Source organism: Demequina silvatica, assembly GCF_000971215.1.
GTDB classification, from domain to species: Bacteria; Actinomycetota; Actinomycetes; order Actinomycetales; family Demequinaceae; genus Demequina; species Demequina silvatica.
On the sequence record NZ_BBMA01000005.1, the window covers coordinates 168,628 to 224,509 of the forward strand.

Here is a 55,882-nt window from a genome sequence, read left to right on the forward strand (position 1 = left end):
GGTAGTTGGTGGCCGCGTCGCCGGTGCCGGCCGCGGACAGCTCCGCGACGATCGCCTCGATCGCCGCCGCCTTCTCGAGCCCGTCCAGCGAGCCCGAGTTCACCAGGACCCCGTCGCCCGTCGCGGCCACACCCGTGGCCGCCGGGTCGCCGAAAGGCTCCCCCGCATCGTCCCGGCAGTCGAGGACCACGCGGACGGGAAGCGACATGGCGCGGGCGAAGTCGAGGTCGCGCTGGTCGTGCGCGGGCACGGCCATGATCGCGCCGTGGCCGTAGTCGGCCAGCACGTAGTCGGAGGCCCAGATGGGCAGGCGCTCGCCGTTGACCGGGTTGATGCCGTAGCGCTGCAGGAACACGCCGGTCTTGGGGCGGTCGGTGGCGAGGCGGTCGATCTCGGACTCGCCCTTCACCTTCTCGACGTAGGTCGCGAACGCGTCCTGCGTGGCGGCGTCGGCCCCGGTCGCCAGCTCGGCGGCCAGGTCGGAGTCCGCCGCGACCACCATGAAGGTCGCGCCGTGGAGCGTGTCCGGGCGGGTCGTGTAGATGGTGATGGGCTGCTCGCGGCCCTCGATCTCGAACGTCACGTCCGCGCCGCGCGAGCGGCCGATCCAGTTGCGCTGCATCGCGATGACCTTGGACGGCCACGTCTCACGCAGGTCCTCGAGGCCGTCGAGCAGCTCGTCGGCGTACTCGGTGACCTTGAAGTACCACTGGTTGAGCTTCTTCTTGGTGACGGGGGTGTCGCATCGCTCGCACAGCCCGCCGACCACCTGCTCGTTCGCGAGCACGGTCTGGTCCTTGGGGCACCAGTTGACGTTCGAGTGCTTGCGGTACGCGAGGCCGCGCTCGAACAGGCGCGTGAAGATCCACTGGTTCCAGTGGTAGTAGTCCGAACGGTGCGTCATGAGCACGCGGTCCCAGTCGAACGAGCACGCGTAGCGCTTCATCGAGCTCAGCTGCTGCGCGATGTTGTCCTCGGTCCAGCCGGCCGGGTCCACGCCGCGCTTGATCGCCGCGTTCTCCGCGGGCAGGCCGAAGGAGTCCCAGCCGATCGGGTGGAGGACGTTGAAGCCCTTCTGCACCCAGTGGCGCGCGATGACGTCGCCCAGCGCGTACGCCTCGGCGTGACCCATGTGCAGGTCGCCCGACGGGTACGGGAACATGTCGAGCACGTACTTGGTGGGACGCGCATCGTCCTCGCGGCCCGAGCGGAACGGCTGGCGCTCCTCCCACACGGGAAGCCAGCGGTCCTCGATGGCGCGGAACTTGTAGCGGTGCTCGTCGGTCATGGGCGTCTCGGTCACCCGAGAGATTCTACCGAGGGACGATGCGGCGGCTGGCCGCCTCGAGAACACGCTCGCGGAGTGCTCTTCGCCACACCGTCGTCGTCGACGTCACCCGGTGTCGCTACAGTGCGTTCACCGGCAGAGCGCAGGGTGCCTCCCCGGCTGAGGGAGTGTGGCCCGTGCCCATCGCAGCGTCCCGTCGGGTACGCATCGCTGCCATCGTTGCCGCGATGCTCCTCGCTCTCGGCATCACGGCGGCCGCCGAGCCCGCCCGCGCGGACGCCGCGACTCGCTCCATCTCCGGCACCGTCGCACTCCCCGAGGGCGCGCCGCTCGACTACTACCGCTTCGTCTTCGTGCGGGCGACCGGCCTGGACGGCCAGGCGGGCGGCTTCGTCGCCGTGTCGCGCACCGACGGCTCGTACACGTTGGACGGGCTCGCGCCGGGGCGCTATCGCGTCGCCTTCCCGCTCTCCCTCACCACGGAGACGCAGTCGCTCAGCATGCCGGCTCTGGTGCGCACGTCCTACTGGCCGGGCGCGGTCACCCAGGGCACCTCGACGCCCGTGGACGTGACCGCCGCGGACGCCACACGCATCGACCAGACCATGGAGTGGTCGGGCACGCTGTCCGGGAAGGTGACGGTTCTCAGCGAATCGATCGCGAGGCCGAACCTGAGCCAGGTCGGCGTGTGGCTTGCCGGTGCCCGGGGCACGCACTTCCACGTCTCGCCGGGAGCGTACGGCTTCACCTTCACGAACCTTCCGCCCGACACGTACGACGTCTCGTTCGGCGCCTCCGAGTGGGCGCTGCCCGACGTCGCGTCCGAGTGGTACGACGACGCGTACTCGTATACGGACGCGACCCGGGTCACCGTCGCCCCGCGCGCCGCCGTCACCGGCATCGACGCGGTGCTCGAGAAGGGCGCGTGGTCGGCGACGCCCCGGCCCACGATCGCGTCTCGCGCGCTCACCGCCGGCGCGACGCTCACCGCGCGGACCGGGACCTGGATCCCGTCGATGACCCCGGCCTACCAGTGGCGGCGCAACGGCGCACCCATCGCGGGCGCGACCGCATCGACGTACCGGCTCACCACCGCTGATCGCGGCGCCGCCGTCACGGTCGCGGTGACTGCCGTCCGCGCGGGCTTCGATGCCATCACCCGCACCTCGGCGCCCGTCGGCGTTCCGCGCGTGTTCGCGACCGCGCCCATCCCCACCGTCTCCGGCACCCCGCGCGTCGGCAAGGTCCTCACGGCCGCGGCCGGGACGTGGAGCCCGCGCGCCTCCCTCGCGTACCGGTGGCTGCGCGACGGGCGCCCGATCGCGGGCGCCAGCAAGGCGAGCTACACGCTCACGGCGCAGGACCGGGGCGACCGGATCAGGGTGCGGGTGACGGGCACGCGCGCGGGATATGTCACAGCGACGCGGTTGAGCGAGGCGCGACTGGTCCGCTGACGGCCGGAGTGCAATACCTCACATCCCACGCATAGACACGGCTCACGCTCGTGTGGCCTACCCCACACGAGCGACCGTTTCCGCAACCTTTCGGACAACATGCCGATATCCAACCTGGAAGCGGGCGCAGTAGACCCCGCTCACCTTCGAGGAGGCCAGCATGCGCCCGTCCGCCACCGCGGTCCCGCACACCCTGGCGCGTCGTGTCGCGCTCATCGTCACCGCTGCGTTCGTCGCGGCGTTCGTCATGAGCTCCGGCCCGGCTGACGCCGCGACCGATCCCCTGACCAAGGTGCTGCAGCGCACCAACGCTCACCGCCAGGACGAGGGCCTCAAGCCGCTCACCCTGCGCGCAGGGATCGTCGACGTGTCGCAGGGCTGGAGCGGCCACATGAAGGCGACGCGCACGCTGGCGCACAACCCGAACTTCTACGAGCAGATGCCGAACGGCGCCTCGAGCGCCGCGGAGAACGTCGGTTACGCCTGCGGCTTCGGCGGCAAGGCAAACAACACCGCTCAGATCATGAGCGGCTGGCTGAAGTCCGCGGGCCACGAGGCCAACATCACGGGCAACTTCACCCAGATCGGCATCGGCATCGCGTACAACAGCTCGACCGACTGCGCGTGGGCCACCCAGAACTTCGGCAAGTACCCGCTGACGTTCAACCAGGCCCCGCGCCCGGAGGTCAACGGCACCATGAAGATGGGCAAGACCGTCGCCGCCCGCACCGGCACGTGGAGCCCCACCCCGAACCTCTCCTACAAGTGGCTGCGCGACGGCAAGGTCATCACCGGCGCCACCGGCAAGTACTACAAGCTCCGCTGGGCCGACAAGGGCCACACCATCAAGGTGCGCGTCATCGCCAAGAAGACCGGTTACACCACCACCACCCGCCTCAGCCCGGGGGTCAAGTTCCGCTGATCCCGGGACGATGTCGGGCCCGCGTGGCACCATGGAGGAACGCGCGCGTCCGGACGGACCTCGACCCGCGGTCGACGGCCCCTCATCGCGCCGCGCGGCTCCGCAGGTGGAGGGAGGGAACCCATGGCGGACGGTGGCGGGACCGGCTGGCGCCGGAGCCTGCTCACGGGGATCACGACGCTGACGGCGGCCTCCACGCTCGCCTTCGCCGCCGTGCCCGCCCACGCCGCCACGGTGTCGCCTTCACCCTCGCCCGCCGCGGGCGAGCAGGTGGACGATGCCCCGGTCGCCTCCGCGGAGCCGTCACCCGAGGCGTCGGTCGCCTCGCCCGAGCCCTCCTCCACCGCGACGTCATCGCCCAGGCCCACACCCACGTCCTCCCCCACCGGCACCGCGAAGCCCGACCCGCAGCCTGCTCCGAAGCCTGACCCGGACCCGGACCCCGACCCGAAGCCGTCCGGCACCACGGACCCCGCGCCGGACCGCGAGCCGGCCGCCGCGCCGCCGGCCGACCCCGCTCCCCTCCCCGCACCCGAGGCGACGCCGTACGACCCGGACGCCCCCGCATCGTCCGGCGTGCCCGCCCCGGACCCCATCGGAAGGGTGACGTTCGACGACGTGTCCGGCGTGCTGGGCGACCCGACGTACTCGGAGTTCGCCGCGGCGATCGCGTGGATGGGCCGCGCGGGGATCGACGGCGGCACGCTCACGGAGGCGGGACGCGCGTTCGCGCCCGAGCTCGACGTGACGCGTGGCGAGTTCGCCGCCTTCCTCTACCGGCTCGCGGGGTCGCCCGCGACGGTGGTGCCGCGCGGCTCGCCGTTCGCGGACGCCGGCCGCCGCGACACGGAGCACGCAGCCGAGATCGCGTGGCTCGCCGCGCAGGGCGTGGTGGTGGGCGAGCGTGACGGCGTGCGGCGGCTGTTCCGTCCCGACGACGCCCTCACGCGGGGCGACATGGCGCGCATGCTGTACCGCTTCGCGGGCGCGCCCGTCGCGCGGAAGGCGGACGCCGCGCCGTACGCGGACGTGGCAGGCGGCTCCCAGATGGACGATGCCGTGGCGTGGCTGGCCGCCGAGGTCGCCGAGTTCGGATGGGAGGGCCCGGACGGGCTCGAGTACCGCCCCGAGGAGACCCTCACACGCGGCGCCGCCGCCGCGGTGCTGTTCCTCGCCCACCGCGCGGGCGTGGGCTTCGCGGCGTGGGACGCGCCGCTGCGGCTGGTGGACCCCACCGTGGTCGCGGTCGCGGTGGACTCCGCGCTGAACCTCCGCACGGGCCCGTCGCTGGCGGCGGACGTCGCCGGGCAGCGCGCAGACGGAGAGACGCTCGCGACCACCGGCGCCGTGACGCGCAGCGGATGGGTCGAGGTGCGCGTGGACGGGCGGCTGCTGTGGGTCTCGCCCGACTACCTCGAGGTCGAGGCGACCGCCGGCGCGACCGCCGGCGCGACCGCCGGAGAAGGCGCGGGCACCACCCGCCCGGCCCTCGCATCGTCCTACCGGAACGGCATGATCCCGGCCTCCGCGCTGTGCGGCCTCAGCTGGAACCCGGGGCTGCTGCTCGCGTGCGGCGCGGCGGCGGACCTGGAGCGGCTCGACGCGGCCTTCGAGGCGACGTTCGGGCTGCACATCCCGGTGGGCGGCGCCTACCGCGACTATGCGGGGCAGGTGGCCGCGACCGCGAGGTACGGTGGCATGGCGGCGGTGCCGGGCACGTCTAACCACGGCTGGGGCGAGGCGATCGACCTGTCCGAGCCGGGCATGCCGGGTGGCTGGGACGGCGAGGCGTACGCCTGGCTGATCGCGACCGCTCCCGCGTTCGGATGGACGCTGCCCGGGTGGGCGCGACCTGATGGAGCCAAGCCCGAGCCGTGGCACCTCGAGCACGTCGGGTGACGCGCGCGGCGGCTACTCGGTCTGGGTGACGCGGACCTGGACCTGCAGGTCGGTGGTGCTGCCCGCGACCACACCCGTGAGCGGCGGCACGTCCGTGTACTCGCGGGCGCGCGCCACGATCACGTGGTGGTCGCCCACCTCGCGGTCGTTGGTCGGGTCGAAGCCGTACCAGTCGCCCGTCCACCACTCGACCCACGCGTGCGACTCGCCGGAGACGGTCTCGCCGATCGCGGCGTCGGCCTTGGGGTGGAGGTAGCCGGACACGTAGCGGGCCGGGATGCCGACGGTGCGCAGCGCCCCGATCGCGAGGTGCGCGAAGTCCTGGCAGACCCCGGACCGCGCCTCCCACGCGTCGCGCGCGGGTGTGTGGACGGTGGTGGCGCCGGGGACGTAGCCCATCTCGTCGTGCAGGTGGTCGCAGATCGCGCGCGCGGCGGCGTCGGGGTCGAGCCGGCCCGCGGCGTCGCGCGCGAACGCGGCGAGCTCCTCGGTGGGCTCGGTGACGTCGCTCAGGCCCAGGTACTCGCTCAGCAGGTCCTGGAACCGGGGGCCGGTGAGGGTCTCCCACGCGACGCGCTCCTCGCGGGCGGGGACGCTGGAGACCTCGACCAGGCTGGAGCCCACCACGGTGAGGCTCTCGTGCGGCTGGAGCACCTCGAAGACGGCGACGTCCGCCTCCCAGTAGTCGCGGTACTGGGACCGCCACGTCACGGGCGCGATGTCGACGCGCGACTCGAGGACGCGCTGGCGCGGCAGCCAGGCGGGCGTGAGGCGCGCCTCGTTGTACGAGGAGACGATGGGGCTCGCGTACGTGAACGAGGTCCGGTGCTCGATGCGCAGGGTGGTCATAGCGCCTCCTGGCTCCACAGCACGGTCGACGCCGGCAGGAAGTAGCGGTCACGGATGAGGTCGGAGGCGACGGCGCACGCGGACTGCACCTCGCGCATCTGGCCGGGGAGGTCGTCGAGCACGTCGCGGACGTCGCGGTACTCGAGGTTGGTGCGGGCGCGGCCGAGCGCGAGGCGGGCCCTGTCGGACAGCGCGCGCGAGGTGGACGCGCCCTCGATGAGGCCCAGCGTGTCCTCGGCCTTCTGCAGGTTGTACGCGATCGAGCGCGGGAACAGCCGGTCCACCAGGAGGAACTCCGCGGCGCGCTCCTCCGTGACGAGCGCGCGGACGGTGCGCAGGTACGCCTCGTGCGCGCTGCACGAGCGCAGCAGCGCGGTCCAGTTGGGGCCCGTGGTGCCCTCGAAGTGGCGGGTCATGAGCAGGCGGGCGATCATGTCCGCGCGCTCGAGCGACCGGCCAAGCTCCATGAAGTGCCACGCGTCGTCGCGCGAGGTGGTCGCCGAGTGCAGGCCCCACACCACGGCGGCGCGCTCGCGCACCCACACGAAGTACTCGTGCGGCCGCGCGGACGCCGTCCAGCGCGGGAGCTGGTTGCGGGTGGTGTTGAGCGATTCCCACACCTCGGTCGAGATGACCTCTCGGGCGCGGCGCGCGTTCTCGCGGGCGGCGCCCAGGGTCCAGGCGATGGACGATGCGCGGTCCGGGTCGAACGCGAGCGTCGCCAGGACGTCGCGACGGCTCACGGGGGTCTCGTAGTCGCAGTTCATGACGGACAGGAGCGACGCGTTGGCGCTCGGCTCGTCGACCCAAGGATCCTCGAGGAGGACGTTGAGGTGGACGTCAAGCAGGCGCGCGGTGTTGTCCGCGCGCTCGACGTAGCGGCCTATCCAGAACAGGGACTCCGCGATGCGGCTCAGCATGTGGGCTCCCCTTGCTGCTGCTGCTGTTGCTGCTGTTGCTGCTGCTGGCCGTGCTCGATGTCGTCGGGGTGGGCCGCCTGCGGGACCGCGCCGATCCCTCCGAGCTCCACGCGCGATTCAGGCGGCGGCGTCTTGACGCCGCGCTGGCGCTCGCCGCCGAGGACCCAGGTGTCCTTCGAGCCGCCGCCCTGCGAGGAGTTCACGATCAGCTGGCCGCGCGCGAGCGCCACGCGGGTGAGGCCGCCGGGCAGCACCCAGACGTCGTCGCCGTCGTTGATCGCGAACGGTCGCAGGTCCACGTGGCGCGGCTCGAGGCCGTCGTCGGTGAGCGTCGGGACGGTGCTCAGCTGGATGACGGGCTGCGCGATCCAGCCGCGCGGGTCCTCGAGGATCTGGGCGCGCGCCGTGTCGAGCTCCTCGCGCGAGGCCTTGGGACCGATGATCACGCCCTTGCCGCCGGCGCCGTCGACCGGCTTCACCACGAGCTCGTCGAGGCGGTCCATGACCTCCTCGCGCGCCTCGGTCTCCTCGAGGCGCCACGTGTCGACGTTGGGGAGGATCGGCTCCTCGCCCAGGTAGTAGCGGGTGAGCTCGGGCATGTAGGTGTAGATGAGCTTGTCGTCTGCGACGCCGTTGCCCACCGCGTTGGCGATGGTGACGTTGCCCAGCCGCGCCGCGTGCACGATCCCGGGTGCGCCCAGCGCGGAGTCGGGGCGGAACACGACGGGGTCGAGGTAGTCGTCGTCGACGCGCCGGTAGATGACGTCGACGCGCCTGCGGCCGGCGGTGGTGCGCATGTAGACGCGGCCGTTGTGCGTCTCGAGGTCGCGGCCCTCGACCAGCTCGACGCCCATGGTACGGGCGAGCAGCGAGTGCTCGTAGTACGCGCTGTTGAACACGCCAGGGGTGAGCACCACGATCGTGGGATCGTCGATGTCGTTGGGCGCGCAGCGGGTGAGCGCGGCGCGCAACCGCTGCGAGTACTCGAGCACGGGCCGCACGCCCATGGCGCCGAACATGTCGGGGAACATCTGCGACATCGCGCGGCGGTTCGACAGCACGTAGCTCACGCCCGACGGGACGCGGACGTTGTCCTCGAGCACACGCCAGATGCCGTGCTGGTCGCGGACCAGGTCGATGCCGGAGACGTGGACGCGGACGCCGTTCGCCGGGTCCACTGCCGCCGCCTCGCGGTAGAAGTACTGCGAGGTCGCGATCAGCCGGCGCGGCACGATCCCGTCGTTGACGCAGTGCTGCGAGCCGTAGACGTCCGCGAGGAACGCCTCGAGGGTGCGCACGCGTTGCGCGACGCCGGGCGAGATGATCTCCCACTCGTGGGCGCCCACCACGCGCGGGACGATGTCGAGCGGGAAGGGCCGCTCCTCCCCCGCGTGATCGAACGTCACGCCCTGCGCGAGGTAGGTCGACGCGAGCGCCTCCGCGCGCGAGTAGAGATCCTCGCCGGACATCCGATCGATCTCCGCGTACACCCGGCGGTACGGATCCCTGACGCGGCCCTCGAGATCCACTGCCTCGTCCCAGGCCTGAACCGGCTGGTATCCGGTCCATGGCGTCTGCTGGTCGGCGGTCATGGGGCCACGATATCCACGTCATGTTTCCTGGCGGTCACCGGCGCGTCACGGGCGCGTCGCCGGCGCGGCGGCGTCGCGTCGCCGGCGAGTCCGGCGACGCCCTTCCCGGCGCGGGTCCTCCCTGCTACGTTCCCCTCATGGCCTACCCGCGCAATCTGCTCGCCCCCGACGAGGACGTCGTGGTCGACGCCCACCCGCACTGGAAGGCGCTGGTGGGGCCCGTGGTCGTGTCGCTGATCGCCATCGCGCTGATCGTGCTCGCGTGGTGGTGGATGGACTCCGTGGAGTGGAGCGACGGGGTCGAGACGGGCGTGGGCATCGCGGTGGGCGTGATCGTCGCCGTGCTGCTCGTGTGGCTCGCGGTGTCGCCCTTCATCCGGTGGTCCACCACGCACTTCGTCATCACCGACCGCCGCGTGATCTTCCGCACCGGCGTGTTCACCAAGACCGGCATCGACATCCCGCTCGCGCGCATCAACACGGTCCAGTTCCGCCACGGGCTGGTGGACCGCATGTTCCGCACCGGCACGCTCATCATCGAGTCCGCCTCCGACGACCCGCTCGAGTTCGACGACATCCCCAACGTCGAGAAGGTCCACGCGCTCCTCTACGAGGAGGTCATCGACGCGCTCGACGGCGACGACACCCCTCCGCGCGGCACCCCGGCCGCGTAGCCTCCCCCCGCACGGGCGCCGGCGCGCGAGAACCCGGCCCGCGCATCGTCCCGCGCCTTGTCTCGCCGCATCTGCGGCGCTAACGTCGCAACCATGCCGCACTTGCGTATCTCGGAGGCCGCCGCGCTCGTGGGCGTGAGCGACGACACCATCCGCCGCTGGATCGACGCCGAGGGCGTCGCGACCGTCCGCGACGGCGCCGGCCGGATCCTGGTCGACGGCGTCGACGTGGCAGCGTACGCCGCGCGCGCGACCGCGCCGGAGGACCCGACGGACGTGAGGCGGTCGGCACGCAACCGCTTCACCGGGATCGTCACGCGCGTGGTCGCGGACGGCGTGATGGCGCAGGTGGACCTGCAGTGCGGGCCGCATCGCGTGGTGTCGCTCATGAGCGCGGAGGCGGCGCGCGAGCTCGCGCTGGAGCCCGGCGCGGTGGCGACGGCGGTGGTGAAGGCGACCACCGTGATCGTCGAGACGCCGGCGGGCGCGCGGTGAGGGGCGGCGCGGGTCCGCTCGCCGTCGCCGGCTCGGTCGCGGCCCTCGCGCTGTCCCTGACCGCATGCACGAACGGGTCCGCCGACCGGGGCGCGGCATCCCTCGCGCCCGGGTCCGAGGACACCACGCTGTGGGTGCTCGCCGCCGCCTCGCTCACCGAGGTGCTCGAGGAGATCGCGGAGGGCTTCGAGGCCGACCACCCCGGCGTGGACGTGGTGGGCAACTACGCCGGATCCTCGGACCTCGCGGCGCAGCTGCTCGAGGGCGCGCCGGCGGACGTGTTCATCTCCGCCGACGAGGCGAACATGGACAAGGTCGAGGGCCTCGTCGCCGGCACCCCCACGGTGGTGGCGACCAACACGCTCACGATCGTGGTCCCCGAGGGCAACCGGGCCGGCGTGGCCGGCCTCGCGGACCTGGCGGATGATGCGGTGGTCACCGTGGTCTGCGCGCCCCAGGTGCCGTGCGGGGCGGCGACGGCCGCGTTGGCCGCCGGCGCGGGCGTCACCCTCTCCCCCGCGTCCGAGGAGCAGAACGTGACGGACGTGCTGGGGAAGGTGTCCGCAGGGCAGGCCGACGCGGGGATCGTGTACGTCACCGACGTCGCGCGCGGCTACGGCGTGGAGGCCGTGCCGATCGACGGCGCCGGGTCCGTGGTCAACCGCTATCCCGCCGCCGCGCTCACCCGGGCGGCCCAGCCCGCGCTGGCACAGGAGTTCGTCGCGTACCTGGGCGGACCCGAGGCGCAGGCGGTGCTCGCCGCGGCCGGGTTCGGGGCGCCGTGACGGGGCGCACGCGGTGACGGGTCCGCGGTGGCTGGCGCCGCTCGCGGCGCTCGGCGGGTTGCTGGTGCTGCTGCCGCTGCTCGGGCTGGTGGCCCGCGTCGAGTGGACGGACCTCTGGTCGCTGGTGACGTCGCAGGAGTCGCTCACCGCGCTCGGGCTGTCGCTGCGGACCGCGGCCGTCGCGACCCTGGCAACCCTGGCGCTGGGCGTGCCGCTCGGGTTCGTGCTCCACGGGATGCGCGGGCCGGTGCGAGGGCTGGTGCGCGCCGTGGTGCTCGCGCCGCTGGTGCTGCCGCCCGTGGTGGGCGGCCTGGCGCTGCTGTACGCGTTCGGGCGGCGAGGGCTGCTGGGCGAGGAGCTCGGCGGGTCCGTGGCGTTCACCACGCTCGCGGTGGTGATCGCCCAGACGTTCGTCGCGATGCCGTTCATGGTGGTGTCCGTGGAGTCCGCGCTCGCGGCCCGCAGCGGGCGCCACGAGGCGATCGCCGGCACGCTCGGCGCGTCGCGGACCCGCGTGCTCACGCGCGTGACGCTTCCCGCGCTGGCGCCGGCGCTGGCCACCGGGGCGGTGCTCGCGTTCGCGCGGGCGCTCGGCGAGTTCGGGGCGACGCTGACGTTCGCGGGCTCGCTCGAGGGGGTCACGCGGACGGCGCCGCTGGAGATCTACCTGGTGCGGGAGACGGATCCGGCGGCCGCGGCCGCGCTGTCGCTGGTGCTGGTCGCGGTCGCCATCGGAGTGGTGGCACTCGCCTACCGGCCGCTGCGGGGTGCGGCGTGACGGCGCTGACGGCGCGCGTGCGCGTCCCGGCGCGCGGAGTGGACGCGGCGGTGGAGGTTTCCTCGGGGGCCACGCTCGTGCTGCTCGGCCCGAACGGCTCGGGCAAGTCGACGGTGCTCGAGGCCGTCGCCGGGATCGTGCCCGGCGCGGACGCCCGGGTGACCCTCGACGGCACCGACGCGCCGCGCGCCCCCCGGGACCGGCGCATCGGCCTGCTGTCCCAGGACGACGCCCTCTTCCCCACCATGTCCGTGCGCGACAACGTCGCGTTCGGGCCGCGCTCGCGCGGTCTGGGACGCGCGGCGGCGCGGGAGGCCGCGGACGCGTGGCTCGCGCGCGTGGGCCTCGACGGGCTCGGCGACCGGCGGCCCGGGGCGCTGTCCGGCGGTCAGGCGCGGCGCGTCGCGATCGCGCGGGCGCTGGCCGCCGAACCGCGGGTGATGCTGCTCGACGAGCCGTTCGCCGGGCTCGACGTGGTGGTCGCCAGCGAGGTGCGCGGGCTGGTCGCGGGGCTGCTCACGGGCGTCACCGCGGTGGTCACCACGCACGACGCGCTCGACGCGCACGCCCTCGCGGACACGGTCGCGGTGATGGAGGCCGGGTCCGTGGCGGAGTCCGGGACGGCCGCAGAGGTGCTGACCCGGCCGCGGACGGCGTTCGCCGCGCGCATGGGCGGGCGGGTGCTGGTCGAGGGGACGATGCGCGGAGGCGCCCTCGAGATCGCCGCCGGCGTGCGGGTGCCGGTGGGCGGGGGTCCGGGCGCGGGCGTGAGGGCCGGCGTGACGGCGCATCCCGGCGACGTGGCGCTGGCGCTGGCGGCGCCCGTGTCCGGTCCCGCGTGGGTGGTGGACGCGGTGCGCGGGCTCGAGCCGCGCGGCGACGTGGTGCGGGTGCACGGCGCGCTGCTCGCCGCGGACGTGCCCGTCGAGGCGGCGGCCGGGCTAGAAGCGGGGACGCCGGTGTGGTTCGGGGTGCCGCGCGGGCTCGAGGCCTACGCGCTCACGTCCGGCGCGGCGGCGCGGTAAGGCCGCCGCAACACGGGCGCAATCCGAGGATTCGTAGACTGGCGAGCATGTCCCCCGTCCTCGCCGGCGTGACGATCGCCGTGGTCACCGTGTCCGACCGCTCCGCCGCGGGCGCGCGGGACGATGCGACGGGTCCCCTTCTCGCCGACCGGCTGGCGGCCGCGGGGGCGGCCGTGACGCGCTCGCTGGTGCCGGACGAGGTCGCCGAGATCCGCCACGCACTCGAGGGCGCCGTCGCCGCGGGCGCGCGCGCCGTGGTGACCACCGGCGGCACGGGCGTCGCGCCGCGCGACGTCACGCCCGAGGCGACCGCGCCGCTGCTCGCGAGAGAGCTGCCGGGGATCCCCGAGCTGCTCCGTCAGCGGGACGCGCACCTCACGTCCGCGGTGGCGCTGTCGCGCGGGCTCGCCGGCGTGACCGGAGGCGCGCCGGGCGCGCTGATCATCAACCTGCCGGGGTCCGTGCGCGCGGTCGAGTCCGCGCTCGGGGTGCTGCCCGACCTGATCGCCCACGCGGTCGCCCAGCTGGACGGAGGAGACCATTGATCGCGCTCGCCGCCATGTCGGAGGCGCCGCTCTCGCTCGCCGCGCACGTGGACGCCGTGTCCGGACCGCGCGCCGGCGCGATCGCGACCTTCATCGGGACCGTCCGCGACCACGATCCGTCCGTCACCGGAGAGGTGGTGGGCCTCGACTACTCGGCGCACCCCTCGGCCGCCGAGGTCATCGCGGCGATAGCCGCGCGCCACGACGCCCCCGACCTGACCGTCGCCGTCACCCACCGCATCGGCCACCTGTCCGTGGGAGAGGCGGCGATCGTCGCCGCGGTGTCCGCGCCGCATCGTCGCGAGGCGCTCGACACCGTCTCCGCGCTGGTCGAGGACGTGAAGGCGAACCTGCCCGTGTGGAAGCGCGAGGTGCTCGCCGACGGGTCGCACACGTGGGTGGGGGTCGTATGAGCGCGGGGCTGGTGGACCGGTACGGGCGTGTGCACCGCGACCTGCGGATCTCGCTCACCGACCGCTGCTCGCTGCGGTGCACGTACTGCATGCCCGCGGACGGGGTGCCGTGGTTGAAGTCCGCCACGCTGCTGTCGACGGAGGAGCTGGTGAGGCTCACCCGCGTCGCCGTGTCGCTCGGGGTGCGGGAGGTGCGGCTCACTGGCGGTGAGCCACTCCTGCGTCCCGACGTGGTCGACGTGGTGACGGCGCTCGCCGCGCTCACCACGCCCGACGGTCCGCTCGACCTTTCACTGACCACCAACGCGCTGCGCCTGCCGTCGCTCGCGGCGCCGCTGCGCGATGCCGGGCTCGACCGCGTGAACATCTCGATCGACACGCTGCGGCGCGGGCGCTTCCTCGAGCTGACGCGCCGCGACCGCCTCGCGGACACGCTCGCCGGGATCGAGGCCGCCAGGGCCGTCGGGTTCGCGCCGATCAAGCTCAACGCGCTCATCATGCGCGGCGTCAACGACGACGAGATCTGCGATCTGGTGTCGTTCGCGGTGGAGCGTGGGCTCGAGATGCGGTTCATCGAGCACATGCCGCTCGACGGCGGCCACACGTGGCGGCGCGAGGAGATGGTGACCGCGGAGGAGATCCTGGAGGTGCTCGCGTCGAGGTTCGAGCTCGAGTCGCTGGGGCACGACGGCGCGGCGCCCGCGGAGACGTTCCCGATCGCGGGGACGTCCTCGACGGTCGGGGTGATCGCGTCCGTGACGCGCGCGTTCTGCGACCGCTGCGACCGGGTGAGGCTGACCGCCGACGGCCAGTTCAGGAACTGCCTGTTCGCGCGCGAGGAGTCGGACCTGCGGACCCTCATGCGGGCGGGGGCGGACGATGCGGCGGTCGCCGCGGCCATGCAGGCGTGCGTCGCGGGGAAGCGGCCGGGGCATGGGATCGACTCCCCCGACTTCCTGCAGCCCGACCGCCCCATGAGCGCCATCGGCGGGTAGGCGCGAGCGCTATCGCCCGGCCGCGCGGGTGGTTCCGTTGCGCGACGCCCGCAGCCGGTGGTGGTGCACCTCGGGGTCACCGGCGCGGCCGGGCGCGCGCAGCAGCGTCGCGCCCCACCACGTCGCCCATGCGGGCAGGGCGATCTGGAAGGCCAGCCCGCCGACGGTGATCGCGAGGAGCGCCGGCCATCCCAGCCCCGCGCCGGGCAGCCCGCCGAGCGCGTGCGGATCGGTGCCGGCGAGCACGTCCCTGATCCCCAGCACGCCCGCGGCGAGGAGCACCGCGACCACGGTGCCGGCGTCGCGCTGCCAGGGCGTCATGGGCATGGGGTCGGGGGTGCGGCGGCACCACGCGGCCAGCCACGGCGCGAACAGCGACCACCCGAGGATGTGGACCAGCGCCGCCCGCACCCAGCCCGACGAGTCCGTGATGATGAGCAGCGACCCCAGCACCGCGATGGCCACCCCCGCCGTCGCGAGCCCGGCCCAGACCAGCCGAGCCGGCGTGCGTCCGCGCGGCGTCGCGGCGGTGGCGACCCAGACGACCGCGCCCGCGATCAACGCCTGCACCGCGTTGGAGATGTCCGCGGCGGTGCCGAGCGCCGTGTCGGGCGCGGCGTAGTAGCCCGCGACCAGCACCAGGCCGGCGAGGCCAGCGACGCCCAGCGCCATCGCGGTGAAGCCGACGGCGCGGCGGCGGGACCGCGTGGTGCGCACCGGTCCAGTGTGGCGCGTTCCGCGTGGTCGGTAGCGTCATCCTGCTGTTTACCAGGCTAGTTCCGTTTTCCACATCCCTTTTGTCGGGAATGTCAGACCCCGGTGGTGTGATGGTCACATGGAAGCAGCACACCTGTTCGATGACCTACCCGGCGGCTCTGGCGCCGGGTTCGCGTCGGCGTGTGTGGACGCCCGTGTCGCGGTGGGGACGATGCGTTCGCTGGCTTCCGTAGGCGGCTCGCCGGACGCGGTGGAGCGGTTCGGTGCGGCGGCGCAGGTCGCCGCCGAGATGGACCTGGTCCTCGCGCGCATGGCCCGCGACATCGATGTCCAGTCCGATGTGCCCGGGGGTGGGCTCGCGAAGCATCACGGCTTCCGCTCCGCGGCGGATCTGGTGGCGTCGCGGATGGGGAAGCACAAGGCTGAGGCGATGCGGCTGATCGAGGTCGGTCGTGCGCTGGAGGAGAAGGAGAAGTGCGGCACGCCCGACCCTGATCCCGAGCCGGATCCTGATGAGCCCGATGACGGTCCGGATCCTGATGATCCCGAGGACAACGATCCGCCTGAGCCGGAGGATCCTCAGCCCACTCCTCAGGTGCGGTACCGCGCCATCGTGACCGAGGCGCTCGACGCGGGACAGATCTCCGCGGACTGCGGGTCGCAGATCCTCATCATGCTCGACTCCCTGTCCGAGGAGGTCACGGATGCGGCGAAGGAGAAGGCCGCGACCGACCTCGTCACGCGCGCCCAGGGATTGGATTCGGGCAAGTTCGCGGCGGTGATCCGCCGCTTCAAGGCCTCCCTCGACGTCGCCCAGCACGAGCGCACACTGGCGCAGAAGCGTCAGGCCCGGTATCTGAAGATCTGGGAGAACCGTGAAGGGATGGTCGTCGTCGACGGCAAGCTCGACCCCGAAACCGCCGCACACCTGCAAGCAGCGATCGACAAGATGGTCGGCGACCAGATACGCCGCAGCCGCGACACCCCCGGCGAGGACGTCCGCACCACCGCACAGATGCGCGCCGACGCGCTCGCCGACCTCGCCCGCCACGCCCTGGGCTGTGAGACCACCACCGCGATCTTCGGCACCACTACCGTCGTCGTGCGCGCTTCGGCCAGCGACCTTGAATCCGGGACGGGGCTCGGCGAGGTGGACGGCTGCTCCACACCCATCGGCATGAGCGTCGCGCAACGCATGATCACCTCCGCGATCCTCATCCCCGCCCTCATCGGCGACAAGGGACAGGTCTTGAAGCTCGGACGGACGGTCCGCCCCTTCTCCAAGGCCCAACGCATCGCCCTAGGCGAGCGTGACGGGGGCTGTGCGATGTGCGGAGCCCCGCCGGCATGGACAGAGGCCCACCACATCATCTTCTGGTCCAGGGGCGGCCGCACCGACCTGTCCAACGGGGCCCTGCTCTGCTCGCATTGTCATCACGTGATCCACGATCAAGGCTGGCAGATCCGGGCCACCGACACCGAGATCTGGTTCATCCCTCCCGCATCGGTCGACCCGACACGGACACCCTGGCAAGGCGGCCGCGCCCGCTTCGGAGCACCCCGACCCTGGAACACCACCCGCAACGACAGCAGCGACCGCGACACCCACCACTCCGGCATCCCGCCCACATAACCACCCCGCCCCGCGGCGCCACCCTCACCCGGGCGGCGCCGCACACGCACGTCCGGACACGTCCGAACAGCCCCGATACCGGGTGCGACAGGGACCAGGGCTCGACGCCCGCCACTCCGCCCCCGCTACGTGAGAGCGCCTATCCCCCAGCGAACGGCGGCAGCACGTCCACGAGGTCGCCGGCGGCCAAGGACGCCGAGTCCTCGAGCCTCTCCCCCGACCGGAGGATCGCGCACTGGGGGATCACCCGCGGAGCCTCGGCACCCCGAGCCGCGAGCGCCTCGCGCAGGCCCGCCACCGACCCCGAGACGGCGCCCGCGTCCAGGGTGAGCTCCGGCGCTCCCGCGGCCTCGGCGGCCGCAGCGAAGAGCCGCACCGTGATCACTCGGGCGCCCAGCTAGTGGCGAGGGCGGATGCCTTCGCGCACTCGGGCGCGATGTCGTCGCCCGCGGCCGCCCGGCGCCCCGCGGCATAGCCGACAAGGAACGTGGTGAGCGGCGCCGCCGGCCTCACCACCGAGTGCGCGGCGTCGCGCGCGACGTCGAGCAGAGCCTGCACGTCCACCTCGCCCAGGTCGAGGTCGAGCTCCTTCGCGAGCGCGGCCACCCAGTCCTCCATGGTTGCGGTCATCCCATCCGCTCCTTCCAGTAGCGCTGGTCGTCGGGGGTGTCGAGGTCGCGCGACAGCCCGCGCACGTCCGGCACCGCCGTCATCGGCAGGTCTCCGACCAGCCTACGCAGGGAGGCGCCCGCCAGGTCCGCCGAACACCGGGACGCCAACGACGCGGTGGGGTACGCCGCGAGCAGGAACTGGGGGAAACCCTCCCCGTCCACCACCCACGCGCCATGCGCGGCGGAGGCCGCCGCCACCAACACCGGCACCGCCTCGCCCGCGAGCGGCGTGTCCACGCCCAGGACCACAGTCACCGGGCTCGGTCCGCGATCGCGGTCCCGCGCCAGCTCCGCCAGCCCCGCCGCCAGCGCCGCCGCCGGTCCCGCGCCCGCCGGCTCCTCAACGGTCCACCGCGCCTCATCACGCCTCGGACCACCCACCACCGCCACGCACGCCGCACCGGCGACCGCCTCGAGCGCGAGGTCCAACAGCGGCCGCCCGCCGACCACCAGGTCGGGCTTCGACACGCCGCCCAGGCGCGTCCCACGCCCGCCCGCGATGATCATCGCGTCGAACGGGAGCGACACCGCGGAGTCCGTCACCAGTCCGTCACTCGCGGTGCCAGGATCCCGACTTGCCGCCCTCCTTGGCGATCAGCCGGATGTCGCGGATGGTGGTGCCCTTGTCGAGCGCCTTGACCATGTCGACCACGTTCAGCGCCGCCACCGACACCGCCGTGAAGGCCTCCATCTCGACGCCCGTACGGTCGGCGGTGGAGACGGTGGCGGTGATGGAGACGCCCTCGTCCTCGATCTCGACCTCGACCACCGCGCCGTGCACCCCGATGACGTGCGCGAGCGGCAGCAGCTCGGGCGTCCGCTTGGCCGCCGCGATGCCCGCGATCCGGGCCAGGGCGAGCGCGTCGCCCTTGGGGACCGTGCCGTCGCGCAGAGCCGCGACCACGTGCGGCGCGCACGCGACGAACCCGGCGGCGGTCGCGGACCGGACCGTCGGCTGCTTGTGCGTGACGTCGACCATGCGGACCTGGCCGCGGGAATCGAGGTGGGTGAAAGCCTGCTGGGACTCGCTCATGCGGTGAACCTCCTGACCGCGACGATATCGCCCGCCGCGACCGCGTCGACGTCCGCTCGGACCCGGGCGAGCCCGTCTGCCGCCGCGAGCCGCGCCGCGAGGTGGGAACCCGAGCCGCCCGACGTGGCCGGACGCACCCCCTCCGCCGAGATCACCACCGGCATCACCTGCTCCCGCCCGGGCGGGCAGCGCCAGGCCTCCAGCGCGCGCATCGGCTCCCAGGGCGGCTCCGCGACGCCCCGCATCGCCCGCACCGCCGGCGCGACGAACACCTCCGTGCACACCGCGACCGCCACCGGGTTGCCCGGCAGGCAGATCACCGGCACCCCACCGACGCGCCCGAGGCCCTGGGGCTTGCCCGGCTGGATCGCCACGGTGAGGAAGGACACGCCCGCGGGAGCGAGCCCCGCCTTGACCGGGTCGTGGTCCCCCACGCTCGCGCCGCCCGTGGTGACCACCAGATCCGCGCCAGCACGCGCGGCGTCCGTCACCGCCGACAGCACCGCCGCAGGAGAGTCCCCCACCGTCCCCAGATCGACCGGCGACGCCCCCAACGCACGCAGCGCGCCCGCGAGGTAGACCGCGTTCGACTCCCAGATCTGCCCCGGCCCCAAGGACGCGCCCGGCGCCGCGAGCTCGTCGCCGGTCGCGAGGAACGCGACCCGCGGCGCCGGCATCACCACCACCGAGCCGACCCCGGCCGCCGCGATCGCCGCCAGGTGACGCGGCCGCAGCCGCACGCCCGCCGCGACCACCACCGCACCGGCGGCCGCGTCCTCGCCGCGCCGCCGGATGTGCGCCCCGAGCGCCGCCGGCGCCGAGACCACCACACCGCCGTCGACCACCGACACCCGCTCCTGCGGCACCACCGCATCGACCCCCGACGGCACCGGCGCGCCCGTCATGATCCGCACCGCCTGGCCGGAACCGACCGCGTCCGAGAACGGGTGGCCCGCCGCCGACTCCCCCGCCACCGACAGCCGCACCGGCGCCTCGTCCGAGGCGGCGTCGACATCGGACGCTCGCAGCCCGTAGCCGTCCATCGCCGAGTTGTCGAAGGGCGGCAGGTCCCCCGCCGCGACCACGTCGACGGCGAGCACCGCGTCCAGCGCATCCGCGAGGCCCACCAGCCGCGGCGACGGCGGCGTCACCGACGCGAGCACCTGCGCGAGGTGCTCGGCCGCGCTACGCACGCACACCGCCCGCGAGGGGCAGCGACCGCCACGCCCCGTCGCGCGCGTCGAGCACCTGCAGCGTCCCCGCGAGCCCCGGGCCCGCGCCCGTGAGCAGCACCACCGCCTGGGAGGCCATCGCCGCACCCACCTGCCCGCACAGCGGACCCAGCACGCCGCCCGCGTCGCACACCCCGAAGTCCGGCGCCGGCTCCTGCGGGAACACGTCGCGCAGCCGGGCGCCGCCCGCGAACACCGTCACCTGCCCGAACCAGCCCTGCACCGCACCCCACACGAGCGGGACGCCCAAGGCGACCGCCGCATCGTCCACCGTGAGCCGCGAGGGCCACGTGTCGGTGCAGTCCAGGATCAGGTCGTGACCGGACAGCAGGGACGATGCGGTGGCGTCGGTCAGCCGGGAATCCACCGGCGAGACCCGGGTCGAGGGGGCGAGCGCGCCGAGCGCCCGGGCGGCGGCGGTCACCTTCGCGACGCCCACGTCGGGCGGCCCGAACAGCACCTGGCGGTGGAGGTTCGTGACGGAGACGCGGTCCGAGTCGATCAGCGTGAGCGAGCCGACGCCCGCCGCCGCGAGGTAGAGCGCGGCCGGGCATCCCAGCCCGCCGACCCCGACGATCGCGACCCGCGCCGCACCAAGAGCCGCCTGGCCCGCGGCCCCGAAACCGGGCAACGCGCGCTGGCGGACGTAGGCGTCAGCTTCCACCCGCGTCACGGTACCGGTCGAGCACGATCTCCACGAGACGCGGGTGCGGGGCGAGCGGGGCGGTCACGTAGTCGGCCCCCGCCTCGGCGAGGCGCTTCTGGAAGAACCCCGGCGCGAGCAGGAAGGATGCGACCGCCACCTCGCCGTCCTCGCCGTTGTTGCGGGCGTCCGCGACCGCGTCGGCGACGGTGGGGTGGATGCCCGCCGCGTAGCCGACACGGACCGGGCCGTCCCACCGCGCGCGGAGCATCTCCGCGGCCGCGAGGGTGTCCGCCTCGCTGCGCGGGTCGGAGGATCCGGCCGCGGCGAGGATGAGCGTGGTCGTGGGCGGGATGTGGGCCTCGCGGATGCGGTCCATCACGATGTCGATGAGCCGCGGGTCCGGGCCGAGCGCCTTCGCCGCCGTCACGTCCGAACGCCGCTTCACCGCCTCGGCGATGTCGTGATAGACGTGATAGCCGCCCGCGAGCAGCAGCGGCACCACCACGGCGGAGGTGCCGGCGGTGGGCGCGACCTCGGCGACCACCTCCTTGCAGTAGGGGCCGTGGACGTCGACGTACGCGTCACGCACCTCGGTCCCGGCGAGCGCCGCCCGGACGTCCTCGACCACCCGCAGGATGGTCGCCTGCCCGTCCTCGTCGCGCGTGCCGTGCGCGCATGCGATCAGGGCGGTCATGCCGCGCTCACCGCGAGCGCGTAACCGCGCTTCACCACCGTACGTACCAGCATGGGTGCCCCCGAGTTCTCCCTCAGCCTGTTGATCGCCGCCTCCACCGCGTGCGGGCCCGCCTGCGCGCCCGGCAGCACCTCCGCGAGCTGCTCGCGGGTGAGGACGTTCCCCTTCGCGTGCGCGAGCGCCCGCAGGACCTCGAGGCCGGTGGGCGTGAGCGGCAGCACCCGCCCGCCCAGCACGGCGGTGGTGGCCCGCATCACCAGCGGCCCGTCGGGCGTGGGGATGCCCACCGCCGACTCGGTGAAGTCCTGCACCAGCAGCCGCACCAGCGCCCCGAGGCGCCAGCGGTCCGGGTGCTGCACGGTCAACCCGGCGGCCTCGAGCGGCGCCGCGGTGACAGGGCCGACGGCCGCGATCACCAGGTCACCGCGCGCGGCGAGCGCCCTGATGGCGTCCAGCACCTCCCGTGAGCGGGCCGTGGCCAGCCAGGACTCCGCGGCCGGCGCGGACGTGAACAGCACCGCGTCCGCCCCACCGCACGCGGCCTGGTCGATCCATTCCTCGTGCATCTCGGGCGCCAGCGGCGCGCCCCAGCCGTACACCAGCAGGCTCTGGACGGTCGCGCCCGCGGCGGTGAACGCCTCGTCGAGCCCGTCCGAGCCGTTGCCGTGATGCTGGACAGCGACGCGCAGCCCGTCCACACCCTCCGCGAGCAGGTAGTCGCGCAGCTCCGCCGCGGTCTCCGACTCGGCCACCCAGTCGGCCTCCAGACCCGCCTGCTGGATGGCGCCGCGCGCCTTGGGTCCGCGGGCGATGAACCGCGCGCCCCGCAACGCGTCCAGGAGGTCCTCGGCGAGCCCGGCGGCGTCGGCCGCCTCGATCCAGCCGCGGAAGCCGATGCCCGTGGTCGCGACCACGATGTCCGGCGGCGCCGCGATGAGCGCCCGCGTGTCCTCGATGAGGCGCGCGTCGTCGAGGTGCGGGATGGTGCTGAGCGCGGGCGCGTGCTTGACGATCGCGCCGCGGCGCTCCAAGGCGGATGCCAGCTCGCGCTTCCTGCGGTCCGCGGTGATGACCATCACGCAACCCGACAGCGGTTCTCCGACCACCGACACGCGGACCTCCCTGTCACTCTCGACGCGGCGTTGCCGCGACCTGCGAGGCCAGCAGCTCCCGCCTCGCCACGTTTCCGATGACGATAACGGCGGGAGGTTTCACCCCTGTTTCTCCCGCGATAAGAACGATGTCCGCGAGGGTGCCGTGCGTCACACGCTCGTCGGCGGTGGTCCCCGACTCGACGATCGCGACCGGGGTGTCCGGCGACGCGCCGCCCGCCAGACCCGCCGCGACGATGTCCGGCAGCGCCGCCACGCCCATGAGCACCACCACGGTGGTGCCGTGCGCCATGGCCGCCACGGAGGTCGCGTCCGCGCCCGCGTGGCCCGACGTCACCAGCACCGCGGTCGACAGCCCTCGCTGGGTCACCGGGATGCCCGCGCGCGCCGGTACCGACAGCGCCGACGTCACGCCCGGCACCACCTCGACCGACACGCCGGCCTCGAGGCACGCGTGCACCTCCTCGCCGCCGCGGCCGAGCACGAACGGGTCGCCGCCCTTGAGGCGCACCACCGTCCGACCCTCCAGCGCGTGCGACACGAGGATCCGGTTGATCTCGTCCTGCGGCACCGGGTGGCGGTCGGGCGACTTGCCCACGTTGATGACCTCGACGTCGTAGGGCACCGTCACCAGCAGCTCGGTGGTGCCCAGGCGGTCCGTCACCACCACGTCCGCCTCCGCGAGCGCCTGCCGCCCCCGCACCGTGATGAGGCCCGGGTCGCCCGGTCCGGCACCGACGAGGATCACGCGGCCCGCGCCCGCGCGTCGGCGGCGCAGGTCCGCGCCGCCCGCGTCGAGGTGCGCCGCGATCGCGTCGCGCACCGCGCGGATGCGCTTGGGGTCCGGGCGGTCCGTGGAGACCACGCCCACCGCGAGCTCGCCGTGCCGCGAGACGGCCGCCTGCCGTGCGGTCCCGCGCGACGCGTCCGACGCGTCGATGCAGAACACCCGACGCTCCTCCGCCCACCCGGCCACCGCATCGTTCACCGCGGGGTCGGACGTGGCCGCCAGGACGAACCATGCGTCGTCGAGGTCGGCGGGCGACACCGCCCGCGCCTCCCACGTGAGGTCGCCGTGCTGCGCGAGCCGCACGATGTCGTCGGACGCCTCCGGCGCCACCACGGCCACCCGCGCGCCCTCCGCGAGGAACCGCTTCACCCTCCGCGACGCGACGTTGCCCGCGCCGGCGACGAGCACGCGCCGTCCCTTGAGGTCGATTCCGAAGAGCGCCGTCACTCGCTGCCTGCCAGGTCGATGATCACCTGGCCATTGTCGAGGGTGACGGGGTACACGACCAAGTCCGGCGCGTGGCCGGCCTTCGGCGACTTGTCCATGGTCACCAGGCACGTCCCGTCGAGCAGCGAGAACACCTGCTTGTAGATGGGCGACGCGATGGTCGGGACGTCGCCGCGCGAGCCCGTGATGCCGCGCGACATCACCGAGGCGCCCGAGAACGGATCGAGGTTCTGCACCGCGTGGACGCTGCCGTCCGCGAGCCGGAAGATCGCGACCTGCTCGCCGCCCACCAGCGCGGCGACGCCGAGCTCCGGGGTGAGGCGGTCGTAGTCGCACACCACGGTGGCGGTGGACGATGCGGTGGCGGGGACGGCGGTCATGACCGGACCTCCAGGGTCGAGGGGGCGATGAGGACCGCGCCTCCGGCGCGCTCCTCGGGTGTGGCGGGGCGGCGCTGGCCGCGCTGCTCCACGTAGGCGAGGGTGGGGTCCGCCTGGTCGGGCGCGTTGACGAAGCTGGTGAACTGCTTCAGGCGCTCGGGGTCGTTGAGCACGGCCTTCCACTCGTCCTCGTAGGAGTCGATGTGGCGGGCCATGTGGGCGTCGAGCTCCTCGCCCAGGCCCAGCGAGTCCTCGACCACGATCTCGCGGATGCGGTCGAGCCCGCCCTCGTGCTCCTGCTGCCACGGTGCGGTGCGCTGCAGGCGGTCCGCGGTGCGGATGTAGTACATGAGGTAGCGGTCGATGACACGGAACACCTCGTCGTCGGGGACGTCCTCGACCAGCAGCTGCGCATGGACCGGCGTGAAGCCGCCGTTGCCGCCCACGTACACGTTCCAGCCCTTGTCCGTGGCGATGACGCCCACGTCCTTGCCGCGTGCCTCCGCGCACTCGCGCGCGCAGCCCGAGACGCCCAGCTTGAGCTTGTGGGGGCTGCGCAGGCCGCGGTAGCGCAGCTCAAGCGCGATCGCCATGCCCACCGAGTCCTGGACGCCGTAGCGGCACCACGTGGATCCGACGCAGGACTTCACGGTGCGCAGCGACTTGCCGTACGCGTGACCGGACTCCATGCCGGCGTCCACGAGCCGCTTCCAGATCGACGGCAGCTGCTCGAGGCGGGCGCCGAACAGGTCGATCCGCTGGCCGCCCGTGATCTTGGTGTAGAGGCCGTAGTCCTGCGCGATCTGGCCGATGAGGATGAGGTGCTCGGGCAGGATCTCGCCGCCCGGCACGCGCGGCACCACCGAGTAGGTGCCGTCCTTCTGCATGTTCGCCATGACGCGGTCGTTGGTGTCCTGCAGGGCCGCGCGGTCCCCGCCGAGGACGTGCGCGTTGTACAAGCTCGCGAGGATCGACCCGACGGTGGGCTTGCAGATGTCGCAGCCGCGTCCGGTGCCGAAGCGCTCGATGACCTCGCTGAACGTGGTGACCTCGGCGACCTTGATCGCGTTGAACAGCTGAGCGCGGGAGAGCTCGAAGTGCTCGCACAGCGCGTTCGACACCTCGATGCCGGACTTCTCCAGCTCCGTGCCCATGATCTTCTTCACCAGCGGCAGGCAGGACCCGCAGGACGTGCCGGCCTTGGTGCACGCCTTGACCGCGCCCAGGTCGTGGCAGCCCTCGTGGTTGACGGCGTCGCGGATCGCGCCGGCGGAGACGTTGTTGCACGAGCACACGCCGGCCGAGTCGGGCAGCTCGATCTCGCCCTTCTCCACCGAGCCCTCGGGCAGGATCCACGCGGCCGGGTCGCCCGGCAGCGCGGCGCCCACCATGGGGCGCAGCGACGCGTAGGCGCTCGCGTCCCCGACCAGGACGCCGCCGAGCAGCGTGGTCGCGTCGTCGGTGAGCACCAGCTTCTTGTAGACGCCGTTGACCGGGTCCGCGTAGACCATCTCGAGCGCGCCCGGCGTGGTGGCGAACGCGTCTCCGAAGGACGCGACGTCCACGCCGAGCAGCTTGAGCTTGGTGGCCATGTCCGCGCCGGGGAACGTCGAGGACCCTCCCAGCAGCCGGTCCACCGCGATCTCCGCCATGGTGTTGCCCGGCGCGATGAGGCCCAGGCACGCGCCCTGGATGCAGGCGACCTCGCCGATCGCGCTGACCGCCGGGTCCGCGGTGAGGCACGCGTCGTCGACCACCACGCCGCCGCGGGCGCCGATCTCGAGTCCGGCCTTCGCGCCCAGCTCGTCGCGCGGGCGGACGCCGGTGGCGAACACCACCACGTCGACCAGCTGCTCGCCGCCGTCCGCGAACAGCAGGCTGCCCACGTGACCGTCCTTGCCCGCGCGGATCTCCTGCGTCGCGGTGCTGCACCGCACCGTCACCCCGAGGGCCTCGATCAGGCGCTTGAGCGCCTCGCCGCCGCCCTCGTCGACCTGGAGGTTCATGAGGCGGTCCGCGAACTGGATGACCGTGCTGATGGCGCCCAGCGACTGGAGGGCGCCGGCCGCCTCGAGGCCCAGCAGGCCGCCTCCGATGACGGCGCCGCGCACGGGACGGCCGAGCGCCGCACGCCGCTCCTCGACCCAGCCGCGCAGCGCCGCGACGTCGTCGACCGTGCGGTACATGAACACGCCGGGCAGGTCCGCGCCCGGCGTGGGCGGCGCCCACGCGTAGGACCCGGTCGCGAGGACCAGGTGGTCGTAGGCGACCTCCCGGCCGCCGTCCACGGTGACGATGCGCCGGTCGCGGTCCACTCCCGTCGCCCGCGTGTCGCGGTGCAGGGTGACCAGCGGGTCGTGCCACAGGGCCGGGTCGCCCAGCTGGAGCTCCTCGGGGCTCTTGAGCTGGAAGTAGCTGGTGAGGGCGACGCGGTCGTAGGGCGCGCGCGGCTCCTCCGCGAGGACCTCGACGCTGTAGCGCCCCTCGGTGTCGCGGGCGCGCAGCGCCTCGGTGAACCGGTGGGCGACCATCCCGCCGCCCACGACGACGATGTGCTCGGTGGTCATCATGCCTCCCCTGTGCCCGCGAGCGCGGGAACCTTGCTGTCGCTCGCGGCGGTCGCGAGCATCTCCTTCACCAACGACCTGCAGTCGCCGCATCCCGTGCACGCCCGGGTGGCGCGCGAGACGTCCTCCACGGAGGCGCAGCCGTCCGCGATGGCGCCCGCGATGCGGCCCTTGGACACGGTGTTGCACTGGCAGACCGTGTCCTCGTCCGCCATGTCCTTGGCCGACCGGACGGCCGGCGCCGCGCCCGCGATGGGCTGGACGATGAGATGGGCCGGGTCCGTCGGGACCGGCAGCCCACGCGTGTAGAGGGCCTGCAGCTCCGTCGCGGTGACCTTGTCGCCCACCACGGTCGCGCCCACCAGGCGGCCCTCGTGCACCACGACCTCGACGAACCGGCCCACGGCGGGGTCCGAGATCCGCACGGCGCGCAGCAGGCGGTCGCCGTGCTCGAACTTGCCCGACAGGCCCATGGTGACCACCTCGAGGCCGGACGCCTTGACCCGGACCACGTTGGTACGGTCGGCGACCGCCGCATCGTCCCGCGTCGCGGCACCCGCGCCCGCCCACGCGTCCACGAGGCGTCGCGCCTGGTCCCAGCCCTGCGCGACCAGCCCGGTGCCGCCCTCGGGCGGCTGGGCGCAGTCGCCGATCGCGAAGACCGCGGGGTCCGCGGGGGACGCGAGGTCCTCCCCCACCACGATGCCGCGCTCGCACGGGAGGCCCGCGCGGCGCGCGAGGGCGGTCTCGGGGATGGTGCCGGCGCACATCACGAGGAGGTCGGTGAGGATCTCGGCGCCGTTGGCGAGCTCGACGGCGGCGACGCGGCCGCGGCGCTCGATCACCCGGACCACGGAGGACTGGGTCACCACGGTCATGCCCAAACGCCCGAGCGAGTCGACCGCGACCTGCGACGCCGAGGATCCGAGCTGGCGCTCCATGAGGCGGTCGGCGTGGTGGACCAGCGTGACCGCGAGGCCGCGCGCCGCGAGGCCGGTCGCGACCTCGAGGCCCAGGACGCCCGCGCCCAGCACCACCGCGCGGCGCGCCTTGGGCAGGGCCGCGAGGATGCCGCGCGCGTCGGCGAGGTCCTTGAGGACGCTCACGCCGGGCACCAGGCCGTCGGGGTCGGCGACGTGCTGGATCTGCGGGATGCGCGCGGCGGAGCCGGTGGCCAGCACCAGGCGGTCGTACCGGTGGACCGCACCGTCCGAGGCCGTCACGAGCCGGCGCGAACGGTCGATCTCCACGGCGGAGACGCCCTGGCGGACGTCGACGGCGTCGGTGTCGGGGGCGAGCAGCGCGATGCCGTCCGCGTCCTGCTTGCCCGCGACCACGCTCGACAGGAGCACGCGGTTGTACGGCGCGGTGTCCTCGCGGCCCAGCACGGTGACGTGCGCGCCCGGGACGCGGGCGGCGGCGTCCTGCGCGAAGCGCGAGCCCACCATGCCGTGGCCGATCACGACGATCCTCATCGCAGTGCTCCTTCCATCGCGGCCTCGTCGAGCCGGGCGGCGCGGATCTCGACCGCGGTGACCTTGAACTCGGGCATCGACGACGTCGGGTCGGTGGCGTCGTTGGTGAGGCGGTTCGCGCTGCCCGCGCCCGCCCAGTGGAACGGCATGAAGACCGTGTCGGGGCGGATGTCCGCGGTGAGGCGGACCGGCGCCATCGCCTCGCCGCGGGCGCTGGTGAGGAGCGCGACATCGCCGGCCGCGAGGCCCAGCCGCTCCGCGAGCAGCGGGTGCATCTCCACGAAAGCCTCGGGCTGCGCCTGCGCGAGCTCCTCGACGCGGCGGGTCTGCGCACCGGACTGGTAGTGCTGCAGCACCCGTCCGGTCACGAGGTAGGTGGTCGCGCCGGGCCGGACGTCGTCGGCCGGGCCGCGGTGCGCGACGGCGATCATGCGGGCGCGCCCGCTCGGGGTGGGGAAGCCCTCGAGGAAGGGGCGGGGGGTGCCGGGGTGCGGCGCCTCGCCAGGGGCCGCCGCGGGGACCGGCCAGAACAGCTCCTCGCCCGCGTCGAGGCGGGCGTACGTGACGCCGCTGTAGTCGGCCTTGCCGCCGGCGGACGCGCGGGCGAGCTCGTCGAACATCACCTCGGGGTCCTCGCTGAACAGTGCGGAGCAGCCAAGGCGGGCCGCGAGCTCGCGCAGGATCCACAGCTCGGAGCGGGCCTCGCCGGGGGCCTCGACGGCGGCCCGGCGGCGCAGGATCCGCCCCTCGAGGTTGGTCATGGTGCCCTCCTCCTCCGCCCACTGGGTGACGGGGAGGATCACGTCCGCGAGCAGGGCCGTCTCCGAGGGGACGATGTCGCACACCACCAGCAGGTCGAGCGCGCGCAGGCGCTCCTCGACGCGCGTGGCGTTCGGGGCGCTCACCACCACGTTCGAGCCGTGGACCAGCAGCGCGCGGGGCCCTCCCTCGGTGCCGAGCGACCGGAGCAGCTGCACCGCGGGGACGCCCGGGCCGGGGATCGCGTCGGGGTCGACGCCCCACACGCCCGCCACGTGCGCGCGTGCCGCGGGGTCCGTGATCATCCGGTAGCCCGGCAGCTGGTCCGACTTCTGGCCGTGCTCGCGGCCGCCCTGACCGTTGCCTTGGCCGGTGACGGGGCCGAAGCCCGAGCCCACGCGCCCGATCAGCCCGAGCGCGAGCGCGAGGTTGATCGCGGCGCTCACGCAGTCGGTGCCCTGCGCCATCTGCTCGATGCCGCGTCCCGTCAGGATGTACGCCCCCCGGCCGCCGCGCGAGGGGGATGCGGCGGCCAGGAGGCGTGCGACCTCGCGGAGCGTGTCCGCGGGGATCCCGGTGACGGACTCTGCGCGCTCGGGCCACCACTGGGCGACCGAGCGACGGACCTCGTCGAGGCCCTCCACCCGGGAGTCGAGGTAGGCCGCGTCGTGCAGGCCCTCGGCGAGCATGATGTGGAGCAGCGCGAGCAGCACCACCATGTCGGAGCCGGGCACGGGCGCGAGGTGGACCCCCGCGCCGTCCCTGGCGAGCTTCGCGGTGACGGTCTCGCGGGGGTCCACCACCACCAGCCCGCCACGCGACCGCACCCCTGCCAGGTGCTGCACGAACGGCGGCATGGTGACGCCCATGTTGGAGCCGAGGATCAGCACCGCGTCCGCGCCGCCGAGGTCCGAGAGCGGGAACGCGAGGCCGCGGTCCATGCCGAGCGAGCGGTTCGACGCCGCCGCGGCCGACGACATGCAGAACCGGCCGTTGTAGTCGATGAGCCGGGTGTGGAGCGCGAGCCTGGCGAACTTGCCCAGGGCGTACGCCTTCTCGTTGGTGAGGCCGCCGCCGCCGAACACGGCCACCGCATCGTCCCCGGACTCGGCCTGCAATCCCGCGACCCGGGATGCCACCAGGTCGAGCGCCTCGTCCCACCCCGCCTCGCGGAAGCCGCCGTCCGCGGTGCGCAGCAGCGGCACCGTGAGACGGTCGGCGGCGCGAAGCACCTCCGGGGAGGTCCAGCCCTTCTGGCACAGCCCCCCGCGGTTGGTGGGGAACTCGCGCCCCTCGACCGTCACCGGGATGCGTCCGGCGGCCGGGGTGAGGCTCTGCGCGCACTGCAGCGCGCAGTAGGGGCAGTGGGTGGGGACGGCGGCGGTCATGTCAGACGTTCCGCATCTGGGCGCCCTTGCGCAGGTAGAACACCCACGTGATGACGGCCATCGCGAGGAACACCACCACGTAGATCTGGAGGGCGGGGACGATGGTGCCCGTCTGCTCCTTCGCGATCTTGTAGATGAACGGGATCGCGAAGCCGCCGAAGGCGCCGACAGCGGAGATGATGCCCACCGCGCCGGCGGCCTGACGCTTGAAGTCGAGCCGGCTCTCGTCGGTGTCCTCGCCCTTGGCCTTCTGGATGCGGCCGAAGATCGACGGGATCATGCGGTACGTCGAGCCGTTGCCGATCCCGGTGGCGGCGAACAGCACCATGAAGCTCACGAAGAACAGCCCGAGCGACTCCTGCTGCACGCCCACCACCGCGGTGACGCCCGCGATCGCCATCACCACGAACGCGCCGATGGTGATGACCGCGCCGCCGATGCGGTCCGCGAGCTTGCCGCCGTACGGGCGGGACAGCGAGCCGATCAGCGCACCCAGGAAGCCCCAGGTGAGCGCGATGTCGGCCCTCTCGAACACCACCGTGAGGAGCGTGGGGAACGCCGCCGAGTAGCCGATGAAGGATCCGAACGTGCCGATGTAGAGGAACGCCATGAGCCACGTGTGGCCGTGGCGCAGCGAGTCGGCGGTGGGCTTCGGGTCCGCCTTCGCCTCGCGCAGGTTGTCCATGAACAGGAAGGCGAGGATCGCGGCGGCCACCGCGAGCGGCACGTAGACGAGGCCCGCGGCGGACAGCCCGAGCGCCCCGATGCCGATCACGATGGGCACCAGCTTCTGCGCGACCGCGACGCCGATGTTGCCGCCCGCCGCATTGAGGCCGAGCGCCCAGCCCTTCTCCTTGTCCGGGTAGAAGAACGTGATGTTCGACATCGAGGACGCGAAGTTGCCGCCTCCGAAGCCGGCGGTCGCGGCGATGGCGACGAGCACGCCGAACGGGGTGCTGGGGTCCTGCACCGCCCACGCGAGCCCGAGCGTCGGGATCAGCAGCAGCAGCGCGGAGATGACGGTCCAGTTGCGGCCGCCGAAGATCGGCACCGCGAAGGTGTAGGGGACGCGCAGGAAGGCGCCCACACCGGACGCGACCGCGAGGAGCGTGAAGCCCTGGCTCGCGGTGAGCGCCCAGCCGTTCGCGCCGGCGGCGACCAGGGCGCCGGACTCGTCGAACGTGCCGTACATGCGGACCACCACGATCGACCACAGCAGCCACACGGAGAACCCGATGTGCTCGGCGATGATCGAGAAGACCAGGTTGCGGAACGCGATGGACTTGCCGCGCGCCTCCCAGAACAGCTCGTTCTCGGGCTCCCAGCGCTCGATCCATCGGCCCTTGCCGATGATGCCAGGCTCGACTGCCTCGACGGCGGTCTTGTCGGAAACGGTCATGGCCCCTCCCTGGGGACTGACGTCCGCCCGGGGCGGGGTCCCCGGAGGCTTCGGACAAGCCCGACAGTAGGGAGCGCAGGTTTCGCCCGTGGTCACCGCGTGTGAAACGTGCGAGAACTCTTCCTCACCCGGCACCGGGTGCCGTTGTGAGGACGCTCACCCCTCCCCCACGCCGCGGTGAGGAAGGTTGTCTACCAGGGACGATGCGGCGGTCGCCGCCGCACCGACGTGTCAGCGGGTCTCGGTGGAGGCCCAGTGGTCGACCGTCGACACGATGTGCCGGACGTCGTTCACGGAGTGCGCGGCGGACACGAACCACGCCTCGTAGGCACTCGGCGGCAGGGCGACGCCCTCGCGGCGGACCGCGTGGAACAGGCGGGCGAAGGCCGCGGTGTCCTGGCGCGACACGTCCTCGAAGGTGACCGGAGCCTCGTCCAATCCCAGGAAGAACGAGAACAGCGTGCCGGCGCGGCCCACCGCGTGCGTGATGCCGTGCGCGGCGAGCGCGCCCGAGACCCCGTCCACCAGGGACTGGGCGGTGGCGGCGACGCGCGCGTGCGCGTCCTCGGTGAGCAGGCGCATGGTGGCGAGGCCCGCGGCGACCGCGACGGGGTTCCCCGACAGCGTGCCCGCCTGGTAGACCGGGCCGAGCGGCGCGAGCCGCTCCATGAGGTCGCGACGGCCGCCCAGCGCGGCGACGGGCAGGCCGCCTCCGATGACCTTGCCGAAGGTCACGAGGTCGGGGGTCCACGGGTCGAGGCCCGCAGCGAGGTCGTGGTCGCGCTCGACGCCCCAGTAGCCGGCGGGGCCGGCGCGGAAGCCCGTGAGGACCTCGTCGAGGATCATCACGGCGCCCTCGTTGCGACACAGGCTCGAGATCAGGCGGTTGAAGCCCTCCGGCGGGCGGATCACGCCCATGTTGGCGGGGGCCGCCTCGACGATCACGCCGGCGATCTCCGCGCCGCGCTCCGCGAACGCGTCGGTGAGCGCGGCCTCGTCGCCATAGGGCAGCACCAGGGTGTCGCGCGCGGCGCCCTCGGTGACGCCGGCCGAGTCGGGCACGCCCGCGGTCGCGAGGCCGGAGCCCGCCGCGACCAGCAGCGCGTCCGAGTGGCCGTGGTAGCAGCCGGCGAACTTGACGATCACGTCGCGGCCCGTGGCGGCACGCGCGAGGCGGATCGCGGTCATGGTCGCCTCGGTGCCGGTGGAGACCAGGCGCACGCGCTCGGCGGGCGCGTAGCGGTCGCGGATGATCTCCGCGAGCTCGACCTCCGCCTCGGTGGTGGCGCCGAAGCTCAGGCCCTTCGCGGCGGCGGCCTGGACGGCGGCGACCACCTCGGGCTTCGCGTGCCCCAGGATCGCGGGACCCCAGGAGGCGACCAGGTCGATCATCTCGCGGCCGTCGGCGTCGACGATCCGGGAGCCGGCGGCCGAGGCGATCGGCACGGGCTCTCCCCCGACGCCGTTCCACGCGCGCACGGGCGAGTTGACGCCGCCGGGCAGGATCGCGCGGGCGCGCTCCGAGTACGAGGACACTTAGATCTCCTTGAGCCAGGCGGCGAGCTCGAGCGCCGCGTAGGTGACGACGATGTCGGCGCCGGCCCGGCGCATCGACGTGAGGGCCTCGAGGTGCGAGGCGCGGCGGTCCAGCCAGCCGTTCGCGGCGGCCGCCTCGATCTGGGCGTACTCGCCCGACACGTGATAGGCCGCGACGGGCACGCGCGACTGCGCGGCGACCTCGGCGACCACGTCGAGGTACGGCAGCGCGGGCTTCACCATGACCATGTCCGCGCCCTCGAGCTCGTCGAGCTCGGCCTCGTGCAGGCCCTGGCGGCCGTTCGCGGGGTCGATCTGGTAGGTGCGGCGGTCGCCCTGGAGCTGGCTGTCGACGGCCTCGCGGAACGGCCCGTAGAAGGCGGACGCGTACTTGGCGGCGTACGCGAGGATCGCGACGTCGGTGAGGCCCTCCGCCTCGAGCGCCTCGCGCACCGCGGCGACCTGGTGGTCCATCATCCCGCTGAGCCCCAGCACGTGGGCGCCCGCGCGGGCCTGCGCGAGGCCCATCGCGGCGTAGACCTCGAGGGTCGCGTCGTTGTCGACGCGGCCGTCGGAGGACAGCACACCGCAGTGGCCGTGGTCGGTGAACTCGTCGAGGCAGAGGTCCGCCATGATCACCAGGCGGTCGCCCGCCGCCTCGGCAGCCGCCGCGATGGCGCGGTTGAGGATGCCCTCGGGGTCGACCGCGCCGGAGCCGACGGCGTCGCGCACCGACGGGATCGCGAACAGCATGAGCCCGCCGATCCCCGCCTCGACGGCGGCCTCGACCAGCGCCGGCACCGCGCTCAGCGGGTGCTGCGAGACGCCCGGCAGCGAGGAGATGGGGCGCTCCGCGGTGAGGTCCTCGTGGATGAACACGGGCAGCACCAGCTCGGAGGCGTGCGGGCGCACCTCGCGCACCAGGCGGCGCATCGCGGGCGTGGCGCGCAGGCGGCGCGGACGGTACGAGGTCATGAGGGGTCTCCCTGGACGGGGGTGTCGAGCGCCGCGTCGAGCGCGGCCCGGATCCCAGCGTAGGTCGGCGTGGTGGCGACGGCGTCCACGGCGAGGCCCGCGGCACGGGCGCCCGCCTCCGTGGTGCGGCCGATGGCGACGATGCGCGTGCCGGGGGCGACCGTCGGGCAGGCGGCGGCGAAGCGCTCGGCGACCGAGCCGGACGTCAGCAGCACCGCGTCCAGGCGACCGTCCGCGACCGCGGCGACCGTCGCATCGTCCATCCCCGGTCCGTCGACCGTCCTGTACGCCTCGACGCCGTCGACCCGCCAGCCCTTGCGCTCGAGCCCGCGGGCGAGCACCGGCGAGGCGAGGTTGCCGAGCGGCGCGAGCACGCGGCCGGCGCCGTCGGGGAAGTCCGCGACGATCCCGCGCGCGTCCGCGCGCGACTCCGGCACCAGGTCCACCGCGAGGCCCACCTCGGCGCACACCGCGCGCGTCGCCTCGCCCACCGTCGCGACGCGCGCGGCGGGCTGCGGCTCGGCGAGCGTGCGGCCATGAGCGCGGGCGATGCGGTCCATCGCGAGCACCGCGTTGCGGCTGGTGACGGCCATCCAGCCGTAGGCGCCGTCGAGCCACGCGAGCGTGGCGGACTCGAGCGCGGCCGGGTCCACGGGCGGCGCGATCGCGATGAACGCGACGGCGGTGATGTCCGCGCCCTCCGCGACCAGCTGCTCGGCGAAGGCGGTGCGCTCCGCGGTCACGGGCACCAGCAGGCGACGGCCCGCGAGGCTCATGCGCGGCCCATGAGGCGCTCCGCGCCCCGGCCCAGGAGGGAGAAGCCGCTCGAGCGGCCGATCGCGGCGGCCTCCGCGATGACGCCGGAGTTGCGCTCGTTGAGGGCGAGCGTGCCGTCGGTCGAGATCACGCGCGTGTGCAGGGTGAGGCGGCCGCGGGCCACCGTCGCGTGCGCGGCCACCGGAGCGGCGCAGCCCGCGTCGAGCACGCGCAGCGCCTCGCGCTCGGCGGTGACGCACGCCCGGGTCTCGGGATGGTCGAGGCGGGCCAACAGGTCGCGCAGCTCCGCAGGCGCATCCTCGCGGATCTCGATCGCGAGGGCGCCCTGGCCGGGGGCGGGCAGCATGGCGGCGACGTCGAGCGGCTGCGTCGCGTCCTCGGAGCGGCCCAGGCGGTTGAGCCCCGCCGCCGCGAGCAGCACGCCGTCGAGATCCTGGCCTATGTGGCCCAGCCGCGTGTCCACGTTGCCGCGCAGCGGCCGGACGTCGAGGTCGGGCCGCATCGCGAGCAGCTGCGAGCCGCGACGCGGCGAGCCGGTGCCGATGCGCGCGCCGGCGGGCAGGTCTTCGAGGACGCGACCATCGGTGCACAGCACGTCGCGCGGGTCCTCGCGCTCGGGGATCGCGACCACGTCGAGGCCCGGGTACGGCTGCGTGGGGACGTCCTTGAGGGAGTGGACGATGAAGTCGCACTCGTCCGCGAGCAGCGCCTCGCGCAGCGCCGTGACAAACACGCCGGTCTGCGACAGCCCCACCAGCGAGCCGCGGTCGACGTCGCCCTTGGTGGTGACCTTGACGAGCTCCACGGCGGCCTCGACGCCCGCCTCCGCCGCCGCGGCGACCACGGCGTCCGCGAACTGCCCCGCTTGCGCCGTCGCGAGCGCGGATCCACGGGTGCCGAGGCGAAGATTCATGCGGTCAAGGGTAGTCGTCGGAGCCTGGGACCGATCACCGGCGGTAGCCCGGCCCCAGGAACACGAGCACGATCGCGACCAGCGCGAGTCCCAGCGCCACCCACGCGGGCGCGACGTACCCGAGCCCGGCGCCGATCACGATGGCCCCGAGCCCCGTGCCCACCACCGTCGCGGCGTTGAGCGCCGAATGCGACAGCGCCGCGCCGAGCGACGGCGACGTGTGCGTCGCGTCCATGAGGTGCGCCTGCGCGGCCTGCGAGAAGGTCTGGATGAACACGCCGAGCAGCACCAGCGCGACCACCACGGGCCAGCCCATCCCGCCCACCAGGCCCAGGAGCAGCAGCGTCGCGGCCACCCCGATGATGCCCACGCGCGAGGTGAGCAGCACCGAGCGGTCGGTGAGGCGCCCGCCCACGTACGCACCGGCCGTCATGCCGAGGCCGAACAGCGCGAGGACCACGGTGACGGTGGTGGGTGCGAAGCCGTTGGTGTCCTCGAGCAGCGGCACCATGTACGACTGCACGGCGCCCAGCCCCGCGAAGCCGACCGTGACCGTGAGGATCGCGGTCCACAGCACCCTGCCCCGCAGCGCCGCGAGCTCCGTGCGGAAGCCCGCGCCGCGCGTGCCGGGCACCGAGGGCACGAACGCCCACATGAGAGCGAAGCCCGCGAGCCCCACCGCGGCGACCACCCAGTACGCGACCCGCCAGTCCGCCTGGATGGAGATCCACTGCATGAAGGGCACGCCCACGACGATCGCCGCGGTCAGCCCGTACATGATGGTCGCGATGACCTGGCCGCGGCGCTCGGCTCCGAGCGCGAGCACGCCCACGTACGCGGCGCTGCCGAGCAGCGCGCCGTGGGGAAGGCCTGCGAGCAGGCGCGCCGCGAACAGCGTCTCGACCGTGGGGGCGAGCGCGGTGAGCGCGGACGTCGCCACGAACACCGCGGACATCGTCAGCAGCAGCCGGCGCCGGTTCCACGCCGCGAGGCCCACCATGATGAGCGGCGCCCCGATCACCACGCCGAGCGCGTACGCGACGATGGTCCAGCCGATCATGTCCACCGAGGCGCCCAGGTCGCTCACCTGGTCCTGGATCACGCCGGAGGCGCCGCCTTGCGACAGGCTGATCCCGAAGCCCGCGACCACGAAGCCTGCGAGCACCAGCGCGGGATGCGGGGCGTGGGCGGTGCGCGGCAGCAGCCAGCGCGGGGTTCCGGCTTCGGAGGTCGGAGGCAGAGCGGTCATCAGGGGCCTTGCGTGACGAGCCACACCGCGGACGCGGTGGCGGGCGGGACGACGATGTCGGCCGCCTCATCGGTCTCCACGCGGATACCGCCGGACGGATCGGGGCCTAGCACCCGGATCGAGGCGTCCACGGTCAATCCTAGGGCCGCGAGGTCCCGCAGCACCGCCGGGTCGGAGTCCGACAGCCGCGCAACCGTCCAGCGTCCCGCCGCGGCCTCGGCGAGGTTGGTGCCGTCGAGGGTGACGATGCGCCCGGCGGCCGTGGGGATCGGGTCGCCGTGCGGGTCCCGGGTCGGGTGGTCCAGGAGGGCGTCGATCGCGTCGATCATGCGCGGCGAGCAGGCGTGCTCGAGGACCTCGGCCTCGTCGTGGACCTCGTCCCACCCGTAACCCAGGTGGGTGACCAGGAACGTCTCGATGAGCCGGTGGCGGCGCACCATGTCGAGGGCGCGCCGCTCGCCCTCCGCGGTGAGCGTGATCGCGCCGTAGGGACGGTGGTCGAGCAGCCCGGCGGCCACGAGCTTGCGGACGTTCTCGGAGACGGTGGGCGCGGAGACGCCCAGGCGCTCGGCTAGGCGCTTGGTGGTGATGGGGGCGTCGGACCATTCGGTCGCGCCCCACACGATCTTCACGTAGTCCTGCGCGGTCGCGGTGAGCTGCGCCTCGGTCATCGATCCCTCCCCCCGCGCGCGATCGCGCGGCCGTCTCCCCTGCGACACACGGTAGCGAGCGCGGGTCAGTCCTCGCGGCGGCGCATGCGCAGCGCGACCGTGAGCGCGAGCGCGGCGGCGGCGACCGCGCCGATGATCACGTACACGGCGGGGTTGGGCCCGGTCTCCTCGTACACGGTGACGTGCGGGGTGGGCGAGGCGGTCGGGAGCTCCACGGCGGAGGCGCTGGGCGAGGCGGACGCCGACGCGGACGCGCTCGCGCTCGGGCTCGCGCTCGGGCTCTGCTCGGCGGGCGCGTAGGTGAAGGCGACCGTCCCCTCGATGGGGTGCCCGTCCGCCGACACCACGCGGAAGACGAGCGTCGTGTCCCCCGGGACCAGCGCATCGTCCGGCACCGCCGCGGTCACCGTCTCGGTGACCGGCTCCTCGATCTCGAGCTCCGTGCGCGTGCCGTCGGCGGCCACGATCGCGAGCTCGTTGCCGATGTCGAGCAGCTGCTCCGTGAACTCCAGCGACACCTCGCGCAGCTCCGTCACGGTCGCGCCCTCCTCGGGGTCCGAGGACACCAACGCGGTGTGGGCCGCGGCGGGCGTCGCGGCGAGCGCGACGGCGGCGAGAGCCGCTAGGGCGGCAAGGGACCGGGTGAGCGTGCGGGGCATGGGCCCATGGTCGCACGCCGGGTTCACCGGAAAGTCACGCGACCGTCACGCGCCATCAAGCGCGCGGACACCGGCCCGTCGCCCGCGGCTCCCAGACTCGGGAGAGTGAAGGTCGCGCTGGTCGCAGAGTCGTTCCTGCCGCACACGAACGGCGTCACGCACTCGCTGCTGCGGGTGCTCGATCACCTCGCCGCCCGCGGCGACGAGGCCGTCGTCATCGCCCCCGAGGCGCCCGGTGCCCCCGACTCGGTCGCGGGCGCCCCCGTCATCCACGTGCCCGCCGTCGGCTGGCCCGGCTACAGGGACGTGCGCGTCGCGCTGTCGACGGTGCGCGGCGTCGCGCGGATCCTCGAGGAGGTGCGGCCCGACGTGGTCCACCTCGCGTCGCCGTTCATGCTCGGCTGGGCGGCGGTGCGCGCCGCGGCGGACCTGGGCCTGCCCACGGTCGCGATCTATCAGACGGACGTACCGTCCTACGCCGCCTCGTACCGCGCGCCGTGGGGCGAGCCGCTCCTGTGGGCGCGCGTGCGCAACATCCACCGCGCCGCGGACCTCACGCTCGCCCCCTCGACCGCGGCCATGAGCCAGCTCGAGTGCCTCGGCGTCGACCGGCTCCGGCTGTGGCCGCGCGGGGTGGACACCGTGCGCTTCAACCCCGCGCATCGGGACGATGCGCTGCGGGCCAGGTGGGCGCCGCGCGGCGAGGTGGTGGTCGGGTACGTGGGCCGGCTGGCGCCGGAGAAGAGGGTGGGCGACCTCGAGAGGCTGGCGCGGATCCCGGGCCTGCGGCTCGTGGTGATCGGCGAGGGGCCCGAGGGGCCGCGGCTGCGGCGGCTGATGCCCGACGCGGAGTTCGCGGGCTTCCTGGGCGGCGGCGAGCTCGCGCGCGCCGTCGCGAGCCTCGACGTGATGGTCCACCCGGGCGAGCTTGAGACCTTCGGCCAGTCGATCCAGGAGGCGCTCGCCTCCGGGGTGCCCGTGGTGGCGCCGCGGCGTGGCGGGCCCATCGACCTCATCGACCACGGCTCCAACGGCTTCCTGTACGAGCCGGGCCGGCTCGACCACCTCGAGGACGCCGTCGCGGCGCTGGTCGCGCACGAGGACATGCGGTGGCTCCAGGGCGCGCACGCGCGCGTCTCCGTCGAGGGCCGCACCTGGCCGCACGTGTGCGGGGCCCTGGTGGACCACTACGAACGCGCGATCGCCGCACGGGCGGTGGCCTCATGAGGATCGCCCAGGTCGCGAACTTCTACGGGCCGCGCTCGGGCGGCCTGCGGACCGCCCTGCACGCGCTGGGGCGCGGCTACGTCGAGCACGGAGACGAGGTCCTGCTGGTGGTGCCCGGCGACGCCGACGGCGAGCTCCGCACCCGTCACGGGCGGGTGATGACGCTGCACAGCCCGCTCCTGGTGGGATCGGGCGGCTACCGGGTGATCACGCGGCTCGCCGCGGTCACCGACGCGCTCGAGCGGTTCGCCCCCGACGTCATCGAGGTGTCCGACCGCACCACGCTCGCGAGCCTGGGTCCGTGGGCGCGCGAGCGCGGGATCGCGGCGGCGTTCATCGCGCACGAGCGGGTCGACGGCGTGCTCGCCTCCGCGCTCCCCGCGGTCGCTCACGGCCGCATCGACGGGCTGGCCCGCGCCCACGCCGCATGGATCGCCCGCCGCTTCGACACCATCGTCGCGACCACCGCGTACGCCGGCGCGGAGCTCGCCGCCGCGGGCGCGACGGTCGAGACCGTGCCCCTGGGCGTGGACCTCGACCGGTACCACCCCCGCCACGCGAGCGCCGCGACCCGTCGCCGCCACGCCCCCGACGACGTCCCGCTGGTGGTGATGGCCTCGCGGCTGTCGCGAGAGAAGCGCCCCGACCTCGCGATCGGCGCGGCGCGGGAGCTCGCGGCCCGCGGACGCCTCGTGCGGCTGGTGATCGCCGGCTCGGGACCCCTGGCGCGGCCGTTGCGGCGCGCCGCCGCCGGGCTGCCGGTCGAGCTGCTCGGGTTCGTCTCCGACCGCGACGCGTTCGCCTCCCTGCTCGCGTCCGCCGACGTCGCGATCGCGCCGGGCCCCATCGAGACGTTCGGGCTCGCCGCGCTCGAGGCGCTCGCGTGCGGCACGCCCGTGGTGGCGAACGCCGCCTCCGCGCTGCCGGAGGTGGTGGGCGACGCCGGGATCGCGGCGGCGGGCGATCCGGGCGCCTTCGCCGACGCGATCGAAACGGTGCTGGCCCGTGACGGACGTTCACGGCGGCTCGAGGCCCGAGCGAGGGCGGTGCTGTTCCCCTGGTCCGCGTCGGTGGCCGGCATGAGGGCGGTCCACGCGCGCAGCCTGACGGGCGTGCGGTGACCGGGCCCCGCGTGGTCGCGCTCGGCGACTCGATCACGCTCGGGGTCGGCGACGGCGTGCAGCGCTCGTGGGGGCAGGTGGGCTGGGCCGCCCACGCGGCGGCGGGGCTCGGAGCCTCGTCGTTCCTCAACCTCGCCGCCAACGGCGTGCGGGCGCGCGAGATGCTGCAGCGCCAGGTGGGCGTCGCGGTCGCCGCTCGACCGGACGCGGTGCTGCTCACCGTGGGCGGCAACGACGTCCTGCGCGGCGACTTCTCCCCCGCCGAGGTGGAGGCGGCGCTGGGCTCTGCCGTCTCTCAGCTCGCCCGCCCCGGGCGCGCGATCGTCACGGTGTCGCTCGACCGGATCGGGCTGTTCGACCTCGCGCCGCGACGGGTCGCGGAGGCGATGGCGCGGCGGATCGGCGAGGCGAACGCCGCGATCGCGCGGGCCGTCGCCGGCACCGACGTCACGGTGATCGACGGGGCGACGCTGCTGAGCTCGCTCGGCCGGCGCGCCTGGCACATCGACCGGATCCACCCGTCGCCGCTGGGGCACCGCGCGCTGGCGGACGCCGCCGTCGACGTGCTCGGTGAGCGCTGGCCGCGCCGGTGCGCCATCGCGGCGCCGCCCCCGCCTCCCAGCCCCGTCGCGGTCGCGGCGTGGCTCGCGGTCAACGGGGTGCCGTGGGCGCTCAAGCGCAGCCGCGACCTCATCCCCCAGGTGACCATGGTGGTCGCACGCGAGCTGCGCGACGAGCGTCGCTCCGCGCGCGCCTGAGCCCTGCGCAGGGCGAACAACCGTCGAAAGCCAATGACGGATGTGACTGAAGTCATCCGGCGTGAAGGATGGGCCTGTCCCATCCTTCACGCGAGAAGACTCGTGTCACATCCGTCATTGGGAGTCGCACGTGCGGCTGGTCAGACCAGCCAGCTCTTCTCGCCGACCAGCCCGCGCCACCAGCGCCCGAGCCCGATCGACTGGTGCTCGAGCTCGACGTACACGATGCCGAGCGCGGCGAGCGCGTAGATGAGGTGCTCGTCGAGGAACGGGTTGGTGGAGGGCCACATCTGCGTCATGTACATCATGAGCAGCATCGCGGCCGCGGCCCACGCGCCCACCTTGGTGCCGATGCCCAGCATCAGCGCGAGGCCCACGCCCAGCAGGCCGAGCATGAACGGCCAGTCCGTCCAGCGCTGCCCGCCCAGGTCCACGAAGAAGTCGTGGAACGGGCTGTTGACGTTGCCGCCGTAGACCAGGTAGCCCTCGGTGATGGCGCCGCCCTTGATCCATGCGCTGTCGCACATGTTCTCGATGGTGAAGGAGCCGTCCTCCGCGGTGGTGCGACAGGTGGAGTATCCGAGCCCCAGGAACTTGTCGAGGAAGGCCCACAGGAAGTAGAAGCCGAGCGCGAGGCGTGTCACGCTCAGCATGACCCAGCCGAAACCGCTGCGACTGGTCTTGCTCGTGGTGGTCGTGTCGGTGCTGCTCATCATTGCCTCCATGGGATGCGATGCGTGCGTTCCGAGGCTTGTGCCCCCACGGACGCCGGTGTCCGCGTCCCCCACGCTACGCCGGATCGCCCATCACCGCTGGAAGCGGACCAAAACTGCCGTGTCGCCCGGACACGAGAACGGGGCCCCGCGCATCGCGCGGGGCCCCGTGAGAACTGCCGGCTAGACCAGCCAGGCGTTCTTCTTGACGAGCTCGAGGCTCCTCCACCACTTGCCCAGACCGAACGACTGGTGCGAGAGCTCGACGTACACGATGCCGATCGCGGCGAACGCGTAGATGAGGTGCTCGTCCAGGATGGGGTTGGTGGTGGGCCACATCTGCGTCATGTACATGAAGAGCAGCATGGCGGCGGCGGACCAGGCGCCCACCTTGGTGCCGATGCCCAGCATGAGGGCGAGGCCCACGCCCAGCAGGCCGAGCATGAAGATCACGTCGGTCCAGCGCTGCGAACCGAGGTTCACGAAGAAGTCGTGGAACGGGCTCGAGGCGTTGCCGCCGTAGACCAGGTAGCCCTCGGTGACGTGGCCGCCGTTGATCCATGCGCTGTCGCAGAAGCGCTCGATGGAGACGGTGCCGTCCTCGAGGACGCTGCGGCAGGTCTGGAGACCGAGCCCGAGCAGCTTGTCGAGGAACGCCCAGAGGAAGTAGAAGCCCAGCGCGATGCGCGTGACGCTCAGCATGCTCCAGCCGAGCTTGCTGCGGGTGGCGGTCGCGGGTGCGACCTGCGAGTTGACTGCCATTGTCATTCTCCTTTGTCGCGGACCTTGTGGGCCCTTGCGCCGGGGATAGCGCCTGCTCAGAACGGTATGGGCGACAGGGAGCAGATCTCAGGGACCTCGGTCCCGATTTGATGAGAAGTCATGCAAATTGCGCGGCGAGGTGGGCCTCGAGGGTCTCGGCCATGTCGACGGACGGGTCGAGGAGCCACTGCACCTGGAGCCCGTCCATGAGGGCGACCAGCTGGGCGGCGGCGAGGGACGGGACGATGCGCGGGTCCAGCTCTCCCGCCTCCGCGGCCTCGCGGTAGGCGCGGGTGACGTCGCGGCGCAGCGACGCGTAGCGGCGCACGAAGTAGGCGTGCGCGGGGTGGTCGGTGGCGGTGGCCTCTCCCGACAGGGTGGCGTAGAGCTCGACCACCCCGCGGCGGGCGGCGTTGCGCCGCGCGGTCTCCACCAGGTGGTCGAGCAGCGCACGGCCGCGGAGCTCGTCGTAGCCGGCGGCGGTGCCCTCGGAGTCGTCGCGTCGCGTGAGGACCGCCATGAGCAGGTCCGCCTTGGTGGGGAAGTGGTAGATCAGCGCCGGGTGCGTGAGCCCGCACCGCGTCGCGATGTCGCGCACCGAGGTGCCGCGGAAGCCGGACTCGGCGAAGGCCGCGAGCGCGGTGTCGAGGATCAGCGTGCGCGTCTCCGCGCCGCGTTCCGACAGCTCCCGCTCCCCCACCACGCCTCCCGCTTGCAACGTTTCGACCTCGATCTTACCATGTGGTAGAAATCGCATCTCAGGGTTCGCCCACCGCCGCGCGAAAGGAACCGCAGTGACCGCCGCCTACCTCGACCCCACCCTCCCCACCGCCGCGCGCGTCGCGGACCTGATCTCGCGCATGACGCTGCCCGAGAAGGTGGGCCAGATGATGCAGATGCACACCTACGACGGCGTGCCGCATCTGATCGAGGAGATGCACGTCGGCTCGATCCTGCACGCCTCCCCCGAGCGTCTCGAGCAGGCCCACGCGCTGGTGGAGCAGACCCGCCTGCGCATCCCGCTGCTGATCGGCGAGGACTGCATCCACGGCCACTCGTTCTTCAAGGGCGCGGAGATCTACCCGACCCAGCTGGGCATGGCCGCGACGTTCAGCCCCGACCTCCTCGAGCGCGTCGCGCGCGCCACCGCCGTCGAGGTCAGCGCGACCGGCATCCATTGGACCTTCTCCCCCGTGCTGTGCATCGCCCGCGACCTGCGCTGGGGCCGCGTGTCCGAGACCTTCGGCGAGGACCCGTACCTGCTGGGCGAGCTGGGCGCCGCGATGGTCCGGGGCTACCAGGGCGACGGCCTCGCGGACCGCACCGCGATCCTCGCGACCGCGAAGCACTTCGCCGGCTACTCGGAGACCCAGGGCGGCCGCGACGCCTCCGAGGCGGACATCTCCCGCCGCAAGCTCCGCTCCTGGTACCTGCCCCCGTTCGAGCGCATGGCGCGCGCCGGCTGCGCGACCTTCATGCTCGGCTACCAGTCCACGGACGGCGTCCCGATCACCGTCAACGAGTGGCTGCTCAACGACGTCCTGCGTGAGGAGTGGGGCTACACCGGCACCCTCATCACCGACTGGGACAACGTGGGCAACCTGGTGCGCGAGCAGCGCCTGTTCCCCGACTACGCGCAGGCCGCCGCGGCCGCCGTGACCGCGGGCAACGACATGATCATGACCACCCCCGCCTTCTTCCAGGGCGCCCAGGACGCGGTCGCGCAGGGCCTGCTCGAGGAGTCCCGCATCGACGAGGCCGTCGCCCGCATCCTCACGCTGAAGGTCGAGCTGGGACTGTTCGAGGACCACCGCCCGGCCGACCGCGAGCGCCAGCGCGCCGTGATCGCCCAGCCCGCGCATCGTGCCCTCAACCTCGAGGTGGCCCGCCGCTCGCTGGTGCTGCTGGAGAACGACGGCACCCTGCCGCTCCCGGCCGACCGCCCGCTCCGCCTCGCCGTGGTGGGCCCCAACGCGCACGACGAGCACACCACGCTCGGCGACTGGGCCGGCGCGTCCGGCCAGGCGGATTGGCTGGCGGACGGCCACCCGCGCGAGATGATCACCACGGTGCTCGACGGCCTGTGCGCGCTCGCGCCCGAGGGCTCCGAGGTCGCCTACGCCAAGGGCGCCGAGATCATCACCACCGGCCCCGACCCCAAGGGGGCGTTCTTCCCAGACGGCCAGCCGCGCCCGCACATCGCGTTCCCTGTGGGCCCCGACCAGGGCATGATCGCGGAGGCCGTCGCGGCCGCGCAGGGGGCCGATGCGGTGGTCGCCGTGGTGGGCGACCGGATCGAGCTCGTGGGCGAGGGCAAGTCCACGGCCACCCTCGAGCTGCTCGGCGGCCAGGTCGCGCTGCTCGACGCGCTCGTCGAGACCGGCACGCCGGTCATCCTGGTGGTGCTCGCGTCGAAGCCGCACGTGCTGCCGCCGTCCGCCGACCGCGCCGCGGCCGTGATCTGGGCCGCCAACCCCGGCATGGCGGGCGGCACCGCCGTCGCCGAGCTCGTCCTGGGCGCGATCGAGCCGTCCGGTCGCCTGCCGATCTCCTGGCCGCGCCACGTGGGCCAGCAGCCCACGTTCTACAACCAGATCGACGCGCAGCACGGCTACCGCTACGCGGACCTCACGCAGGAGCCGCGCTGGGTGTTCGGCGACGGCCTGTCCTACTCGGCGACGTCATACGCGGACCTGACCCTCGCATCGTCCACCCTCGGGCTGGACGACACCATCGAGGCCACCGTCACCGTCACCAACACCGGCGACCGCCCCGTGCTCGAGACGGTCCAGGCCTACGTGCGCGACGTCAACACGTCCGCGACGTGGGCGGACCGCGAGCTCAAGGGCTTCACGCAGGTCGCGCTCGCGCCGGGCGCGTCCGCCCGGGCGACCATCCGCATCCCGGTGTCGGAGTGCTCGATCGTGACCGCGCGCGGCGAGCGCGTGGTCGAGCCGGGCGCGTTCCAAGTGCTCGTGGGCCCCACCTCCCGCCTCGCGGACCTCCTGGTCGCGGACCTCTCGGTAGCGTGATCCCGTGACCGTCCCCTCCCCCGCCACCGCGATCGCGCCGTACCTCCGGCGCGCCCGCGTGGGCGTGTCGATCATCTTCTTCACCAACGGGATCGTGCTCGGCGGCTTCGCGCCGCGCGTGCCGGAGATCCGCGCGTCGCTGGGCATCTCCTACGGCACGCTCGGCGTCGCGATGGCGATGTGGTCCGTGGGCGCGCTCGCGCTGGGCCTGCTCGCGGCCGCGGTGATCCGCCGCTTCGGCTCCGCGAAGGTCGCGACCATCACGATGGCCGTGAGCGCCGCCGCGATGCTCGCCGCCGGTCTCGCGCCCAACGTGTGGACGTTCGGCGCCGCCCTGTTCGTGGTGGGCGTCACGGACGCCTGGGTCGACGTGTCGCAGAACGCCCACGGGCTCGAGGTGCAGAAGCTCTACAAGCGCTCGATCCTCAACGCGTTCCACGGGCTGTGGTCCATCGGCGCGGTGGTGGGCGGCCTCATGGGCGGCGCGGCGGCCGGCCTCGGCATCGCGGTGCCGTGGCAGTTCGCGGTCTCGCTCGCGATCGTGGTGGCCGCGAACCTCACCGCCTATCCGATGCTGCTGAAGAAGGACACCGCGACCGCGGAGGAGGTCGACCACGCCGCTGACGAGGCGGCCGTGCCGCAGCACACCCCGCTGCGCCGGATCCCCCTCAAGGTGTGGGGCACGCTGCTCGCGCTCACCGTCATCGCGATCGCAGGCGGCTGGGCCGAGGACGCCGCCGCGACCTGGTCGGCGAGCTACCTGACCGACGAGCTGCTGGTCGGGGCCACCCTCGCCTCGCTCGCTTTCGTGTCGCTGCAGGGCTTCCAGTTCGTGGGCCGCATGGTCGGCGACCGCATGGTGGACCGCTGGGGCCAGCGAGCGGTCGCCCGATTCGGAGGCGTGCTCGTCGCGGTCGGCATGGGCCTCGCCCTCGCGTTCCCCTCGCCGTGGGGCGTCATCGCGGGCTTCGGCGCGGCGGGCTTCGGCATCGCCACCTTCATCCCGGGCGCGATGCACGCCGCGGACGAGCTCCCCGGCCTGCGACCCGGCACCGGTCTCACCATCCTGTCCTGGCTGCTGCGCCTCGCGTGGCTGCTGTCGCCACCCGTGGTGGGCGCGATCGCGGACGCCACCTCGCTGCGTGCGGGCCTCGTGCTCGTGCCGGTGTTCGGCGTGCTCGTGGTGCTGCTCGCCGGCGCGATGGCTCCGCGCAAGGCGCCGCACCCGGACCCTCAGCCCGCGTAGGGCGCCCTCACCGCGAGGCGACCAGGCCGCGGGCCTTGGCCACCGCATCGTCCAGGCTGTCCACCAGGTGGTCCGAGTCCGCGAGCGCCTCGAGCGCGCCCGTGTGCTCGAGCAGCGGCAGGTGCCGCGGCTGAACGCCCTTGATGAGCACGGTGACGCCGCGCCGCTCCAGCGAGGTGACCACCTCGCCCAGGATCTGCGCGCCCGTGGTGTCGAGCATACGGATCTGCGACATGCGCAGGATCACCACCTCCACGCCGTGGACCCGCGCGACCCGCTCGAGCACGCGGTCCGCCGCACCGAAGAACAGGGCGCCGTCGAGGCGGAGCAGGGCGATGCGCTCGTCGCCGTTCGCGGCGTCTCCAGGGAGCTCCTCGCGGTGCACGCCGGCGGCGCGGGCGACGGAGCGCAGCGCGAACACCGCCGCGCCGGCCACCCCGATCGCGATCGCGTAGATGAGGTCCACGCTCACCGTCACCAGCGCGGTCAGGACGAAGAGCACCGCGTCCTGGCGCGAGGCGCGCATCACGGAGCGCACCAGCGCGGGACGCACCATGGTCGCCGCGGTCACCATGAGCACGCCCGCCAGCGCGGCTAGCGGCACACGCGCGACCGCGGTCGCGGCGACCAGCACCACCGCGAGCAGCACCAGGGCGTGGACCACCGCGGCGACGCGCGTGCGGCCACCCGAGCGCACGTTGACCGCGGTGCGGGCGATCGCGCCCGTCGCGGGCATGCCGCCGAACAGGCCCGACGCGATCGATGCGAGGCCTTGCCCCACCAGCTCGCGGTCAGCGTCGTATCCGCCCACATCGGCGTGCGAGTGCGCGACGCGAGCCGACAGCAGCGACTCGATGGCCGCGAGCGCCGCGATGGCGAGCGCGGGCATGGCGAGTGCCTGCAGCGACGCGAGGCTCACCGCGGGAAGCGCGGGAGCGGGAAGCCCGGCGGGCAGCTCGCCGATCACCGGCACGTCCCACCCGAGCGCGGCCACGGCGGCGGTGGCCGCCACGATCGCGACGATCGCCCCCGGCACGGCACGCGTGATCCGCGGCCACACGACCATGACCGCCACCACCAGCGCGACCAGCGCCAGCGCGCGCCACGCGACCGGCCCGTCGACGTGGGCCAGCGCGGTCAGCGCCGCGGGCAGCGCCTTCGCGCCGTGCGCGCCGTCCGTGCTGCCCACGGCCGCCGGGACCTGCTGCAGGAAGATGATGATCGCGATGCCCAGCGTGAAGCCCTCGATCACCGGCCACGGGATGAGGCCCACCAGGCGCCCGAGCCTCGCGGCCCCGGCCGCCACCACGATGACCCCGGCCATGACGGTGACGAGCGCGAGCGCCCCGGCGCCCTGCTGCGCAAGGATGGGCGCAAGCACCACCACCATCGCGCCCGTGGGGCCCGAGACCTGCACGCCGGACCCGCCGAAGAGCGCCGCCACCAGGCCCGCGACGATCGCCGTGACGAGGCCCGCCTCCGCGCCCGCCCCCGAGGTGACGCCGAATCCCAGCGCGAGCGGCAGCGCGACCACGCCGACGCTGACGCCCGCGAGCACGTCGCCGCGCCACGAACGCCGCAGGCCCGCGTAGTCCGCGCGCGACGGCAGCACCGCCCGGACGCCGGACAGGGCGGGGCGTGCGGTCACCGCGCGCCCTCGAGCTCCGCCTGGTCGAGGTCGGCAAGCGCCCCGCGGGCGTCGAGGACGTCCCGCAGGACGATGCGCGCCGCGCCGAGCAGGCCGGCGACGGACGGGTGTGCGAGCCGGTAGGCGACGGAGCTGCCCTTGCGCGTCGAGGTCACCAGCCCGTAGCCGCGCAGGACGCGCAGGTGCTGCGACAGGTGCGACGCCTCGAGACCCGTCCGCTCGAGCAGGTCGGCGACGGTGCGCTCGTCGACCTCGGCGAGGAGCTCGAGGACCCGGATGCGGACCGGGTGCGCCAGCCCCTTGAACAGGTCAGCCTTGACCTCGCTGAGCGGTCGACCGGTGTGCATGCCTCGCCTCGCCATCGCGCACGTGAATTGATGGATTCATCATGCCACCAAGTCGAGGTCCTGCCGGCCGCGCGCCTACAGCTCGACCGCCTCCCCGGGCGCGAGCACCTCGAGCGGCACGCCCGCGAGCTGCGCCATCAGCCGCGCCGCGAGCGCCATCCCGGCTTCGGAGGCGTGCGCCTCGTGGATCGCGAGGGCCCTCGCGGGGCGCAGCGCGCGCACCATCTCCACCGCCGCGTCCAGGTGGAACCACGGCCCGCTCACCGGCGTGAGCAGCACCTCGACCGGCACCGCGGGCGCCTCGAGCGCGTCGCCCGGGTGATAGACACGTCCGCCGATCAGGTAGCCGACGTTCACCGCACGGGGCACGTCCGGGTGGATCGCCGCGTGGAGCCCGCCGCGGACGGCGACCTCGAGGGACCCGACCGCGAACGCGTCGCCGGGCGCCACCGCCGTCACGCGCTCCCCCAGCCCCGCCCATCGCCCCACCACGGCCGCGGGCCCGTAGAGCCGGAGCCCTGGCCGCGCCGCGAGCGCCGCGTCGAGCGCGCCCGCGTCGACGTGGTCCGCGTGCTCATGGGTGACCAGCACGGCGTCGGCACGCGCCAGCAGCCGCGAGGCATCCGGCGTGAACACGCCCGGATCCAGGAGGATCACGTCCCCGCCGGACTCGACCGAGACGCAGGCATGTCCGTGCAGGGTGAGGCGCATACCCCCAGTGGACCACGGGCGCCACGGCGCGGACGCCACGGCGCGGGCGCGTGCCGCGGGCGAGAGCCGCCCAAAGTCCCGGTCGGACCACCCCCGACGGCGATGGAATAGATCGCGGGCCCTCGCGTTAGTTACATGCGTACGCATATAATCGGCGGCAAGGCTCGGGACGCACGTCCCGGGCGACCGGCAGCCAGAGCCCCACAGGGAGGCACACCATGCAGTTCGGCATCATGTCCGTCTCGGACATCACCCGCGACCCCGTCAGCGGCCACACGCCCTCCGAGGCGGAGCGCATCAAGAACATCGTGAGGATCGCCGTCCACGCCGAGGAGGTGGGCCTCGACGTCTTCGCGATCGGCGAGCACCACAACCCGCCGTTCTTCAGCTCCTCCCCGACCACGCTCCTGAGCCACATCGCCGCTCTCACCGAGAAGCTCACCGTCACCACCAGCACCACGCTGATCACCACCAACGACCCGGTGCGGCTCGCCGAGGAGTACGCGATGCTCCAGCACCTCGCGGGCGGACGCATGGACCTCATGCTGGGCCGCGGCAACACCGCGCCCGTGTACCCGTGGTTCGGCCAGGACATCCGCCAGGGCCTGCCGCTCGCCCTCGAGAACTACAACCTGCTCCACCGGCTGTGGCGCGAGGACGTGGTCGACTGGGAGGGCCAGTTCCGCACCCCGCTGCAGGGCTTCACCTCGACCCCGCGCCCGCTCGACGACGTCCCGCCGTTCGTGTGGCACGGCTCGATCCGCACCCCCGAGATCGCCGAGCAGGCCGCCTTCTACGGCAACGGCTACTTCGCGAACAACATCTTCTGGCCCAAGGAGCACTACCAGCGGCTCATCAAGTTCTACCGCCAGCGCTTCGAGCACTACGGCCACGGCACCCGCAAGCAGGCGATCGTCGGACTCGGCGGCCAGGCCTTCCTCGCGAAGAACAGCCAGGACGCGCACGACCAGTTCCGCCCGTACTTCAACGAGGCCCCCGTCTACGGCCACGGCCCGACCATGGAGGACTTCGAGGAGATGACCCCCCTGTCGGTCGGAAGCCCGCAGGAGGTCATCGACAAGACCCTGACCTTCCGCGAGGCCTTCGGCGATTACCAGCGCCAGCTGTTCCTGGTCGACCACGCGGGCCTGCCCGTCGACACGGTCCTCCAGCAGCTCGACCTGCTGGGCGAGCACGTGGTGCCCGTCCTGCGCGCGGAGCTCGAGGCCAGGCGCGACCCCGAGGCGCCGGCGAACCCGCCGTCGCACGCGGACCTCATCAAGGCCAAGTACGGCGACCAGGCGCCGCGCCAGCCGCGCCCCAACGCCAACCGCGGCGACAACGTCACCGGCGGCTCGCCGTACCAGGACTCCGAGACCTCGGTCGAGTCCTACCCGACTCTCTAGGAGGGACGATGCGCCCGTCACCTGCCGTACCGCCCGCACCCGCCGCATCGTCCCCCGGTGCGGCCAGGGGCCGCACGCGCCTCGCGAACAACGCGTGGGAGGCGGCCTTCACCGCCCACTCCACGCTCATGCGGCAGTTCGCGGCGGAGGACGTCTGGGCGGGCCTGTCGATGCGCGAGTACGACGTCCTCTACACGCTGTCCAAGTGCGACACCCCGCAGCGGCTGGGCGACCTGAGCGGCCACGTGCTGCTCAGCCAGCCCGGCCTCTCGCGGCTGGTCGACCGCCTGGTCGAGCGAGGGCTGGTGGAGCGCTGCGTGGACCCCAAGGACGCGCGCGCCGCCAACCTCACGCTCACCGAGGCGGGCCGCGCCGTCCAGCGCACGGTGGGCCGCGCGCACGGCGCGTCCGTCGCCGCCGCGATGACGGCCCGCCTCACCGACGAGGAGCTCGCGCTCCTCGAGACCCTCTCCCTCAAGCTCGTCTCCGATCCCGACTCCCTCCCCGAGGAGCACCCATGACCGACTTCCGCCTCGTCGTCGTCAGCGCCGGCGTGTCCGACCCCTCGTCCACCCGCCTGCTCGCCGACCGCGCCACCCAGCGCGTCACCGCCCTCGCCCGCGAGCGCGGGCACGCCGTCACCGTCACCACCGTCGACCTCCGCGAGCTCCTCCAGGAGCTGCCGGCGGCGCTGTCGAGCCAGCTGCTCGGCCCGCGCTTCACCCGCGCGGTCGACGCGCTGGTCGCCGCGGACGCGATCGTGGCCGCCGCGCCCGTCTACAAGGCGGGCGCGTCGGGCCTGTTCACCAGCTTCTTCCAGGTCCTCGACAACGACCTCCTGATCGGCAAGCCCGTCATCCTGGCGGCCACCGCCGGCACTGCGCGCCACGCGCTCGTGGTCGACGAGGAGATGCGCGCGCTGTTCGCCTACCTCCGCGCGCTGCCCGTCCCCACCAGCCTGTTCGCCTCGACCGAGGACTGGACCGACACCGCGCTCGGCACCCGGATCGACCGCGCGGCGCGCGAGCTGGTCCTCCTGATGGAGTCCGGCTTCGCGCGGGCCGTGAGGGACGATGCGTGGGGCGCCTACCAGCACAGCTACGGCTCCGCGGGGGGCACCGAGGTCGACATCGATCTCGACTCCGACATGATGCGCCTCGCCACGGGCGGGTCGCTGCGCCCCGGCGGCGAGGACGACCCGTTCGACCCGCGGAGGGCGTGATGACCATCGAGGTGACCCGCGTCGAGGACGCCGGACGCTACGAGCTCACGGTCGACGGCGTCCTCGCGGGCGTCGCTGAGTTCCGGCCGCGGTCGGGACGGATCGTGTTCACCCACACCGAGGTCGCGGAGGCCTTCGAGGGCCGCGGCCTCGGGTCCACGCTCGCGCGCGAGGCCATCGCCGATGCGGTCGCTCGCGGCGAGACCATCGTGCCGCTGTGCCCCTTCATCGCGGACTACCTGCGCCGCACCGAGGTGCCGGGCGCCGACGTGGAGTGGCCCGCCGCATGACCCGGCTCGACGCTGGACCTCCCACGGAGACGCTGTGCCCCGGCGCGGGCGCGCGTCCGGGACCCGTCGCGACGGTGCTCGAGGCGCGCGACGTCCCTCTGGGCGGGCTGCGCGCGATGACGGTGCGGCGGTCGTTGCCGCAGCGCGGGCTCACCACCATCGGGGCGTGGTGCTTCCTTGACCGGTTCGGCCCGCAGGGCGCGGTGATGCGCGTCGAGCCGCACCCTCACATGGGCCTGCAGACCGTCACCTGGCCGCTGGCCGGCCAGATCCGGCACCGCGACTCGCTCGGCTCCGACGCGGTGCTGCGGCCCGGCGCGCTCAACCTCATGACTGCGGGGCACGGCGTCGCACACTCGGAGTACTCGCTTGGAGACTCCCCCATCCCTCTCGACGCGCTCCAGCTGTGGGTCGCGCTGCCCGAGGAAGCGCGCCACGGCGCGGCCGGCTTCGAGTCGCACGCCACTTTGCCCACGGTGCCGCTCGGCGACGGGGCGACCGCGACCGTCATCCTCGGCTCGCTCGCGGGCGTCTCCTCCCCCGCGACCGCGTACACGCCCATCGTGGGCGCGCAGATCACCCTCGAGCCGGGCGCGCGAGCGACCCTGCCGCTCGACCCCGCGTGGGAGCACGGCCTGGTGCCCGTCGCGGGCGACGTCGCGGTCGCGGATGACGCGGGCACCCTCCCCACGCCTCCCGAAGGCGGCATCCTCTACCTGGGCACGGACCGCGACGCGCTCACGGTGGCCTCCGAGACCGGCTCCACTGTGGTCCTGCTCGGCGGCGAGCCCTTCCCCGACGACCTGGTGATGTGGTGGAACTTCGTGGCGCGCGACCACGACGAGATCGTGGACGCCTGGAACGCCTGGAACGGCGACGACGGCCGGTTCGGCACGGTCGCCGGCCACGGCGCCACGCGCATCCCCGCGCCGCCGATGCCCGAGGTGCGCCTCAAGCCCCGACGGCGCGGCTGACCGCCTCAGTCGCTCGCGCGCATCGCGCGGATCCCCACTGTCAGCCCCACCGCGCACACCGCGCTCGCCGAGAGCACGCCCCAGCCCACGGCGGAGGCGGCGAGGTCGCCGCCGAGCAGCGCGCGTTCCGCCTGGACCACCCAGTTGACCGGGTTGACGGACGCGACCGCGCTCATCCACCGCGGCGCGGAGTCGAGCGGGAGCAGCATGCCCGACAGGATGAGCAGCGGGAAGATCAGCGACTGCTGCACCGCCCAGAACATCCACTCGCGGTTCTTGGTCTTGAGCGCGAGCGCGTAGGACAGCGACCCGAGCCCCACGCCGAAGGCCGCGAGGACCACGAGCCCGAGCAGCAGCCCCAGCAGGTTGGCGCGGAACCCGAAGGGCCACGCGATCGCGACGATCACCAGGGACTGCACCACGATCGGCACGATCTCCTTGAGCGCCCGCCCCACCAGCAGCGACGTGCGCGACAGCGGCGCGACCAGGGTTCGCTCGTGCGAGCCGGTCATCATCTCGTACTGCAGGTTCGAGCCGGTGGCGCCCGTCCCGAACAGCACGATCATCACGAGCACGCCGGGCACGAACCACGCGAGCGTGTCCGCCAGCGAGGCCCCCGACTCGCCGACGAGCAGCGGCGCGAACAACCCGAGGAACACCAGCGGCTGGAGCAGGCTGAAGATCACGGAGAATGGGTCGCGCGCGACGGGCCGCAGCTCGCGCGTCATGACGTTCCAGGTGTCGGTCGCGGTCATCGGTCGCCTCCTTCGGCGGTGGCGGAGGCCGCCACGGGGTCGGTGTCGGGCTGCGCGTCGGCGGTCGAGAGGTTGGCCTCGCGCAGGGTGCGCCCGGTGAGGGCGAGGAACACGTCGTCGAGCGTGGGCGGGACGCCGGTCGCGCTCACCACCGCGACGCCCGCGGCGTCGAGCCGCCGCAGCAGCGTGGGCAGCAGGGTCGCTCCGTCGGCGACGTGGACCGCGACGGTGGTCGCGTCCACGCGCCGCACCTCGCGTCCGGTCACCTCCGCGACCAGGGACGATGCGCGGTCGGCCGAGCCTGGAGAGTCCAGTCCCAGCGTGACGGCGTCGCCGGCGAGGTGCTCCTTGAGGTGCGCCGCGGTGTCGTCCGCGATGACGCGGCCCTGGTCCATCACCATGACGCGCTCCGCGTAGCGGTCGGCCTCCTCGAGGTAGTGCGTGGTGAGGAACACGGTGGTGCCGTGCTCGCGCCGGAGGTCCAGGATGTGCTCCCACAGGTTCGCGCGGCTCTGCGGGTCGAGACCCGTCGACGGCTCGTCAAGGAACAGCAGTGGTGGCGCGTGCATGAGGCCGAGCGCGATGTCGAGGCGCCTCTTCTGGCCGCCCGACAGCTGCTGGACGGTGCGCGTCGCGAAGCCGGACAGGCCCAGCGACTCGACCAGCGCATCGGCCCGTGCCGCCGCGGCGGCCTTCGCCATGCCGTAGAAGGCGCCCTGGCTGATGAGCTCGTCGCGCACGCGCTGAGCGAAGCTGCCGCTGGTGAGCTGGCCCACGTAGCCGATCCGGGCGCGCACGGCCGCGGCCTCGCGGGCGATGTCGCGCCCGACCACGGACGCGCGCCCCGAGGTCGGCGCGATGAGGGTGGTGAGCATGCGCAGCGTGGTCGACTTGCCCGCGCCGTTGGGGCCCAGGAAGGCGACCAGCTCGCCCTGCGCCACCGAGAAGGTGAGGTCGGTGACCGCCTCGACGGTCGCCTTCCTCGACGTGAACCGCTTGGTGAGGCCCTCGGCCTCGATGATGGGTGCGTCCATGTCTCGCACGCTACGGACCTATGCGGACGGTTTCGGTCCGCATTCCGTGAGATTCTCGGGTCATGGCCTCGACCGAGCGCACCCTCGCCCTCCTCGACCTGCTCCAGCGGCACCGGCACTGGACCGGCGCGGAGCTCGCGGAGCGCCTGGGCACCACCCAGCGCACGGTGCGCCGCGACGTGGAACGCCTGCGCGACATGGGCTATCGCATCGATTCCGCCCCGGGCGCCCGCGGCGGCTACCGCCTCGAGGCGGGCACCTCGCTGCCCCCGCTGCTGC

Annotated in this window: 57 protein-coding genes (2 of these 57 running past the window's edge); 23 read left to right on the forward strand and 34 right to left on the reverse strand. The window is 73.6% G+C overall.

Annotated features, from left to right (window positions below):
* Positions 1–1,288, reverse strand: the 5' portion of a protein-coding gene (leuS, locus tag AOM05_RS08335) for a leucine--tRNA ligase (RefSeq protein WP_062521505.1). It extends 1,199 nt beyond the left edge of the window; 1,288 of the gene's 2,487 nt are visible here — the first part of the coding sequence; its start codon is at positions 1,286–1,288; its stop codon lies beyond the left edge, outside the window.
* A gap of 227 nt (positions 1,289–1,515) precedes the next feature.
* On the opposite strand from leuS, the gene AOM05_RS08340 reads away from it, so the two are divergent.
* The 3 genes from AOM05_RS08340 (at position 1,516) to AOM05_RS08350 (ending at position 5,563) form a co-directional block, all read left to right on the forward strand.
* Positions 1,516–2,742: a carboxypeptidase-like regulatory domain-containing protein gene (locus tag AOM05_RS08340; RefSeq protein WP_062521184.1), complete on the forward strand. Its 1,227-nt coding sequence runs from the start codon at positions 1,516–1,518 to the stop codon at positions 2,740–2,742.
* A gap of 160 nt (positions 2,743–2,902) precedes the next feature.
* Positions 2,903–3,664 (forward strand): CAP domain-containing protein, encoded by a 762-nt coding sequence (locus AOM05_RS08345; RefSeq protein ID WP_062521186.1) that lies wholly within the window; start codon positions 2,903–2,905, stop codon positions 3,662–3,664.
* Between the two features lie 123 nt (positions 3,665–3,787).
* Positions 3,788–5,563, forward strand: a complete 1,776-nt coding sequence (locus AOM05_RS08350) for a D-alanyl-D-alanine carboxypeptidase family protein (protein WP_062521188.1) — start codon at positions 3,788–3,790, stop codon at positions 5,561–5,563.
* A 12-nt stretch (positions 5,564–5,575) separates the two neighbouring features.
* Here the strand turns inward: AOM05_RS08350 and AOM05_RS08355 are convergent, their stop codons facing one another.
* The 3 genes from AOM05_RS08355 to AOM05_RS08365 are packed head-to-tail and all read right to left on the reverse strand — an operon-like array spanning position 5,576 to position 8,924.
* Positions 5,576–6,412: a transglutaminase family protein gene (locus AOM05_RS08355; protein WP_062521190.1), complete on the reverse strand. Its 837-nt coding sequence runs from the start codon at positions 6,410–6,412 to the stop codon at positions 5,576–5,578.
* Entirely contained in the window at positions 6,409–7,332 is a 924-nt protein-coding gene (locus AOM05_RS08360) for an alpha-E domain-containing protein (protein ID WP_062521193.1), read from the reverse strand. The genes AOM05_RS08355 and AOM05_RS08360 overlap by 4 nt, the downstream gene beginning before the upstream one ends.
* Positions 7,326–8,924, reverse strand: coding sequence for a circularly permuted type 2 ATP-grasp protein (locus AOM05_RS08365; RefSeq protein ID WP_062521195.1), 1,599 nt, complete (start codon positions 8,922–8,924; stop codon positions 7,326–7,328). Before AOM05_RS08365 ends, AOM05_RS08360 begins: the two co-directional genes overlap by 7 nt.
* 137 nt (positions 8,925–9,061) lie before the next feature.
* Between AOM05_RS08365 and AOM05_RS08370 the strand changes: the two genes are divergently transcribed.
* From AOM05_RS08370 to moaA, 8 genes are all read left to right on the forward strand, one after another.
* Complete coding sequence (locus AOM05_RS08370) at positions 9,062–9,598, forward strand: PH domain-containing protein (protein WP_062521197.1); 537 nt, start codon at positions 9,062–9,064, stop codon at positions 9,596–9,598.
* A gap of 93 nt (positions 9,599–9,691) precedes the next feature.
* Positions 9,692–10,093 carry a TOBE domain-containing protein gene (locus AOM05_RS08375; RefSeq protein WP_062521199.1) on the forward strand — a complete coding sequence of 134 codons (402 nt, stop codon included), beginning with the start codon at positions 9,692–9,694 and terminating at the stop codon, positions 10,091–10,093.
* On the forward strand, positions 10,090–10,878 hold the full coding sequence (gene modA, locus AOM05_RS08380) for a molybdate ABC transporter substrate-binding protein (RefSeq protein WP_062521201.1): 789 nt from the start codon (positions 10,090–10,092) through the stop codon (positions 10,876–10,878). The genes AOM05_RS08375 and modA overlap by 4 nt, the downstream gene beginning before the upstream one ends.
* A gap of 13 nt (positions 10,879–10,891) precedes the next feature.
* Positions 10,892–11,656, forward strand: a complete 765-nt coding sequence (locus tag AOM05_RS08385) for an ABC transporter permease (protein ID WP_062521203.1) — start codon at positions 10,892–10,894, stop codon at positions 11,654–11,656.
* A complete protein-coding gene (locus AOM05_RS08390) occupies positions 11,653–12,681 on the forward strand; it encodes an ABC transporter ATP-binding protein (RefSeq protein WP_062521205.1) in 1,029 nt (342 codons plus the stop codon). Before AOM05_RS08385 ends, AOM05_RS08390 begins: the two co-directional genes overlap by 4 nt.
* A gap of 47 nt (positions 12,682–12,728) precedes the next feature.
* Positions 12,729–13,226, forward strand: coding sequence for a MogA/MoaB family molybdenum cofactor biosynthesis protein (locus AOM05_RS08395; protein WP_062521207.1), 498 nt, complete (start codon positions 12,729–12,731; stop codon positions 13,224–13,226).
* The gene (locus AOM05_RS08400; RefSeq protein WP_174442362.1) at positions 13,223–13,639 is read left to right on the forward strand and encodes a molybdenum cofactor biosynthesis protein MoaE; all 417 of its coding nucleotides are present in this window, start codon (positions 13,223–13,225) and stop codon (positions 13,637–13,639) included. Before AOM05_RS08395 ends, AOM05_RS08400 begins: the two co-directional genes overlap by 4 nt.
* On the forward strand, positions 13,636–14,634 hold the full coding sequence (moaA, locus tag AOM05_RS08405) for a GTP 3',8-cyclase MoaA (protein WP_062521208.1): 999 nt from the start codon (positions 13,636–13,638) through the stop codon (positions 14,632–14,634). The genes AOM05_RS08400 and moaA overlap by 4 nt, the downstream gene beginning before the upstream one ends.
* A gap of 9 nt (positions 14,635–14,643) precedes the next feature.
* Here the strand turns inward: moaA and AOM05_RS08410 are convergent, their stop codons facing one another.
* Positions 14,644–15,351, reverse strand: a complete 708-nt coding sequence (locus AOM05_RS08410; RefSeq protein ID WP_062521209.1) for a hypothetical protein — start codon at positions 15,349–15,351, stop codon at positions 14,644–14,646.
* 118 nt (positions 15,352–15,469) lie between these two features.
* Here AOM05_RS08410 and AOM05_RS08415 point away from each other — a divergent pair, with 118 nt between their 5' ends.
* Entirely contained in the window at positions 15,470–16,984 is a 1,515-nt protein-coding gene (locus tag AOM05_RS08415; RefSeq protein WP_062521211.1) for an HNH endonuclease, read from the forward strand.
* Positions 16,985–17,123: 139 nt separating this feature from the next.
* On the opposite strand, the gene AOM05_RS08420 is transcribed toward AOM05_RS08415, so the two are convergent.
* The 21 genes from AOM05_RS08420 to AOM05_RS08520 all read right to left on the reverse strand — a co-directional run bounded on the left by AOM05_RS08420 (position 17,124) and on the right by AOM05_RS08520 (position 38,357).
* Entirely contained in the window at positions 17,124–17,369 is a 246-nt protein-coding gene (locus AOM05_RS08420; protein WP_062521212.1) for a MoaD/ThiS family protein, read from the reverse strand.
* On the reverse strand, positions 17,366–17,614 hold the full coding sequence (locus tag AOM05_RS08425; RefSeq protein WP_082097376.1) for a DUF6457 domain-containing protein: 249 nt from the start codon (positions 17,612–17,614) through the stop codon (positions 17,366–17,368). The genes AOM05_RS08420 and AOM05_RS08425 overlap by 4 nt, the downstream gene beginning before the upstream one ends.
* Complete coding sequence (gene mobA, locus AOM05_RS08430) at positions 17,611–18,198, reverse strand: molybdenum cofactor guanylyltransferase (RefSeq protein ID WP_062521215.1); 588 nt, start codon at positions 18,196–18,198, stop codon at positions 17,611–17,613. The genes AOM05_RS08425 and mobA overlap by 4 nt, the downstream gene beginning before the upstream one ends.
* Positions 18,199–18,205: 7 nt before the next feature.
* The gene (gene moaC / locus AOM05_RS08435) at positions 18,206–18,688 is read right to left on the reverse strand and encodes a cyclic pyranopterin monophosphate synthase MoaC (RefSeq protein WP_062521217.1); all 483 of its coding nucleotides are present in this window, start codon (positions 18,686–18,688) and stop codon (positions 18,206–18,208) included.
* Positions 18,685–19,881, reverse strand: coding sequence for a molybdopterin molybdotransferase MoeA (locus AOM05_RS08440; protein WP_082097407.1), 1,197 nt, complete (start codon positions 19,879–19,881; stop codon positions 18,685–18,687). The genes moaC and AOM05_RS08440 overlap by 4 nt, the downstream gene beginning before the upstream one ends.
* The gene (locus AOM05_RS08445; protein WP_062521221.1) at positions 19,874–20,584 is read right to left on the reverse strand and encodes a HesA/MoeB/ThiF family protein; all 711 of its coding nucleotides are present in this window, start codon (positions 20,582–20,584) and stop codon (positions 19,874–19,876) included. Before AOM05_RS08445 ends, AOM05_RS08440 begins: the two co-directional genes overlap by 8 nt.
* Entirely contained in the window at positions 20,574–21,260 is a 687-nt protein-coding gene (locus AOM05_RS08450; protein ID WP_062521223.1) for a sirohydrochlorin chelatase, read from the reverse strand. Before AOM05_RS08450 ends, AOM05_RS08445 begins: the two co-directional genes overlap by 11 nt.
* Complete coding sequence (locus AOM05_RS08455; protein ID WP_369401118.1) at positions 21,257–22,372, reverse strand: uroporphyrinogen-III synthase; 1,116 nt, start codon at positions 22,370–22,372, stop codon at positions 21,257–21,259. The genes AOM05_RS08450 and AOM05_RS08455 overlap by 4 nt, the downstream gene beginning before the upstream one ends.
* A gap of 13 nt (positions 22,373–22,385) precedes the next feature.
* The gene (gene cobA / locus AOM05_RS08460; RefSeq protein ID WP_062521225.1) at positions 22,386–23,609 is read right to left on the reverse strand and encodes a uroporphyrinogen-III C-methyltransferase; all 1,224 of its coding nucleotides are present in this window, start codon (positions 23,607–23,609) and stop codon (positions 22,386–22,388) included.
* Positions 23,606–23,989: a nitrite reductase small subunit NirD gene (gene nirD / locus AOM05_RS08465; protein WP_062521227.1), complete on the reverse strand. Its 384-nt coding sequence runs from the start codon at positions 23,987–23,989 to the stop codon at positions 23,606–23,608. Before nirD ends, cobA begins: the two co-directional genes overlap by 4 nt.
* A complete protein-coding gene (nirB, locus tag AOM05_RS08470; protein WP_062521229.1) occupies positions 23,986–26,556 on the reverse strand; it encodes a nitrite reductase large subunit NirB in 2,571 nt (856 codons plus the stop codon). The genes nirD and nirB overlap by 4 nt, the downstream gene beginning before the upstream one ends.
* Positions 26,556–28,031: an FAD-dependent oxidoreductase gene (locus tag AOM05_RS08475; protein ID WP_062521231.1), complete on the reverse strand. Its 1,476-nt coding sequence runs from the start codon at positions 28,029–28,031 to the stop codon at positions 26,556–26,558. The genes nirB and AOM05_RS08475 overlap by 1 nt, the downstream gene beginning before the upstream one ends.
* Positions 28,028–30,178: a molybdopterin oxidoreductase family protein gene (locus AOM05_RS08480; RefSeq protein WP_062521233.1), complete on the reverse strand. Its 2,151-nt coding sequence runs from the start codon at positions 30,176–30,178 to the stop codon at positions 28,028–28,030. Before AOM05_RS08480 ends, AOM05_RS08475 begins: the two co-directional genes overlap by 4 nt.
* Before the next feature lies 1 nt (position 30,179).
* A complete protein-coding gene (locus AOM05_RS08485) occupies positions 30,180–31,577 on the reverse strand; it encodes an MFS transporter (protein ID WP_062521235.1) in 1,398 nt (465 codons plus the stop codon).
* Positions 31,578–31,808: 231 nt separating this feature from the next.
* A complete protein-coding gene (gene hemL, locus AOM05_RS08490) occupies positions 31,809–33,113 on the reverse strand; it encodes a glutamate-1-semialdehyde 2,1-aminomutase (protein ID WP_062521237.1) in 1,305 nt (434 codons plus the stop codon).
* On the reverse strand, positions 33,114–34,088 hold the full coding sequence (hemB, locus tag AOM05_RS08495) for a porphobilinogen synthase (RefSeq protein WP_062521239.1): 975 nt from the start codon (positions 34,086–34,088) through the stop codon (positions 33,114–33,116). It abuts the gene before it with no gap.
* A complete protein-coding gene (locus AOM05_RS08500) occupies positions 34,085–34,864 on the reverse strand; it encodes a uroporphyrinogen-III synthase (RefSeq protein ID WP_062521240.1) in 780 nt (259 codons plus the stop codon). Before AOM05_RS08500 ends, hemB begins: the two co-directional genes overlap by 4 nt.
* Positions 34,861–35,778: a hydroxymethylbilane synthase gene (hemC, locus tag AOM05_RS08505; protein ID WP_062521242.1), complete on the reverse strand. Its 918-nt coding sequence runs from the start codon at positions 35,776–35,778 to the stop codon at positions 34,861–34,863. The genes AOM05_RS08500 and hemC overlap by 4 nt, the downstream gene beginning before the upstream one ends.
* A gap of 34 nt (positions 35,779–35,812) precedes the next feature.
* On the reverse strand, positions 35,813–37,027 hold the full coding sequence (locus AOM05_RS08510; RefSeq protein ID WP_062521244.1) for an MFS transporter: 1,215 nt from the start codon (positions 37,025–37,027) through the stop codon (positions 35,813–35,815).
* Entirely contained in the window at positions 37,027–37,698 is a 672-nt protein-coding gene (locus AOM05_RS08515) for a metal-dependent transcriptional regulator (RefSeq protein WP_062521246.1), read from the reverse strand. Before AOM05_RS08515 ends, AOM05_RS08510 begins: the two co-directional genes overlap by 1 nt.
* A 65-nt stretch (positions 37,699–37,763) precedes the next feature.
* A complete protein-coding gene (locus tag AOM05_RS08520) occupies positions 37,764–38,357 on the reverse strand; it encodes a copper resistance CopC family protein (protein WP_062521248.1) in 594 nt (197 codons plus the stop codon).
* 105 nt (positions 38,358–38,462) lie between these two features.
* Between AOM05_RS08520 and AOM05_RS08525 the strand changes: the two genes are divergently transcribed.
* From AOM05_RS08525 to AOM05_RS08535, 3 genes are read left to right on the forward strand one after another with little or no spacing between them, the layout of a single operon-like run.
* Complete coding sequence (locus AOM05_RS08525) at positions 38,463–39,584, forward strand: glycosyltransferase family 4 protein (RefSeq protein ID WP_062521250.1); 1,122 nt, start codon at positions 38,463–38,465, stop codon at positions 39,582–39,584.
* The gene (locus AOM05_RS08530; RefSeq protein ID WP_062521252.1) at positions 39,581–40,705 is read left to right on the forward strand and encodes a glycosyltransferase; all 1,125 of its coding nucleotides are present in this window, start codon (positions 39,581–39,583) and stop codon (positions 40,703–40,705) included. Before AOM05_RS08525 ends, AOM05_RS08530 begins: the two co-directional genes overlap by 4 nt.
* Positions 40,702–41,463, forward strand: a complete 762-nt coding sequence (locus tag AOM05_RS08535; protein WP_062521254.1) for an SGNH/GDSL hydrolase family protein — start codon at positions 40,702–40,704, stop codon at positions 41,461–41,463. The genes AOM05_RS08530 and AOM05_RS08535 overlap by 4 nt, the downstream gene beginning before the upstream one ends.
* 140 nt (positions 41,464–41,603) lie before the next feature.
* On the opposite strand, the gene AOM05_RS08540 is transcribed toward AOM05_RS08535, so the two are convergent.
* The 3 genes from AOM05_RS08540 to AOM05_RS08550 form a co-directional block, all read right to left on the reverse strand.
* Positions 41,604–42,176 (reverse strand): hypothetical protein, encoded by a 573-nt coding sequence (locus tag AOM05_RS08540; protein ID WP_062521256.1) that lies wholly within the window; start codon positions 42,174–42,176, stop codon positions 41,604–41,606.
* A 183-nt stretch (positions 42,177–42,359) separates the two neighbouring features.
* Positions 42,360–42,938 carry a hypothetical protein gene (locus AOM05_RS08545; RefSeq protein WP_062521258.1) on the reverse strand — a complete coding sequence of 193 codons (579 nt, stop codon included), beginning with the start codon at positions 42,936–42,938 and terminating at the stop codon, positions 42,360–42,362.
* Positions 42,939–43,056: 118 nt separating this feature from the next.
* The gene (locus tag AOM05_RS08550) at positions 43,057–43,638 is read right to left on the reverse strand and encodes a TetR family transcriptional regulator (protein ID WP_169746733.1); all 582 of its coding nucleotides are present in this window, start codon (positions 43,636–43,638) and stop codon (positions 43,057–43,059) included.
* A 94-nt stretch (positions 43,639–43,732) separates the two neighbouring features.
* On the opposite strand from AOM05_RS08550, the gene AOM05_RS08555 reads away from it, so the two are divergent.
* Positions 43,733–45,970: a glycoside hydrolase family 3 N-terminal domain-containing protein gene (locus AOM05_RS08555; RefSeq protein ID WP_062521262.1), complete on the forward strand. Its 2,238-nt coding sequence runs from the start codon at positions 43,733–43,735 to the stop codon at positions 45,968–45,970.
* 4 nt (positions 45,971–45,974) lie between these two features.
* On the forward strand, positions 45,975–47,216 hold the full coding sequence (locus AOM05_RS08560) for an MFS transporter (RefSeq protein WP_062521264.1): 1,242 nt from the start codon (positions 45,975–45,977) through the stop codon (positions 47,214–47,216).
* 7 nt (positions 47,217–47,223) lie between these two features.
* Here AOM05_RS08560 and AOM05_RS08565 read toward each other — a convergent pair whose 3' ends face one another.
* The 3 genes from AOM05_RS08565 to AOM05_RS08575 all read right to left on the reverse strand — a co-directional run bounded on the left by AOM05_RS08565 (position 47,224) and on the right by AOM05_RS08575 (position 49,922).
* Entirely contained in the window at positions 47,224–48,864 is a 1,641-nt protein-coding gene (locus tag AOM05_RS08565) for a SulP family inorganic anion transporter (protein WP_062521266.1), read from the reverse strand.
* Positions 48,861–49,211, reverse strand: a complete 351-nt coding sequence (locus AOM05_RS08570; RefSeq protein WP_156165117.1) for an ArsR/SmtB family transcription factor — start codon at positions 49,209–49,211, stop codon at positions 48,861–48,863. Before AOM05_RS08570 ends, AOM05_RS08565 begins: the two co-directional genes overlap by 4 nt.
* Before the next feature lie 75 nt (positions 49,212–49,286).
* A complete protein-coding gene (locus AOM05_RS08575; RefSeq protein ID WP_062521270.1) occupies positions 49,287–49,922 on the reverse strand; it encodes an MBL fold metallo-hydrolase in 636 nt (211 codons plus the stop codon).
* 218 nt (positions 49,923–50,140) lie between these two features.
* Between AOM05_RS08575 and AOM05_RS08580 the strand changes: the two genes are divergently transcribed.
* The 5 genes from AOM05_RS08580 to AOM05_RS08600 are packed head-to-tail and all read left to right on the forward strand — an operon-like array spanning position 50,141 to position 53,814.
* Positions 50,141–51,328, forward strand: coding sequence for an LLM class flavin-dependent oxidoreductase (locus AOM05_RS08580; protein WP_062521272.1), 1,188 nt, complete (start codon positions 50,141–50,143; stop codon positions 51,326–51,328).
* An 8-nt stretch (positions 51,329–51,336) separates the two neighbouring features.
* Positions 51,337–51,849 carry a MarR family winged helix-turn-helix transcriptional regulator gene (locus AOM05_RS08585; protein ID WP_062521275.1) on the forward strand — a complete coding sequence of 171 codons (513 nt, stop codon included), beginning with the start codon at positions 51,337–51,339 and terminating at the stop codon, positions 51,847–51,849.
* The gene (locus tag AOM05_RS08590; RefSeq protein WP_062521277.1) at positions 51,846–52,550 is read left to right on the forward strand and encodes a CE1759 family FMN reductase; all 705 of its coding nucleotides are present in this window, start codon (positions 51,846–51,848) and stop codon (positions 52,548–52,550) included. The genes AOM05_RS08585 and AOM05_RS08590 overlap by 4 nt, the downstream gene beginning before the upstream one ends.
* Positions 52,550–52,840: a GNAT family N-acetyltransferase gene (locus tag AOM05_RS08595; protein ID WP_062521279.1), complete on the forward strand. Its 291-nt coding sequence runs from the start codon at positions 52,550–52,552 to the stop codon at positions 52,838–52,840. Before AOM05_RS08590 ends, AOM05_RS08595 begins: the two co-directional genes overlap by 1 nt.
* Complete coding sequence (locus AOM05_RS08600) at positions 52,837–53,814, forward strand: pirin family protein (protein ID WP_062521512.1); 978 nt, start codon at positions 52,837–52,839, stop codon at positions 53,812–53,814. Before AOM05_RS08595 ends, AOM05_RS08600 begins: the two co-directional genes overlap by 4 nt.
* A gap of 5 nt (positions 53,815–53,819) precedes the next feature.
* Here the strand turns inward: AOM05_RS08600 and AOM05_RS08605 are convergent, their stop codons facing one another.
* Complete coding sequence (locus AOM05_RS08605) at positions 53,820–54,569, reverse strand: ABC transporter permease (protein WP_062521280.1); 750 nt, start codon at positions 54,567–54,569, stop codon at positions 53,820–53,822.
* A complete protein-coding gene (locus tag AOM05_RS08610; RefSeq protein WP_062521283.1) occupies positions 54,566–55,603 on the reverse strand; it encodes an ABC transporter ATP-binding protein in 1,038 nt (345 codons plus the stop codon). Before AOM05_RS08610 ends, AOM05_RS08605 begins: the two co-directional genes overlap by 4 nt.
* Before the next feature lie 62 nt (positions 55,604–55,665).
* Here AOM05_RS08610 and AOM05_RS08615 point away from each other — a divergent pair, with 62 nt between their 5' ends.
* Positions 55,666–55,882, forward strand: the 5' portion of a protein-coding gene (locus AOM05_RS08615; protein ID WP_062521285.1) for a helix-turn-helix transcriptional regulator. 749 nt of this gene lie beyond the right edge of the window; 217 of the gene's 966 nt are visible here — the first part of the coding sequence; the start codon lies at positions 55,666–55,668; the stop codon falls past the right edge of the window.

Bases quoted from the DNA above. Each gene is read 5' to 3' on its own strand.
- AOM05_RS08340 (WP_062521184.1), top strand. From the start codon at position 1,516: ATGCTCCTCGCTCTCGGCATCACGGCGGCCGCCGAGCCCGCCCGCGCG.
- AOM05_RS08345 (WP_062521186.1), top strand. From the start codon at position 2,903: ATGCGCCCGTCCGCCACCGCGGTCCCGCACACCCTGGCGCGTCGTGTC.
- AOM05_RS08350 (WP_062521188.1), top strand. From the start codon at position 3,788: ATGGCGGACGGTGGCGGGACCGGCTGGCGCCGGAGCCTGCTCACGGGG.
- AOM05_RS08355 (WP_062521190.1), bottom strand. From the start codon at position 6,412: ATGACCACCCTGCGCATCGAGCACCGGACCTCGTTCACGTACGCGAGC.
- AOM05_RS08360 (WP_062521193.1), bottom strand. From the start codon at position 7,332: ATGCTGAGCCGCATCGCGGAGTCCCTGTTCTGGATAGGCCGCTACGTC.
- AOM05_RS08365 (WP_062521195.1), bottom strand. From the start codon at position 8,924: ATGACCGCCGACCAGCAGACGCCATGGACCGGATACCAGCCGGTTCAG.
- AOM05_RS08370 (WP_062521197.1), top strand. From the start codon at position 9,062: ATGGCCTACCCGCGCAATCTGCTCGCCCCCGACGAGGACGTCGTGGTC.
- AOM05_RS08375 (WP_062521199.1), top strand. From the start codon at position 9,692: ATGCCGCACTTGCGTATCTCGGAGGCCGCCGCGCTCGTGGGCGTGAGC.
- AOM05_RS08395 (WP_062521207.1), top strand. From the start codon at position 12,729: ATGTCCCCCGTCCTCGCCGGCGTGACGATCGCCGTGGTCACCGTGTCC.
- moaA (WP_062521208.1), top strand. From the start codon at position 13,636: ATGAGCGCGGGGCTGGTGGACCGGTACGGGCGTGTGCACCGCGACCTG.
- AOM05_RS08415 (WP_062521211.1), top strand. From the start codon at position 15,470: ATGGAAGCAGCACACCTGTTCGATGACCTACCCGGCGGCTCTGGCGCC.
- AOM05_RS08425 (WP_082097376.1), bottom strand. From the start codon at position 17,614: ATGACCGCAACCATGGAGGACTGGGTGGCCGCGCTCGCGAAGGAGCTC.
- moaC (WP_062521217.1), bottom strand. From the start codon at position 18,688: ATGAGCGAGTCCCAGCAGGCTTTCACCCACCTCGATTCCCGCGGCCAG.
- AOM05_RS08450 (WP_062521223.1), bottom strand. From the start codon at position 21,260: ATGACCGCCCTGATCGCATGCGCGCACGGCACGCGCGACGAGGACGGG.
- nirD (WP_062521227.1), bottom strand. From the start codon at position 23,989: ATGACCGCCGTCCCCGCCACCGCATCGTCCACCGCCACCGTGGTGTGC.
- nirB (WP_062521229.1), bottom strand. From the start codon at position 26,556: ATGACCACCGAGCACATCGTCGTCGTGGGCGGCGGGATGGTCGCCCAC.
- AOM05_RS08475 (WP_062521231.1), bottom strand. From the start codon at position 28,031: ATGAGGATCGTCGTGATCGGCCACGGCATGGTGGGCTCGCGCTTCGCG.
- AOM05_RS08480 (WP_062521233.1), bottom strand. From the start codon at position 30,178: ATGACCGCCGCCGTCCCCACCCACTGCCCCTACTGCGCGCTGCAGTGC.
- AOM05_RS08485 (WP_062521235.1), bottom strand. From the start codon at position 31,577: ATGACCGTTTCCGACAAGACCGCCGTCGAGGCAGTCGAGCCTGGCATC.
- hemB (WP_062521239.1), bottom strand. From the start codon at position 34,088: ATGACCTCGTACCGTCCGCGCCGCCTGCGCGCCACGCCCGCGATGCGC.
- AOM05_RS08500 (WP_062521240.1), bottom strand. From the start codon at position 34,864: ATGAGCCTCGCGGGCCGTCGCCTGCTGGTGCCCGTGACCGCGGAGCGC.
- hemC (WP_062521242.1), bottom strand. From the start codon at position 35,778: ATGAATCTTCGCCTCGGCACCCGTGGATCCGCGCTCGCGACGGCGCAA.
- AOM05_RS08510 (WP_062521244.1), bottom strand. From the start codon at position 37,027: ATGACCGCTCTGCCTCCGACCTCCGAAGCCGGAACCCCGCGCTGGCTG.
- AOM05_RS08515 (WP_062521246.1), bottom strand. From the start codon at position 37,698: ATGACCGAGGCGCAGCTCACCGCGACCGCGCAGGACTACGTGAAGATC.
- AOM05_RS08520 (WP_062521248.1), bottom strand. From the start codon at position 38,357: ATGCCCCGCACGCTCACCCGGTCCCTTGCCGCCCTAGCGGCTCTCGCC.
- AOM05_RS08530 (WP_062521252.1), top strand. From the start codon at position 39,581: ATGAGGATCGCCCAGGTCGCGAACTTCTACGGGCCGCGCTCGGGCGGC.
- AOM05_RS08540 (WP_062521256.1), bottom strand. From the start codon at position 42,176: ATGAGCAGCACCGACACGACCACCACGAGCAAGACCAGTCGCAGCGGT.
- AOM05_RS08545 (WP_062521258.1), bottom strand. From the start codon at position 42,938: ATGGCAGTCAACTCGCAGGTCGCACCCGCGACCGCCACCCGCAGCAAG.
- AOM05_RS08570 (WP_156165117.1), bottom strand. From the start codon at position 49,211: ATGCACACCGGTCGACCGCTCAGCGAGGTCAAGGCTGACCTGTTCAAG.
- AOM05_RS08575 (WP_062521270.1), bottom strand. From the start codon at position 49,922: ATGCGCCTCACCCTGCACGGACATGCCTGCGTCTCGGTCGAGTCCGGC.
- AOM05_RS08580 (WP_062521272.1), top strand. From the start codon at position 50,141: ATGCAGTTCGGCATCATGTCCGTCTCGGACATCACCCGCGACCCCGTC.
- AOM05_RS08585 (WP_062521275.1), top strand. From the start codon at position 51,337: ATGCGCCCGTCACCTGCCGTACCGCCCGCACCCGCCGCATCGTCCCCC.
- AOM05_RS08590 (WP_062521277.1), top strand. From the start codon at position 51,846: ATGACCGACTTCCGCCTCGTCGTCGTCAGCGCCGGCGTGTCCGACCCC.
- AOM05_RS08595 (WP_062521279.1), top strand. From the start codon at position 52,550: ATGACCATCGAGGTGACCCGCGTCGAGGACGCCGGACGCTACGAGCTC.
- AOM05_RS08600 (WP_062521512.1), top strand. From the start codon at position 52,837: ATGACCCGGCTCGACGCTGGACCTCCCACGGAGACGCTGTGCCCCGGC.
- AOM05_RS08605 (WP_062521280.1), bottom strand. From the start codon at position 54,569: ATGACCGCGACCGACACCTGGAACGTCATGACGCGCGAGCTGCGGCCC.
- AOM05_RS08610 (WP_062521283.1), bottom strand. From the start codon at position 55,603: ATGGACGCACCCATCATCGAGGCCGAGGGCCTCACCAAGCGGTTCACG.